General features: G+C 65.4%; 48 protein-coding genes and 1 riboswitch (2 of these 49 cut by a window edge). Of the genes, 29 read left to right on the forward strand and 19 right to left on the reverse strand.

Translation table 11 applies throughout. The features are described from left to right. The 3 genes from putA to AC6A67_RS04775 form a co-directional block, all read right to left on the reverse strand. Positions 1–1,785: the start of a bifunctional proline dehydrogenase/L-glutamate gamma-semialdehyde dehydrogenase PutA gene (gene putA / locus AC6A67_RS04765; RefSeq protein ID WP_498035464.1), read on the reverse strand. The gene continues 2,049 nt to the left of window position 1, outside the view; 1,785 of the gene's 3,834 nt are visible here — the first part of the coding sequence; the start codon lies at positions 1,783–1,785; its stop codon lies beyond the left edge, outside the window. 485 nt (positions 1,786–2,270) lie between these two features. Further along, positions 2,271–3,476 (reverse strand): ABC transporter substrate-binding protein, encoded by a 1,206-nt coding sequence (locus tag AC6A67_RS04770; protein WP_498035411.1) that lies wholly within the window; start codon positions 3,474–3,476, stop codon positions 2,271–2,273. 424 nt (positions 3,477–3,900) lie between these two features. Further along, the gene (locus AC6A67_RS04775) at positions 3,901–4,404 is read right to left on the reverse strand and encodes a hypothetical protein (RefSeq protein WP_498035412.1); all 504 of its coding nucleotides are present in this window, start codon (positions 4,402–4,404) and stop codon (positions 3,901–3,903) included. A 173-nt stretch (positions 4,405–4,577) separates the two neighbouring features. Here AC6A67_RS04775 and AC6A67_RS04780 point away from each other — a divergent pair, with 173 nt between their 5' ends. Both AC6A67_RS04780 and AC6A67_RS04785 read left to right on the forward strand, forming a co-directional pair. Continuing rightward, a complete protein-coding gene (locus tag AC6A67_RS04780; protein ID WP_498035413.1) occupies positions 4,578–5,459 on the forward strand; it encodes a glycosyltransferase in 882 nt (293 codons plus the stop codon). After that, positions 5,456–6,490, forward strand: a complete 1,035-nt coding sequence (locus AC6A67_RS04785) for a hypothetical protein (protein ID WP_498035414.1) — start codon at positions 5,456–5,458, stop codon at positions 6,488–6,490. Before AC6A67_RS04780 ends, AC6A67_RS04785 begins: the two co-directional genes overlap by 4 nt. Before the next feature lie 111 nt (positions 6,491–6,601). Here AC6A67_RS04785 and AC6A67_RS04790 read toward each other — a convergent pair whose 3' ends face one another. Next, on the reverse strand, positions 6,602–7,753 hold the full coding sequence (locus tag AC6A67_RS04790) for an acyltransferase family protein (protein WP_498035415.1): 1,152 nt from the start codon (positions 7,751–7,753) through the stop codon (positions 6,602–6,604). A 434-nt stretch (positions 7,754–8,187) separates the two neighbouring features. On the opposite strand from AC6A67_RS04790, the gene AC6A67_RS04795 reads away from it, so the two are divergent. Continuing rightward, a complete protein-coding gene (locus tag AC6A67_RS04795) occupies positions 8,188–9,039 on the forward strand; it encodes a class I SAM-dependent methyltransferase (protein ID WP_498035416.1) in 852 nt (283 codons plus the stop codon). Here AC6A67_RS04795 and AC6A67_RS04800 read toward each other — a convergent pair. Beyond that, positions 9,021–10,346, reverse strand: a complete 1,326-nt coding sequence (locus AC6A67_RS04800) for a dicarboxylate/amino acid:cation symporter (RefSeq protein WP_498035417.1) — start codon at positions 10,344–10,346, stop codon at positions 9,021–9,023. The two genes, AC6A67_RS04795 and AC6A67_RS04800, sit on opposite strands and share 19 nt — an antisense overlap. Before the next feature lie 347 nt (positions 10,347–10,693). Between AC6A67_RS04800 and AC6A67_RS04805 the strand changes: the two genes are divergently transcribed. Further along, on the forward strand, positions 10,694–12,142 hold the full coding sequence (locus AC6A67_RS04805) for a L,D-transpeptidase family protein (protein ID WP_498035418.1): 1,449 nt from the start codon (positions 10,694–10,696) through the stop codon (positions 12,140–12,142). A 57-nt stretch (positions 12,143–12,199) separates the two neighbouring features. Here the strand turns inward: AC6A67_RS04805 and AC6A67_RS04810 are convergent, their stop codons facing one another. Then, positions 12,200–12,961: a TrmB family transcriptional regulator gene (locus tag AC6A67_RS04810; protein WP_498035465.1), complete on the reverse strand. Its 762-nt coding sequence runs from the start codon at positions 12,959–12,961 to the stop codon at positions 12,200–12,202. Between the two features lie 282 nt (positions 12,962–13,243). Between AC6A67_RS04810 and AC6A67_RS04815 the strand changes: the two genes are divergently transcribed. The 5 genes from AC6A67_RS04815 (at position 13,244) to AC6A67_RS04835 (ending at position 18,141) form a co-directional block, all read left to right on the forward strand. Continuing rightward, a complete protein-coding gene (locus tag AC6A67_RS04815; protein WP_498035419.1) occupies positions 13,244–14,077 on the forward strand; it encodes an ABC transporter permease in 834 nt (277 codons plus the stop codon). Between the two features lie 11 nt (positions 14,078–14,088). Further along, on the forward strand, positions 14,089–14,913 hold the full coding sequence (locus AC6A67_RS04820; RefSeq protein WP_498035420.1) for an ABC transporter ATP-binding protein: 825 nt from the start codon (positions 14,089–14,091) through the stop codon (positions 14,911–14,913). 2 nt (positions 14,914–14,915) lie between these two features. Then, a complete protein-coding gene (locus AC6A67_RS04825) occupies positions 14,916–15,971 on the forward strand; it encodes an ABC transporter substrate-binding protein (RefSeq protein WP_498035421.1) in 1,056 nt (351 codons plus the stop codon). Between the two features lie 374 nt (positions 15,972–16,345). Continuing rightward, positions 16,346–17,059, forward strand: coding sequence for a flavin reductase family protein (locus tag AC6A67_RS04830; RefSeq protein WP_498035422.1), 714 nt, complete (start codon positions 16,346–16,348; stop codon positions 17,057–17,059). A gap of 116 nt (positions 17,060–17,175) precedes the next feature. Further along, a complete protein-coding gene (locus tag AC6A67_RS04835; protein WP_498035423.1) occupies positions 17,176–18,141 on the forward strand; it encodes a carbon-nitrogen hydrolase family protein in 966 nt (321 codons plus the stop codon). A 683-nt stretch (positions 18,142–18,824) separates the two neighbouring features. On the opposite strand, the gene AC6A67_RS04840 is transcribed toward AC6A67_RS04835, so the two are convergent. Next, a complete protein-coding gene (locus AC6A67_RS04840) occupies positions 18,825–20,276 on the reverse strand; it encodes a sensor histidine kinase (protein ID WP_498035424.1) in 1,452 nt (483 codons plus the stop codon). Positions 20,277–20,868: 592 nt separating this feature from the next. Here AC6A67_RS04840 and AC6A67_RS04845 point away from each other — a divergent pair. The 6 genes from AC6A67_RS04845 (at position 20,869) to AC6A67_RS04870 (ending at position 26,155) form a co-directional block, all read left to right on the forward strand. Next, positions 20,869–22,068 (forward strand): amino acid ABC transporter substrate-binding protein, encoded by a 1,200-nt coding sequence (locus AC6A67_RS04845; protein ID WP_498035425.1) that lies wholly within the window; start codon positions 20,869–20,871, stop codon positions 22,066–22,068. 136 nt (positions 22,069–22,204) lie between these two features. Beyond that, positions 22,205–23,071, forward strand: coding sequence for a branched-chain amino acid ABC transporter permease (locus AC6A67_RS04850; RefSeq protein ID WP_498035426.1), 867 nt, complete (start codon positions 22,205–22,207; stop codon positions 23,069–23,071). After that, a complete protein-coding gene (locus AC6A67_RS04855) occupies positions 23,071–24,039 on the forward strand; it encodes a branched-chain amino acid ABC transporter permease (protein ID WP_498035427.1) in 969 nt (322 codons plus the stop codon). Before AC6A67_RS04850 ends, AC6A67_RS04855 begins: the two co-directional genes overlap by 1 nt. Next, on the forward strand, positions 24,036–24,788 hold the full coding sequence (locus tag AC6A67_RS04860; protein ID WP_498035428.1) for an ABC transporter ATP-binding protein: 753 nt from the start codon (positions 24,036–24,038) through the stop codon (positions 24,786–24,788). The genes AC6A67_RS04855 and AC6A67_RS04860 overlap by 4 nt, the downstream gene beginning before the upstream one ends. Continuing rightward, the gene (locus AC6A67_RS04865) at positions 24,785–25,504 is read left to right on the forward strand and encodes an ABC transporter ATP-binding protein (protein WP_498035429.1); all 720 of its coding nucleotides are present in this window, start codon (positions 24,785–24,787) and stop codon (positions 25,502–25,504) included. Before AC6A67_RS04860 ends, AC6A67_RS04865 begins: the two co-directional genes overlap by 4 nt. Positions 25,505–25,507: 3 nt before the next feature. Then, entirely contained in the window at positions 25,508–26,155 is a 648-nt protein-coding gene (locus tag AC6A67_RS04870; RefSeq protein ID WP_498035430.1) for a 2-hydroxychromene-2-carboxylate isomerase, read from the forward strand. Positions 26,156–26,297: 142 nt separating this feature from the next. Here the strand turns inward: AC6A67_RS04870 and AC6A67_RS04875 are convergent, their stop codons facing one another. From AC6A67_RS04875 to pdxR, 4 genes are all read right to left on the reverse strand, one after another. After that, positions 26,298–27,410, reverse strand: a complete 1,113-nt coding sequence (locus AC6A67_RS04875; RefSeq protein ID WP_498035431.1) for an osmoprotectant NAGGN system M42 family peptidase — start codon at positions 27,408–27,410, stop codon at positions 26,298–26,300. Then, positions 27,410–29,200 carry an N-acetylglutaminylglutamine synthetase gene (ngg, locus tag AC6A67_RS04880; protein WP_498035432.1) on the reverse strand — a complete coding sequence of 597 codons (1,791 nt, stop codon included), beginning with the start codon at positions 29,198–29,200 and terminating at the stop codon, positions 27,410–27,412. Before ngg ends, AC6A67_RS04875 begins: the two co-directional genes overlap by 1 nt. A 196-nt stretch (positions 29,201–29,396) precedes the next feature. Further along, a complete protein-coding gene (locus tag AC6A67_RS04885) occupies positions 29,397–31,169 on the reverse strand; it encodes an N-acetylglutaminylglutamine amidotransferase (RefSeq protein ID WP_498035433.1) in 1,773 nt (590 codons plus the stop codon). Between the two features lie 444 nt (positions 31,170–31,613). Continuing rightward, on the reverse strand, positions 31,614–33,083 hold the full coding sequence (pdxR, locus tag AC6A67_RS04890; protein WP_498035434.1) for a MocR-like pyridoxine biosynthesis transcription factor PdxR: 1,470 nt from the start codon (positions 33,081–33,083) through the stop codon (positions 31,614–31,616). 495 nt (positions 33,084–33,578) lie between these two features. On the opposite strand from pdxR, the gene AC6A67_RS04895 reads away from it, so the two are divergent. From AC6A67_RS04895 to AC6A67_RS04950, 12 genes are all read left to right on the forward strand, one after another. After that, complete coding sequence (locus tag AC6A67_RS04895; RefSeq protein ID WP_498035435.1) at positions 33,579–34,109, forward strand: CinA family protein; 531 nt, start codon at positions 33,579–33,581, stop codon at positions 34,107–34,109. Between the two features lie 5 nt (positions 34,110–34,114). After that, the gene (locus tag AC6A67_RS04900) at positions 34,115–35,119 is read left to right on the forward strand and encodes a CobW family GTP-binding protein (RefSeq protein ID WP_498035436.1); all 1,005 of its coding nucleotides are present in this window, start codon (positions 34,115–34,117) and stop codon (positions 35,117–35,119) included. A 210-nt stretch (positions 35,120–35,329) separates the two neighbouring features. Further along, on the forward strand, positions 35,330–36,055 hold the full coding sequence (locus AC6A67_RS04905) for an orotidine 5'-phosphate decarboxylase / HUMPS family protein (protein ID WP_498035437.1): 726 nt from the start codon (positions 35,330–35,332) through the stop codon (positions 36,053–36,055). Positions 36,056–36,305: 250 nt separating this feature from the next. Further along, entirely contained in the window at positions 36,306–37,766 is a 1,461-nt protein-coding gene (locus AC6A67_RS04910; protein ID WP_498035438.1) for an aldehyde dehydrogenase family protein, read from the forward strand. Between the two features lie 38 nt (positions 37,767–37,804). Beyond that, positions 37,805–39,055, forward strand: coding sequence for an amidohydrolase family protein (locus tag AC6A67_RS04915; RefSeq protein ID WP_498035439.1), 1,251 nt, complete (start codon positions 37,805–37,807; stop codon positions 39,053–39,055). Between the two features lie 26 nt (positions 39,056–39,081). Continuing rightward, positions 39,082–39,969, forward strand: a complete 888-nt coding sequence (gene nadC / locus AC6A67_RS04920) for a carboxylating nicotinate-nucleotide diphosphorylase (protein ID WP_498035440.1) — start codon at positions 39,082–39,084, stop codon at positions 39,967–39,969. 29 nt (positions 39,970–39,998) lie between these two features. Continuing rightward, positions 39,999–40,682, forward strand: a complete 684-nt coding sequence (locus AC6A67_RS04925; RefSeq protein WP_498035441.1) for a pyrimidine 5'-nucleotidase — start codon at positions 39,999–40,001, stop codon at positions 40,680–40,682. A 162-nt stretch (positions 40,683–40,844) separates the two neighbouring features. Beyond that, complete coding sequence (locus AC6A67_RS04930) at positions 40,845–42,038, forward strand: ABC transporter substrate-binding protein (RefSeq protein WP_498035442.1); 1,194 nt, start codon at positions 40,845–40,847, stop codon at positions 42,036–42,038. Between the two features lie 85 nt (positions 42,039–42,123). After that, positions 42,124–43,008 (forward strand): branched-chain amino acid ABC transporter permease, encoded by an 885-nt coding sequence (locus tag AC6A67_RS04935; RefSeq protein ID WP_498035443.1) that lies wholly within the window; start codon positions 42,124–42,126, stop codon positions 43,006–43,008. Beyond that, a complete protein-coding gene (locus tag AC6A67_RS04940) occupies positions 43,005–43,889 on the forward strand; it encodes a branched-chain amino acid ABC transporter permease (RefSeq protein ID WP_498035444.1) in 885 nt (294 codons plus the stop codon). The genes AC6A67_RS04935 and AC6A67_RS04940 overlap by 4 nt, the downstream gene beginning before the upstream one ends. Next, positions 43,886–44,671 (forward strand): ABC transporter ATP-binding protein, encoded by a 786-nt coding sequence (locus tag AC6A67_RS04945; protein WP_498035445.1) that lies wholly within the window; start codon positions 43,886–43,888, stop codon positions 44,669–44,671. Before AC6A67_RS04940 ends, AC6A67_RS04945 begins: the two co-directional genes overlap by 4 nt. Continuing rightward, the gene (locus tag AC6A67_RS04950; RefSeq protein ID WP_498035446.1) at positions 44,664–45,371 is read left to right on the forward strand and encodes an ABC transporter ATP-binding protein; all 708 of its coding nucleotides are present in this window, start codon (positions 44,664–44,666) and stop codon (positions 45,369–45,371) included. Before AC6A67_RS04945 ends, AC6A67_RS04950 begins: the two co-directional genes overlap by 8 nt. Positions 45,372–45,770: 399 nt before the next feature. Here AC6A67_RS04950 and AC6A67_RS04955 read toward each other — a convergent pair whose 3' ends face one another. Together AC6A67_RS04955 and AC6A67_RS04960 are read right to left on the reverse strand one after the other, a co-directional pair. Further along, the gene (locus tag AC6A67_RS04955) at positions 45,771–46,739 is read right to left on the reverse strand and encodes an acyltransferase family protein (RefSeq protein ID WP_498035447.1); all 969 of its coding nucleotides are present in this window, start codon (positions 46,737–46,739) and stop codon (positions 45,771–45,773) included. After that, entirely contained in the window at positions 46,645–47,337 is a 693-nt protein-coding gene (locus AC6A67_RS04960; protein WP_498035448.1) for an acyltransferase family protein, read from the reverse strand. The genes AC6A67_RS04955 and AC6A67_RS04960 overlap by 95 nt, the downstream gene beginning before the upstream one ends. Positions 47,338–47,730: 393 nt before the next feature. On the opposite strand from AC6A67_RS04960, the gene AC6A67_RS04965 reads away from it, so the two are divergent. Further along, positions 47,731–49,812 carry a hypothetical protein gene (locus AC6A67_RS04965; protein ID WP_498035449.1) on the forward strand — a complete coding sequence of 694 codons (2,082 nt, stop codon included), beginning with the start codon at positions 47,731–47,733 and terminating at the stop codon, positions 49,810–49,812. Between the two features lie 315 nt (positions 49,813–50,127). Further along, a complete protein-coding gene (locus AC6A67_RS04970; protein WP_498035450.1) occupies positions 50,128–50,865 on the forward strand; it encodes a spermidine synthase in 738 nt (245 codons plus the stop codon). Between the two features lie 76 nt (positions 50,866–50,941). On the opposite strand, the gene AC6A67_RS04975 is transcribed toward AC6A67_RS04970, so the two are convergent. The 6 genes from AC6A67_RS04975 to AC6A67_RS05000 form a co-directional block, all read right to left on the reverse strand. Then, a complete protein-coding gene (locus tag AC6A67_RS04975; RefSeq protein ID WP_498035451.1) occupies positions 50,942–51,673 on the reverse strand; it encodes a (2Fe-2S) ferredoxin domain-containing protein in 732 nt (243 codons plus the stop codon). Positions 51,674–51,688: 15 nt separating this feature from the next. Continuing rightward, positions 51,689–52,699 (reverse strand): FecCD family ABC transporter permease, encoded by a 1,011-nt coding sequence (locus AC6A67_RS04980; protein WP_498035452.1) that lies wholly within the window; start codon positions 52,697–52,699, stop codon positions 51,689–51,691. After that, positions 52,696–53,703, reverse strand: coding sequence for an ABC transporter substrate-binding protein (locus AC6A67_RS04985; protein ID WP_498035453.1), 1,008 nt, complete (start codon positions 53,701–53,703; stop codon positions 52,696–52,698). The genes AC6A67_RS04980 and AC6A67_RS04985 overlap by 4 nt, the downstream gene beginning before the upstream one ends. Then, positions 53,700–54,554 carry an ABC transporter ATP-binding protein gene (locus AC6A67_RS04990; protein WP_498035454.1) on the reverse strand — a complete coding sequence of 285 codons (855 nt, stop codon included), beginning with the start codon at positions 54,552–54,554 and terminating at the stop codon, positions 53,700–53,702. Before AC6A67_RS04990 ends, AC6A67_RS04985 begins: the two co-directional genes overlap by 4 nt. A gap of 1 nt (position 54,555) precedes the next feature. Beyond that, positions 54,556–56,874 (reverse strand): TonB-dependent receptor, encoded by a 2,319-nt coding sequence (locus AC6A67_RS04995; protein ID WP_498035455.1) that lies wholly within the window; start codon positions 56,872–56,874, stop codon positions 54,556–54,558. A 122-nt stretch (positions 56,875–56,996) separates the two neighbouring features. Next, a riboswitch (cobalamin riboswitch) is annotated at positions 56,997–57,219 on the reverse strand. A 153-nt stretch (positions 57,220–57,372) separates the two neighbouring features. Beyond that, positions 57,373–57,671: the 3' portion of a LysR family transcriptional regulator gene (locus tag AC6A67_RS05000; protein ID WP_498035456.1), read on the reverse strand. 628 nt of this gene lie beyond the right edge of the window; only the last 299 of its 927 coding nucleotides appear in the window; its start codon lies off the right edge, out of view; the stop codon is at positions 57,373–57,375.

Below are 57,671 nucleotides of genomic sequence, written 5' to 3' on the forward strand. Positions count from 1 at the left end.
GATACGCCGCGCCGCCGTGGCCTCACAGGAGCAGGCGACGATGGGGCCGCTGCGCCAGTCGAGACTGGCGGACAGCAGAAGGCCTTGCGTCAGCGCGGCGAGGTCCGCCTCGCAGCTCAGGTCCCGCCCGGCGGAATTGCCGCGCCGCCGGCCCTGGGCGGCGGCGCCGCGGAACAGATCCGACGGCGCGCAAATGGCTGGATGCGGCGCCCCCGGATCAGCCATGGCCATCACCTCGGCCACCGGATCCGCTATGAGCGCCGCCAGCGGCGTGGCGGCTTCGGCGGCGAGGCGCACAAAGGAGCTGTTGGCGCCATTCTCCAGCAACCGTCGCACCAGATACGCGAGCAAGGTGTCGTGCGGCCCGACTGGGGCGTAGATCCGGCACGGCGCGCCTTCGACGACCAGCTGGTCATACAACGGCTCACCCATACCGTGCAGGCACTGGAACTCCCAGCTATCCGGCGCCCGGTCGCGGGTCATCGCCAGAATGCTGGCGACGCTGCGCGCGTTGTGAGTGGCGAATTGCGGAAACAGCGCCGGGCCGGCGTCGAGCAATTTGCGGGCGCAGGCGAGCCACGACACATCCGTGTAGACCTTGCGCGTGAACACCGGGAAATCGCGCAGCCCGTTGATCTGGGCGCGTTTGATCTCGGTGTCCCAATAGGCGCCCTTGACCAGGCGGACATTGATGCGGGCGCCAGAGCGGCGCGCCAGATCGGCCAGCCAGTCGATGACATGGGGGCAGCGCTTGCCATAGGCCTGGACCACGATGCCGAGACCGGACCAGCCGGCCAGCTCCGGATCAAGCCGCAGCGCCTCGAACAGATCGAGCGACAGCTCCAGCCGGTCGGCTTCTTCAGCGTCAATGGTCAGGCCAATGTCATGGCGCATGGCCAGCAACGCGAGGCGGCGCAGGCGTGGCCCCAGCTCTGCCAGCACCCGGCCAGCCTGGGCGCGGCCATAGCGCGGGTGCAGCGCCGACAGTTTCACCGAGACGCCAGGCGCCGCGAGCACGCCACGGCCCGCCGCCGCCGCGCCCACCGCTTGCAGGGCCGCCTGATAGCGCTGGTCATAATGGGCGGCGTCCGCCGCCGTCAGGGCGGCCTCGCCGAGCATGTCATAAGAGTGGCGATAGCCGCGCTGCTCGCGTTCGGCGCCCAGCTTCAGGGCGCTGTCGATATCGACGCCAGCGACGAACTGCTCGCCCAGCAGCCGCATGGCCACATCGAGCCCGGCGCGGATCACCGGCTCGCCGCAGCGGGCGACCAGCCGGCCCAGCGCCGAGCCCAGACCATCGGCGTCGACGGCGGCGGCGATACGCCCCGTGATCATCAGCCCCCAGGTGGCGGCGTTGACGAACAGCGGCCGGTCCCAGCCGAGATGCGCCAGCCAGTCGCCGCCAGCCAGCTTGTCGCGGATCAGCGCGTCGCGCGTCGCGGTGTCCGGGATACGCAGCAGCGCCTCGGCGAGGCACATCAGCGCCACGCCCTCATCGCTGGCCAGGGCATATTCATTGAGCAGCCCCTCGACGCCGCTCTTGCCGGCGCGCGCCCGCAGACGCTCGGTCAGCCGGATCGCCCATTGGTGCGTGAAGGCCTCGTCGCCGCTCTGCGCCGCCGTGAGCAGCGGCGGCAGACAGGCCCGCTCCGGCCGCAAGGTGGCGGCGGTGATGGCCTCGCGCAGAACGCTGCGTGGCGCGGGCACAGGAGCAAAGGCACCGAACACCGGGCCAGACCCGTCGGCGCCGGCGGATTCGTCTGATGCGGCGGAGGCCTGCTCCATGGTGCGCCTTTCGTGGCCAAGCGATGCAGATGCGGCGAAGGCGCTGCCCGCCAGCGCTCGCTGTTGCATTCATTCCGCCGCCGCCCGGGGCGCGCTATCTCCAGAAAGGGGCAGCCGTGACATAGAGCGCTGCCGGGCGAAGGCGCCGCCCATCATGCCGCAGCATTGTGGCGAGCTGGCGCTGGCCGGCGGACGCCCGACGCCGACCTCCGACGTCCCACGTCCGACGCCAAAGTGCGGCCAAACCAACTCATCGTGACGTCACATCAATGCACAGATGCTAACGCGGCCAACCCCGGATACCCGAGCCCTGAGAGGATGCCTCTGCGGGTCTGGTCAAGCCCGAGCGGCGCCTGAGGCTGGCAGGTCGCGGATGCTCAGCAGCCTCGCGACCTGGTATGATCGTCCATATGGCGCCAAGGCTTGACCCATGCGCCATGGGGGCGCGCCGCCCTTTGTGGTCAGGCCGGCGCGCCAGGCGTTGCTCAGTCCAGCGGGATCGGGTCGCCAAACACCACCCAGCGATCGCCGTCGAACTTCTGCAGATTGAGGGCGTTCACCGTGGTGTAATTGTCGGGCGTAATGTTCATGGAGATGCCTGGCAGATAGAGCGGCAGCTTGAAGTCCCTGATATTGGTCGCCTGCTTCAGGATGTTCTCACGGCTCAAATCATCGCCGGCGTTTTTCAGGATGTGCGCCACAATCTGCGCCACCGAGAAGCCGAACAGATTGCCGGTATTATTGGGATCACCTTCCTTGAACCACTCCGCCATAAACTTCTGATATTCGAGCACGCCCGGATCATTCTTCCAGGTGGGGTCAGTCGGGTCCTTCATTGAAGTGGCGGTGATAATGCCCTTGGCGTTCTCCAGCCCGGCGGGCTGCAGGGTTTGCACCCGCGACGAGGCCACCGACGAGATATAGATGGTCGGCTTCCAGCCCAATTCGGCGATCTTGCGGATGGCCTGGGCGCCGAATTTTGGCGTCGCCATCAGAAACAGCGTGTCGGCGCCAGAGTTCTTCAGCAGCAGGACCTGGGAATCGACGGTGGGATCGGTCATCTCATAGGAGGCTTCGCGCGTGACATTGCTGATCTTGTCGCCAAGCCCGGCCTTGAAGCCCTTGACGTAATCGCGCCCGGCGTCGTCGTTCTGGAACAGGATCGCCACCTTCGCCGCTGGCGTATTGTTGACGATGGCGCGGCCATAGGCCTTGCCCTCGGCGCTGTAAGAGACGAAGCCTGGCGTGGTCCATGGGAAATTCTTCGGGTCATTCCAGCGATCCGCGCCCGACGACACCAGTAGTTGCGGCACCTTCTTGCCGTTGAGATATTTCTGCACCGCCGCCTGGGTGGCGGTGCCGATGGAATTGATCAGCGCCAGAACCTGGTCGGATTCCACCAGCTTGCGGGTCTGCTCCACCGTCTTGGGCGGGCTGTAACCGTCATCCAGCGAAATCAGCTCCACCTTGCGGCCGTTAATGCCGCCGCTGGCGTTCAGCATGTTGAAATAGGCGATCTGGGCGCGCCCCTGGGTGCCATAGGCGGAGGCAGGCCCGCTATAGGGCATGGTTTGGCCCAGTTTGATCACTGTGTCAGACGCGCCGGGACCATATTTCTTTTCGGCAAAAGCAGCTGAAGACAAAACCAGTGCAACGCTGGCGACAGCGCCGGCGATGAGCTTCAAACGCATGGCGTAACCTTCCCAAATTCTGTCCGGCCGCTCTATTTTGACAGCCTGTTGACATATTTTGTCCGATGGACATTGGGAGTGTGGGCGTCAGGCATGCGCCATGACAAGACTATTCTACACGGCTGCCTGCGCAGCAGGCGCATGGCTGCGGCCGACGTGACGCCAGCTGCGAGCGCCGCCAAAGGGATAGAGGTTCGCCTGGGCGCCAGGCGTAGCGCCGTCGCCAGGATCATATTGCCGCGATCTCTGGCGCAGGCTGATACCAGGCCGCGACGATGCTGACGCATCCGCGACCGAAAGCGCCCAATCGCCGCACGGGCTTGACCGGAACCCGATGAAGCATGCGCATCGGGTTCTGGTATGAGCGCCCCGGCGCTGACGGGCGTGGCGCTTGCGGCGCGTCTGGCCTTGTGCCGCCCGGGATTCAGCTTCTGCGCCGGCGCCCAGGGCCTGCCGCCTCAGGGATGATCCCGGAAGCCGCCCCGGCGTGGAACGGGTTGGGCAGCCTTGCGCGCAGCGCGGCGTCGGCGCGGTAACGCTGGCGGTGCGCCGCGAGGATGGGCGCGCCATCGGCATAGACGCCATAGGCCCAATAGCGCTCGGGCAGGCCCTGCGGCTGGTTGTGCGCCAGCAAGTTCCTGTACCAGGCCAGCAGCTCAAACGTCGCCATCCGGTCGCCGGCATAGTGCTCGATGGCGACCTCGCCGACGTGATCGACCTTGGTGAAGTGAAAGAACTTCAGCGGGCTTCCGGCGGCGCTGAGCACGCCATCTGCGTCAATGGCGATCGGCCGCTGGCTGAGGTTCCAGCTGGCGACATTGTAGCCGGGATCACGCAGAATATGGGTCCCGGCGAAGAAGGCGGGGACCAGGTCGCACCATCGCTGATCGGTGAACAGGCCATTGGCGACATCCTCATAGCAATGCAACGCCAGACGCCGCGCCCACCAGTCGGCGAAGCGCCGCCCTTCAGGCCGGTTGGCGACGGCGATGAAGCCCCGGCTACACCTTGCGCCGCAACGATGCGGTCTTTTGCGGCGCGCCTCCGCCTACATCCAACAGCTGCCTGCTGTGCCTCTACGGCGCCGAACGGCTGAGCCATGTGCAGCGGTTTGGCGCGTTTTTTGACCGGGTAGCGGTCGATGTGCTGGCGCCATCTGAAGCGGCGCTAACGCTGTGGCAGGCGCGCGCGGGGCTGGCCGCCGCCTCGACCCAGCTGGCGCCGCATATTTCGCTGACCTTCGCGTCTGGAGCGGCTGGCGAACCGGTTGCAGCGCCGGGGCCTGTATTGGCTGAGCCCTCCGCCGCCGTCGGGAGCGACTTGCGCAACGACATGCGATGCGTAGGGGACATCGTCGCGCAGCGCATGCCGTCCGTAGCAGCACCAGCCCGCATCGCCTTCCTCGGCCAGCCAGCCGACCACAAGGGCTGGCCGGTGTTTCTGCGTCTTGCGGCGTTGGCCGATCAGGCCGGGGCGCCCGCGTCTTTTCATGTGCTGGGCCAGAATGGCGCTGCCGCCCACGCGTGGCTTGGCCCGGCCGGCGGCGCGCTGGCGCATGCGCCGGTCAGCGTCACGCCACAGCGACCACAGGCCATGGTTGAGGCCCTCGCTGCGCAGGCCATCGATCTGGCGGTGCTGTGGCCGGCCACGCTGGAGACGTTCTCGCTCACCGCCCATGAGGCGCTGGCCGCAGGCGCCTTCATTGTCACGCACCGGCAATCCGGCAATGTGGCGGCGACGGTGCTGGCCACCGTGCGCGGCGTGGTGCTCGACGATGAAGCGGCGCTGCAGCGCTGGTTCGCCACCGGTGGCGCCACAGTTCTGGCGCAGCGGGCGCGGGCCGCCCGCGCTGACGCTCCCGTCACCCAGCAGATGAGCGCCATGACGCTGGGCTTTTCCGGCCTGGCCGTGGCCTCCGCAGCACAAGCGACCGCCGGGCGTCCTGCCGCGCCACAGCTGCAACTGGCGGCGGGGGCAGCATGACGATACATGCCTTCACCAGCTTCAGTTTCGCCTATCTCGACCGGGCGCGGGTGCTGGCCCGTTCGATCCGCCTTTTGCATCCGGAATGGACCCTGTGGGCGATTGTGGTCGACAGGCCGCCGCCCGGCCTCGCCGCCGACTGGCGCGGCGATGATTTCGACACGGTACTGACGGCGGACGCGCTGCTCGGCGACGATGCGGCGCGCTGGCTGTTTCGCCACGACGTTGTGGAAGCCTGCACCGCCATTAAGGGCCGGGCGCTGGATTATCTGTTGCGTCAGCCAGGCGTAACGCAGGCGCTGTATTTCGATCCCGATATCGCGCTGTTCAACCGCATGGACGCCGCGATCGAACGCCTTGCCGCCAGCAGCATCATCCTGACGCCACATCTCACGGCGCCGGAGGCACGGGCCGATCACCAGGCCATTCTTGACAATGAGGCCGGGGCGCTGGCCCATGGCGTGTTCAATCTGGGATTTATCGGCGTCGCCAATAACCCCGAAGGGCAAAGCTTCGCCGCCTGGTGGCGCGACCGTCTCGATGAGTGGTGTTATGACCGGCGCGATCTCGGCCTGTTTGTCGACCAGAAGTGGTGCAATCTGATCCCGTGTTTCTTCGACGGCTGCACGGTGCTGCGTGATCCCGGCTATAATGTCGCCAGCTGGAACCTGAGCCGACGCAACGTCGCCATTGATGGTGACGGGCGGCTGATGGTCAATGGCGTCTCACCGCTGGCATTTTACCATTTCACCAAATTCGGCCCGACCGGGGCTGCGATGACCGGGCGCTATGCCGCCGGGAACAGCGCCATCCGCGATCTGTGGTGGTGGTATGGCCGGGCCCTGGCGGCGGCTGCGCCGGAACCTGCGTGCGCCGGCTATTGGGCCTATGGCCAGTTCGCCTGCGGAACGCCGATCACCGCCGCGCAGCGGCTGAGCTATCGCGCCGCGCCTGCCCTGCAGGAAGCGCTGCCAGATCCCTTCGCCGCCAGCGCCGCAACATTCATGGCGGCCAGTCGACGCCATGCCTGACGCCAGGATGCGAAGCTACTGACGCATCCGCATCCTGACCTGCTCAGGCGCCGCACGGGCTTGACCAGCCCCCGATGAGCCACGCTTGTCGGGGCCTGATATAAGGCGCCCTCACCGACCTGCCGCCACGCCGCCTGCGGTCGTGGCGGCGGCCGTACCGCGCAACTCCAGTCGCCGCCCCAGGGCCTGCATCGGCTGTTCGATCAGACGCCAGCTCAGGACGGCCAGCGCCGTGGTGAGGCCCAGCGTCAGCACCGCCACCAGCCACGGCGGCGCCCCGCTGTTCTTGAGCAGCATCAGCACCGGCAGGTGCCAGAGGTAGAGGCCATAGCTGATGGTTCCGGCATAGCGCGGCGCCCAGGTCAGACGCAGGAAGCGGTCGCCATCCCACAGGCAGGCGGCGATCACCACGGCGCCGAAGACCATGGCGTTCACCGTGCCGACAAGCACGAACGCCGCTTCTGCCGAGCGCCAGAATGCAGGCAGCGGATACACAAGCCAGTTGAACGCCAGCGCCGCCGCCGCCAGCGCCAGCCATTTGCTTTGGGGGTGGGCGTTGACGCGGGCGAAGGCGCCGGTGCGCACAAGGGCGGCGATCAACATGCCGACGCCGAACTGGTCGAGCCGCCCCGGCAATTGCGTGGCGAGAACAAACAGATGGTAATTGGCGGTTACGGTCGTGGCGTCCGGAAAAGTGCGAAAGGCGAGCAAGCGCCACGCCCAGGCGATGACGATGAACCCCAGCACCGGCCCGATCACGCCAGTGCGCGCCAGCAGCGGCGTCAGCAACGCCAGCACAATGTAAAAATGCACCTCAATGCCAATCGACCAGGTGACGCCATTAATGGAGCTGAACCAGTCGGGGTGGAACGGGTGCACAAAGGCCAGATGGCTGAGCAGATGCTCCCAGAACACCGCCGGATGCCACAGGTAAGGATGAATCAGCGCCAGCGCCGCGAACAGGGTGATCACATACAGCGGGTAAAGCCGGAAGGCGCGCCGGATGGCGAACCGGCGCAGGAAACTGCCGAACTCTCCAGGCTGGTAAAGCGTGCAGGCGCTAGCGTAGATCACGAAGCCGCTGATGACGAAGAACAGATCCATGGCGAGCGAACCGGCGCGTATGATCGCCAACGGCCCCGACACCGGAAAACTGGTCCAGCCAGTATGGGCCACCACGTGCAACAGGATGACCCAACAGGCCGCGAGGCCACGCAGGATATCCAGCGCCGGGAGACGCTGCGCCGTCGCCTGCAAGCTCACATTCGCCCCCAATTTGCCTTGCGTTTGGGCGGTAACAGAGCCGGGGCGTTGAGACGATGGCGGCGCGCATCACTGCGCTGCTTATCCAGCATAGATTGGCGACATTGGCCGGCTCACCCGGCGCCAGAGCCCCTTTTGCCACGTCGTTCACGAGCGCCGTCTCCGCAGTGGCGTCAGTCGCCAGTTGTGGTTGGAGAGTTGGCGCTTCCGGGGATCACGGACGCGTGATATGCCGCAACGCGGATTTGGTGAAACGACGGCCAACGCCGCCTGACCGCGCTGCGTGGTTCGCCCGCCCGACGTGTCGACGCTCAGGGCCAGGGCGCCGCAGGCTGTGGACGCGAGCCCTCGTCACCAGTGAATGGCGCGTTATCCAGGCATCGACGAAGCAGGCGACGCTACGCTCGCAAACAACGTCCGGGGGGACCACGCTGATGAGCTATCGCCGCATTGCCGAGCTGTTTCCCGACCGTTATGTCGACGACATGCCAGCGGACGCCAACGCTTTCGCCCTGCAGCGTGGCGGCTGGAAGTTCGACTACGACGCCAGGGATGACGCCGGCATCCGGGCGAGCATCAACGCAGATGGCCGCCCGCTGTATTGCGCGATGTTTTTTCCGCATTTTCTTGATGAGGGCTACAGCATCTGGGAGCTGGGGCCGAGCGACGGCTACAATACGGCGGGCCTCGAATTTCATGGCGCCCGCAACGTCACCGCCATCGAAGGCAACGCCGCCGCCTTCATGCGCTGCCTGATCATGAAAAATCACTTCGGTCTGCGCGGCCGCTTCCTGCTCGGCGATTTCGAGAAAAACCTCGCAGCCGCGACCTCAGGCCCCGACCTGATCTATGCCTCCGGCGTGCTCTATCACCTCACCGACCCGATCGGCTTCTTGCGCCGCTGCAGCGCGCTCAGTCCCGACCTGTTCCTGTGGAGCTTCGTTTACGACGCGGACGCCGTGCGCGCCCACCACTATGAGCGTGAGCGCTTCAATTGCGACAGCCCGCGCCTCGTCAGCGTCGGCGACCGGCAGGTCGCCTGTTACGAGCGCCGCTATGAAGCAGCGACGGTCGCCGACCCCAAATATGCCGGTGGCTTCGCCGCCGTCGCCAACTGGCTGTCACGGCCAGACCTGGAATATGTGCTCACCCACCTCGGCTATCGCATCATCACCACCATTGATGACAGTTTCGAGGGCATCCCGGCCGTGAACATCTTTGCCAGCCGGCGCCAGGCCGCCGCCGCCTGGCAGGGACTGGACGACGCTCAGCCAGGCGCGCCATAGCCGTCACGCGCGGCAGCCGCAGCATTGGCCGCGAGGGCGGCGTCGAGTTGGGTCCTGTCGAGCGCGCCTTCCCAGCGGCTGACGACGATGGTGGCCACGGCGTTGCCGATGAAATTGGTGACGGAGCGGCATTCGGACACGAAGCGGTCGACGCCGAGAATGAGGGCGATGCCGGCGACCGGGATATCGGGCACGACAGACAGTGTCGCCGCCAGCGTGATGAAGCCCGCGCCGGTGACCCCGGCGGCGCCCTTGGATGACAGCATCGCCACCAGCAACAAGGTGAGCTGCTGGGCAAGACTGAGCTCGACATTGGTGGCCTGGGCGATGAACAGGGCCGCCAGCGCCATGTAAATATTGGTGCCGTCGAGATTGAACGAATAGCCGGTGGGGATGACGATGCCCACGACGCTCCGTCCGCAGCCCGCCTGCTCCATCTTCTGCATCAGCCGGGGCAACGCCGATTCCGACGATGATGTGGCCAGCACCAGCAGGATCTCCTCCCGGATGTAGCGTAGCAGATGCAGGATGGAGAACCCGCAGCAGCGGGCGACCGCGCCGAGAACGCCGAGTACAAACAGCGCCGACGTAAGGTAAACCGTGACGACCAGTTCAGCCAGATTGGCGATCGACCCGACGCCATATTTGCCGACGGTGAAGGCGAAGGCGCCAAACGCGCCGATGGGCGCGGCCTTCATGAGGATCGCCACGATGCGGAACACCACATCGCCCACGGATTCCAGCAGACTGACCACCGGGCGGGCGCGCTCCCCTACCAGAATGCAGGCGACGCCGGTCAGCACCGCCACCAGCAGGATTTGCAGGATGTTGCCGTCGGTGAAGGCTGACACAAAGGTCGTGGGAATGATGTCGAGAACGAAGCCGGACAGCGTCGTGTCATGCGCCTTCGCCGTGTATCCCGCGACGGATTTGGCGTCGAGCGAGGCGGCGTCGATGTTAAGGCCCGCCCCCGGCCGCGTCAGATTGGCGACAACCATGCCAATTATCAGCGCCAGCGTGGAGAAGAACAGAAAATAGGCGAAAGCCTTGCCAGCGATGGCGCCGACGCTGCGCAGATTGCTCATGCCCGCAAGGCCGGTGACGATGCTGATGAAGATCACCGGGCCGATGATCATCTTGACCAGGCTGATGAAGCCATCGCCGAGCGGCTTGAGGCTTTCGCCCAGGCCCGGCCAGACATAGCCAATGGCGGCGCCGGCGACGATGGCGGCGAGCACCTGGACATAGAGCATGCGATGCAGGGCGCGCCGCGGCGGCCTGTCACTGCTGACCTCTGTAGTGTTCATCGCAATTTCGCCCTGTCGTGCATCACGCATGACCTGCGCGCGCCCACACCCATGGAGATATATGGCGATATTTACATGCATTGGCGATGGCTGACGCGCTTATAATAAATAATCATGCGCATTTTTAAATCGATGTGACGTGACGGCTGGCGGCCCGTGGCCGCCCGTGGCGGCGCGGCACGGCGACGCGCGAAGCTGGCGCATCCAGGTGACGCAATACAGAGGCCAACTGACCAGCGCGTCAGCCAGGCGACGCCCATTTGCGCCTGCGCGGGGCCATTAAACAAACATTGACCATATAGGCTGATACTGCGGCGAGGATTGCAGCAATCCGGCTGGAGTTATGCATGTTTGCGCGTTTTTGCCTCGCTTTGGCGGCGATGGGTGCGGTGATGACGGCGGCGCTGGGCGTGGCCCGCGCTGGCGAGCCGGCGTATGGCCCCAATACGCTCGAACGCACGCTGCAGTCGCTTGCAGCCCATGAGGCCATGGCCAGCGCGGGCGGCTGGCCTGCGGTTCCGGCCGCTGTCAGCGCCTTGCGCCCTGGCGCGGAAGGACCGGGCGTTGCGGCGCTCAAGCAGCGCCTGCACGCCAGCGGCGATCTGGCCCAGGCCGATCTTGAGGGCGACGTCTACAGCCCTGCTGTGGTGGAGGCGGTGAAGCGCTTCCAGCGCCGCCATGGCCTGTCGGATCTCGGCACGGTCGGGCGGCTGACGCTCAAGGCGATGAACACGCCGGTCGAAACCCGCATCAGCCAGCTGAAGGCGACGGCGGAGCGGCTTAAGGGCAATGGCTTCAGCTTCGCCCGGCGCTATGTGGTGGTGAATATCCCGGGGGCCAGCGTCGAGGCGGTGGAGGATGGCCAGGTGCGCAACCGCCATCTGGCCATTGTCGGGCGCCCCGACCGGCCTTCGCCGGTGCTGCAGGCCAATATTACCTCGGTCAATCTCAATCCGTTCTGGACGGTGCCGACTTCCATCGTCAAGGCCGACATCATCCCCAACATGCGCAAGGACCCGGCCTATCTGGCCAAATCCAACATGCGCCTGATCGGCGCCGGCAATGCCGAGATCGACCCGGCGAGCGTCGACTGGGCGAAGCTGGTCAATCCCTATTTCTACGTGCGCCAGGATCCTGGCCCCGCCAATGCGCTTGGCCAGCTGAAGATCGACATGCCCAACACCGAAGCGGTCTACATGCATGACACGCCGGGCAAGAGCCGCTTCCGCAGCGACATCCGCTTCAATTCCTCCGGCTGCGCCCGCGTCGAGGGCGTGCGCGATCTCGCCGCCTGGCTGCTCGAAAACACCGACTGGAACCGCCAGCGAATCGAGGATGAGATTGCCCGCGGCGATCGCAAGAACATCATTCTGCACCGCTCTGTGCCCGTGGCCTGGGTCTATATGACCGGCTGGCAGGACGCCGCCGGCGTCACCCAGTTCCGCGAGGACATCTACGGCCTCGACACGCCAGGCGGCATCGCCCAGTCGACGGTTCAGGCGCGCAAGACCCGCGTCGCCGCGCCGCGCAAACCGGCGGCGGGCAGCGCGACGGCGGCGGCAAAAGCTGACACTGACAAGACAAGCGCCGCCAGGGCCAGCGCTGCGCAAGGCGCAGGCGCGAGAGCCCCGGCGGAGAAAACCGCGAAGGCGAGCACGGCGCCCGAACCCGCGCCTCAGCCCGCGCCTGCGCAGCCGGCGGCGCCGACGCTGCCTCCAGCGCAATTCCCGGCCTCGGTGGCGCCGATCGCGGCGGCGGGCGGCTTCCAGCCACAAACGCTCACCGCCAGCAATTAAGCGGTCGGCCACGGCTCGCCGGACTGATTACGCGGGCGGCGGCGGCGCCCGCCAGCCTCAGCTGGTTTCTGCCCCCGCCTCGGGCGCGCCGACTGGCGTGCTGATGCCCCACAGAGCGTCAAACAGCGCCGCCTGATAGGTGGCGAATTCGGCGCTGTCGATGATCAGCCCGTAAGCCTCACGCGCCGATGAGATAATGCAGACCTTGTTGCCATAGATGTAAGAGGTCATGGCCAGATTATGTGCTGGCGGCGCATAGCGTAGTTCGCGCTTTTCCGCGGCGCTGCTTGGCCAGATCGGCGCAATATCGCGCTCTTCTGAGCGGATGACCCGCAGCCAGATATTGCGGCGGGCCCGTTCCATCAGATAGCGCTCCATCTCCTCCAGCCCAGGCTCGGCCATCAGTTCGCGCATCGACAGGGTGGCGCGCAATATGCAGTCGCCCTGCGAAAGCGTGTCCCACAGCGCCGTGCGAATCCCCTCGGCGCCCGGGTGAAAGCGCACACTCGGCTTGCCGCTCTGATGGTGGTAGAGCGAGCGCAGCGCCGGCATCACGTCGTCGAGCATCTGGCGGCGGGCTTCCAGCCGTTCCAGCAGCACCCCCGGATCCTGCGCCACGACAAAGCGGCGCTTGCCGTGATCGACAAAGCGGATCAGCCCATCCGCCTCAAGCTTGACGAGCCCGTCATGGGCCGTGGTGCGCGCCATGCCGGCGCGGGCAGCCACATCGGTGATCGAGGCGCCTCCAGGCGCCGCCGCAGCGAGATAAAGCCGGTACAACGTCCCGGACAGGCCGATGCGCCCCAGCCGTGCTTCCATATCCACCTTGCATCTCCCCGCACCGGCGCTGGCTGCGCCGCACGTCGCCAGTCCACAATTCATCGGAACTATCCGACATTTTTTATGCGCGCGGGCGTCATTTCATCTCGAAACCCGCCGACGATAGAGGCGACTTGCCCGCTTTGCAGGCACGTTGCCCGCGTAATAATCGTCACGCCTGACCAAACGAATTGACGGGTGGCGCCGATAAATTTCACGATGACCCTACGTTAATAGCGCGACAGGCTGTCCCGTTCCGGGGGCTGGATGGAGGGTATCTCGATGAACGCGCCAGCAGTTTCTGCAGAAATGCCGATGGCCGTGCCCGTCAAGCGTCCCGGTACGCTACGTAAGGTGATGGCGAACACATCGGTTCGCGCCGTCATTGGCCTTGCGGCGTTCTTCGGCGTCTGGCAGGCGCTGACGGGCCTGGGCATCATCGACGGCTTCCTGCTGCCGTCGCCCGTCGCCGTCGCGGCGGCGCTGTATGAGATGGCGCTTGAAGGCTCGCTGTGGACCCATCTCAGCGCCTCTCTGGTGCGCGTGTTCATCGGCTTCATTCTCGCCTGCGTCGCCGGCATCCTGCTTGGTCTGGTGTGCGGCTGGTGGCGCAGCGTCTCGGATTATGTGCGGCCGGTCGTCGAAGCCCTGCGGCCGATCCCGCCGCTGGCCTGGATTCCGATCACCATTCTCTGGTTCGGCCTCGGCGACAGCGCCTCCTACTTCCTGGTGTTCCTTGGCGCGTTCTTCCCGGCTTTCGTCGCCACTTACACGGCGGTGCGCGGCCTCGACCGCAACCAGATGAACGCCGCCCTGTGCCTTGGCGCCACCCCCTGGCAGCTGTTTTTCGACGTGCTGATCCCCGCCTCCCTGCCCATCGTCCTGCCTGGGTTGCGCATCGCTTTGGGCGTCGGCTGGATGTGCGTGGTCACCGCCGAACTGATCGCCGCCCAGACCGGGCTTGGCTACCTGATCCAGCAATCCCGCATGCTGTTCCAGATCAACAACGTCGTCGCCGGCATGGTGACCATCGGTTTGGTCGGCTTCCTGATGTCCGCTGCGCTGGAACGGCTTGAGCGCCGCGTCAACGCCTGGGCGCCGTCCGAGCGCAATTGAGGAGTGGCACGATGAACGCCCACACGCCCATCATCCCCGCCAGCCAGTCTGCGACCGCCGATATCCAGATCGACATCCGCGACGTCAGCAAGGTCTATGGCGGCGGCGTCGCCGATGAGCCGGTCATCGCTCTCAATGGCGTCAACCTGCAAATCCGCAAGGGAGAGTTCATCTCTTTGCTCGGGCCCTCGGGCTGCGGCAAGTCCACCTTGCTGGCGATTATCGCCGGCTTCCAGGGCGCGACCACTGGCCAGATCCTGCAGAACGGCAAGCCGATCGTGAAGCCGGACCCGTCGCGCACCGTGGTGTTTCAGGACTACGCGCTGTTCGGCTGGATGACGGTGCAGCAGAACGTCGAATTTGGCCTCAAGGCCAAGGGCATGCCGAAGAAAGAGCGGGCCGTCATCGCCCGTGAGCTGATCAATATGGTCCGGCTCAATGGCTTTGAAGACAAATATCCGCACCAGATGTCCGGCGGCATGAAGCAGCGCGCCGCCATCGCCAGGGCGCTGGCCCCTGACCCTGACATCCTGCTGATGGACGAGCCCTTTGGCGCCCTCGACGCCCAGACGCGCGTGCTGCTGCAGGAAGAGATCGCCCGCATTTCCACCGAGGCCGGCAAGACGGTGATCTTCGTCACCCACGGCATTGATGAAGCAGTGTTCCTGGCTGACCGCGTGGTGGTGATGAGCCCGCGTCCCGGCCGGGTGCGTGAAGAACTGATCGTCCCGCTGCCCAGGCCGCGCACGGCCGAGATGCGGTCCGATCCATGGTTTGTCTCTGCAGTGAACGAGCTGTGGGAGACGCTGAAGCCGGAATGGCAAAAAGGGAAATGAGCATGACGTCCACCATTTCGCGTCGCGGATTCGGCAAGCTGGTCGCGGGGCTTGCGCTGGCGGCCCCGGTCGCCGCCCCGTCGATCGTCCGTGCGGCGGGCGCCGACAAGGTGAAGATGTGCTGGTTCAACACCACCACCGTCTCCGCCCAGATCGCCCATGTGCTGATGCGCACCGATATCGGCGCCCAGAACGGCCTCGACATTGAACTGATCCAGCTTGCCGCATCGCCAGCCGTCACCGAGGCGCTGGTCTCTGGCGCAGGCGACATCGGCGCCCTGTCTGACTTCGCCGCCGTCACCACCATGGCCATTGGCGCGCCAGTCACCACCGTGGCGTCCCAGGCCCGGTTCCGCTCGGCGGTGCTCGCCACCAAAAAGTCGGGCATCACCGATCTGGCCGGCCTGAAGGGCAAGCAGGTTTACGGCACCTTCGGCATCACCGCCTTCCAGAACGCCCAGGACGCGGTCATCAAGGCCGGCCTCACCCCAGGCAAGGACGTGACCTTCGTCAATGTCGGCCCGGCCGAGCTGGCTGACGCCGTCGGGGCCCAGCGCATCGACGCCTTCTTCACCTATGACCCGTTCGTTTCGTTCTTCGAGAATTCGGGCCACGCCCAGGTGATCTCCCAGGACCTGTCGCCGATCATCGCCCTGACGGCCAACAACAAGTTCTTCAAGGATCGCCCGGATGTGCTGAAGCGCTTCCTCAAGGCCAATTCCGAAGCGCTGTACTTCGCCAGCCAGAACAATGAACTGGCCAACACCTGGTTCCGCTCGCTCGAGCCGGCCAAAAACATCCCGGTCGAAGTGCTGCAGAAGGCCTCGGCCTACGATCCGGCATGGACGGCGAAGAGCTATGCCGACATCAAGGTGGCCCTGTCGCCGGAGCAGATCGCCAAGATGGACGTGCTGGCCAAATGGGGCGTCGCCAACAAGCTGCTGCCGCGCCAGCCCGACGTGTCGAAGTTCATCGACACCAAAATCGCTGGCGACGTTGACGCCGGCGCAGCCGCCAATGGCTATGATCTGGCGAAGGTGAAGATCCTTCGCCCCTGATCGACGCCTCATACCAGAACCCGATGAGTATGTGTCATCGGGTTCTGGCCAAGCCCGTGCGGCGCCTGAGCATTTCAGGACGCTGATGCGTCAGCATCTTCGCATCCTGGTATTTGGCGGTGGGCACCGGGCGCGAAAGCATGGCGCCGCGTGGCGAGGGGTGAGGCCAGAGTGTGCTGCGCCCAGCGCATTGCGCCCTGGTCTGGCCCGCGCGGCGCCTCGGGCAAGCTGCGTCGCCGATTGGTCAGCATGGTTTGATCCCGGCGTGAAGCGGCGCCAATACGCCGTGTGACGGCCTGGGCCGCGATCCCTGGCGACGGCCCGCGACCCTTTTCAGCGCGACAGATGGCCGGGACAGGCCGGTGGGAGACCCGATGAGCAAGCATCTTCCCAGCCCCGTGGCTGATCAGGACCATCCTGCTGCTCCGGGCGCCACGCGACACTTCGATTTCACCGCCATGGACGGCGCCGCGCGCTACCGTCTGCTCGCCTCGACCATCATGCCACGGCCCATCGCATGGGTGACCAGCCAATCGGCGGACGGCGTCGCCAATGCTGCGCCATACTCGTTCTTCAATTTCTTCGGGTCCGACCGGCCGGTGCTGGCCATCGGCGTGCTCGCCCGCCCTGGCGCCGAGAAGGACACGGCGGCCAATATCCGCGCCACCGGTGAGTTCGTCGTCAATCTGGTGTCCTATGAGCTGGCGCCGGCGATGAACATCACCTGCATCGACGCCCCGGCGGCCGTGAATGAGCTGGAGCTGGCGCAGCTCGCCACCGCGCCGTCGCTGGCCGTGGCCCCGCCAAGGATCGCCGCCAGCCCCGTCGCCTTCGAGTGTCGGGTCATGCAGTTGCTGGAGACCGGGCCGGGCCAGTTGCTGGTGGTGGGCGAGATCCTGCACGCCCATTACGCCGCGCACGTGCTGACTGGCCCCGCCGATCATCCGCGCATCGACGCTGCGGCGCTGGATCTCGTTGGTCGCATGCATGGCGCGTCGGCCTATGTGCGCACCCGGGAGCTGTTTCACCTCGAACGTCCGGCCTGGCCACCCGCAGACGGCCCGACGCCAGAACTGGGCCCGGCCTGACGTTCATTCCATTTCGACGCCACCCCGCCAGGGCGCCCGGAGGATCACCTGGCGCGGGCGCCACGACCCCAGAGCACCCTGCAGGCTCTGGCGCATCCGAGAAAGGTACAAGCACCATGGCGAAGGTCACAGTCGCAGCGGTTCAGGCCGCAACCGTCCCATTTGACAGCGCCGCCGCAACGGCCCGCGTGGTTGCACTGATCGGCGAGGCCGCGGCCAAGGGCGCGGAAATCGCCGTGTTCCCGGAGGCGTTTATCGGCGGCTATCCCAAGGGCCTCGATTTTGGCTGCTGCGTGGGCCGGCGCACGTCGGAGGGTCGCGCCGATTTTGCCCGTTACGTCAAGGGCGCGATCAGCGTGCCGGGACCGGAGACCGACGAACTGGCGGCAGCCTGCGCCCGCCATAATGTCTTTGCCGTGGTCGGCGTCATGGAACGCGATGGCGGCACGCTGTATTGCACGGCGCTGTATGTCGGTCCGCAGGGGCTGATGGGCAAGCACCGCAAGACCATGCCCACCGGGGCCGAGCGCCTGGTGTGGGGCTTTGGCGATGGCTCGACGCTGACGGTGGTCGACACCCCGCACGGCAAGCTCGGCGGCCCGATCTGCTGGGAGCATTACATGCCGCTGATGCGCGCCGCTTATTACGCCAAGGGCGTGCAGATCTGGGCCGCGCCCACCGCCGACGACCGCCCGACATGGATTCCGACCATGCAGCATATCGCCATGGAAGGCCGCTGCTTCGTCATCGGCGCCTGCCAGGTGATGCGGCGCTCGGATTTCCCCGAGGATTACGCCAGCCGCATCGAGGCCGCTCCCGATGAATGGATGATGCATGGCCGCTCGGTCATCGTCAGCCCGCTCGGCGAAATCCTCGCCGGCCCGCTGGTGGATGAAGAAGGCATTCTGACCGCCGAGATCGAGCTGGACGACATTATTGGCGCCAAGCTCGACTTTGACCCAGTCGGCCATTACGCCCGGCCCGATCTGTTCAGCCTGCAGGTCAATGAAGCGCCGCAGCGCCCGGTGGTGGCGAGCGGCGCGACGCCTGATGAGCCCGAACGCAGCGGCGCCCTCAGCTGAGGCTGGCCTCCGGCTGCCGGCGCGCCCCGCTCCGGGACGTGAGAGGCGTGGACGGCGGCGATGAAAAAGCCCCACCCTGAAGCCAGGGCGGGGCGAGTTCACATTCAGAACAACCGAAGGTTGCCTGCTAAAGGTAAGTCCACACCCGCATAAGGCCAAGCCCGACCTTGCCGGTTTTACCCACATTATGTTCACGAAGCCGGCGCCCGACCGCCTTTTCCAGCGGCTCTGGGGCGACGATACAGTTAATTTCACTTTTTCGGCACGTATATTACAGCTGTCCCCTAGCACGTCGCGCTGGCTTTACATCGTCATGACGGTAGTTGATTCAGCGCCTGCCGCAGCAGATCTCAGTGTGCGAAGGCATTACCCAGAGAAACGATGGCGACGCCAACCCCAACCTCAGGGGAACGTTAAAGGCCGTGCAGCAGCGCGCCATCGCCTGCCGTCGTCGTCGCCGGGAGAGGCCAACCCGCATCTGTCGCAACGCAACCCTTGGTTGGTATAACGTTGTAGAGCGCCTGCCGAAGCGCCGCTGGCTACTCGCTGGCTACCCTTGCCGCACGTCTGCGCGGCGCGCTGTCATGGAGGACGGCGACAAGATATCAGGCAATGCGCGGCGTCTCACGGGCCCAAGGCGCGGGGGCAGACGCGGCCGGGGCCAACCCTGCCTGACGCGCGCCTCAGCTGGCGGTCAGCGCCGCTACGTCGCCGCTAATGGCGAAACGCACGCCCTCTGGCCGGAAATCGAGCGTGACCCGCAATGAGGGTGCGCCCGACAGGCCGGACATGATCAACCGGGAGCCCGCGCCGCGCGTTGCGGGCTCGGCCACAGGCGGGCCGCCGCTCTCCTGCCACACCAGTTCAAACAGCGCGCCATTTGCCTCCGACACCGACCAGTTCACCGCCACCTCGCCTTCTGGCTGCGAGAGCGCGCCATATTTCAGCGCATTGGTCAGCAGTTCATGCATGATCAACGCCAGCGACAGCGCCGGGCGGGCCGCGATCGGTGTGTGCGGCCCGCTGATGCGCAGGCGCGCGCGGTCATGCCAGCCGATGGCATTGCTGATGACATTTTCAATATGGGCGCCGGACTGGTCGCTGGCCATCGCCGCCTCATGGGCGCGGGCGAGCGTGTTGATGCGCGCGCTCAGGATTTGCCGGGCGCTGTCGATATCCCTGGCCCCACGCAATGACTGGTTAACAATCGCCTGCACCACAGTCAGCTGATTTTTCAGCCGGTGCGCCAGCTCCTTGCTCAGCAGATGACTGTCGGTGACGTCGAGGATCTGCACGAACAGCCCCTCCACCGCGCCGCCAGGGGTGGCGATCGGGTGGCAGAGAATATCGATGACCCGCTCATCCGGCGCATCGTCCGCGGTGCGTTGCAACCGCGCCGGCATGGCCCGGTTCACCATGGCCGCCCGCGTGGCGTAGACGTGATCGAGCAGCTCGAAAAAGCCCTGACCATGGATGTCGGGAAAGGCGTCGACGGCGCGCTTGCCGGCGGCCTGGCGGTAGCCGGAAATCGCCTCGAAATCAGCGTTGGTGTAAGTGATCAGATGCTGCGGGCCCGAGGTCACCGCCACCGCGCCCAACGCCGTTTCAAAGATGCTGCGCAGCCGCCCCTGCTCGCGCTCGCGCTGACGCTGCAGCGCCACACGGCCGGTGGTTTCGTTAAAGGCGCAGAACATGCCGGCGACCACGCCATTGGCCATGCGCACCGGCGTGTAGGAGAATGAGACATTGACTGTCTCCGGATAGCCGTGGCGCGTCACCATGAACTCGACATCAGAGGCGGCTGCGCTGACGCCCTCATAGGCGCGGTTGACATAAGGCGCGACCTGGCTCCACAGCTCGCGCAAGGTTTCGGCGAAGGGTTTTGCGAGCGCGCGCGGGTGGAACGGGCCATACATCTCGCCGCACAGATCATTGTAGATGATGTGCCGCTCCGGACCCCACAGCAGGAACATCGGCTGCCGGGCGCCCAGCACGATCTGCGCCACGGTGCGCAATTCCAGCGGCCAGCGCTCCGGCTCTCCAAGCGGATGCTGGCTCCAGTCGATGGCGCGCAACAGCGCCCCGCAGCCGCCGCCGCCTGCAAACACATCCCGGTGCGCGATCTGTGTGTCCAACCCCGTTCTCCTTACCGAGCGCTGTATAGTTGCGCGTAGAGCAACACAAATGCAAATGGCTTGCGCTGCGCTTACGTAAATTGTCGGCGTCTCGTGCTCCCTGCGTCAGTCAGCGCAGCGATATCGCCACCTATATGTGGCGCCATGGCGCAAAACAGTTCTCCGATCGCACAATATTTTCTGACGCACAGTGGGCATTTTCGGTATCGGGCGCAGAAACGGGACCGGCGCGCGCGGTTATGGGCGCCGCTGGTCGGGTCAGCGATATGGTTTAGCTAACGTTTGTCTGCGCTTTCTGAGTCCATCCCGGCCGAACATGATCACCCAACAGCTGCGGCGTCCGGCGACAACCGCAACGTCATTGCACGGTCACCACTGATTGACGGGGCGCCGATATCCGCTGGGTGCGCGCCCATCGCTTCGGAATGACCCGCCGCCGTGTAAAACTGTTGGCAAGGACACCGCTCCGCGTGGACACGGCGCTATTCACGGATTAGTGTGTGATTAACTCATTTTGTCACGTTTTGTGATGTGAAATGCGCAAGCCGCTGACCAGCCTTCTGGCGCCGGTGATTCCAGGCAGGAACAGACCATGAAGAATTTTCTGCGGTCGGCTATCGCCGGCCTTGCCCTCGTGGCGGCTGCCGTCGCTAGCGCCGGGGCCAAAGACGCCGTGGTGATCGGCGCGCCGCTGCCGGTGACCGGCGCCCTGTCGCCGGAGGGCGCCAAGCTGCGCCAGGGCTATGAGCTGTGGCAGGAGCAGGTCAACGCAAAGGGTGGGGTCAAGGTCGGCGACAAAAACCTCAAGGTTGAGCTGCGCTATTACGACTACCAGTCGCAGACCCCCAAGGCGATCCAGCTGGCTGAAAAGCTGATCACCGACGACAAGGTCGACTTCCTGTTCTCGCCCTTCGGCTCCGGCGCCACGAAGGCGGCGTCCGCCGTGGCGGAAAAGGCAGGCGTGCCGATGATCGCCTCCTCCGCGTCATCGGTGGAAGTGTTCGACCAGGGCTACAAGAACCTGTTCGGCGTCTACACCGACAACAGCACCTTCTCAGAGCCGCTGGCCGATCTGGTGCGGGCGAAGCTGCCAGAGGCGAAGCGCGTCGCCATTCTGGCCCGCAACGATCTGTATCCGCTGTCGCTGGCCAATGAATTCGCCAAAAGCGCCAAAAAGCGCGGTCTCGATGTGGTGTTCTTCGAGAAATACGCCATCGGCACGCTCGATCACGCCTCGGCCCTCACCCAGCTGCGTGCTGCGAAGCCGGACTGGGTCATCGTCACCGGCTACATCAATGACCTGATCACCATCCGCAAGCAGGCGTCAGATCTCAAGGTCGGCGGCGAGGTGTTCACGCTGATCAACGGTCCGGCTTACCAGGAATGGATCAGCGCTGTCGGCCCGCTGGCTGACAATGTCACCACGGCCAGCTGGTTCCACCCGGTGGTGAAATACGCCAGCGACGACGTATTTGGCTCCTCGGGCAAGTTCGTTGAGCTGTTCAAGTCGAAATACGGCTCCGAGCCGGACTTCACCCAGGCCTCGGGCGCAGCTGTCGGCGTGGTGCTGCAGCAGGCGATTGAGCGCGCTGGCTCGCTCGACCGCGACAAGGTGCGGGCTGAGCTGCAGAAGGGCGGCTTCAAGACCTTCTTTGGCCCGATCTCCTTCTCGTCCATCGGCATCGCCGACAGCTACGTGCCGCCGGTGCTGCAGATCCAGGACGGCAAGGTGCAGGTCGTCGCCCCGGCCAACATCGCCACCAGCGACTTCCGCACTGGCCTGAAGAAATAAATCGCTGCTCCGGCGGCGCGCGGACTGCGATCCGGGCGCCGCGGGGCCTTGCGGCAGGGCGACGTCGGCGCGGGGGGCGCTGCGGCGCCCTGCCGGTCGGTCGCGCCCGAGGGCCGACCGGGTCAGGATCAAATTCATGTTGTGGCTGCAGGTTCTTGTAAACGGCCTGGCTGTTGGCGGTCTTTACGCCTGCATCGCCGTGGGCTTTTCGCTGGTCTGGGGGGTGTTGAACATCATCAACATCCTGCACGGCTCGCTGATCGTGCTGGGCGGCTATCTCGCCTTTTTCGCCCACCATTATTGGGGCATCAACCCGTTCCTGTTCGCGCCGGTGGCCGGGGCGATCATGTTCCTTGGCGGCGTCGCCCTGCAGGCCAGCGTCATCAATCATGTGATGACCCGGCCGTTTCTGATCACCCTGCTGCTGACCTTCGGGCTCAATCTGTTCCTCGACAACACCATGCTGGCGCTGTTCAGCGCCGATTATCGCAAGGTGCTGCTCGACCCGCCGCTCGGCGTCTTCGATCTCGGCTCAATCGTCGTGCCGGTGGATCGGATTTACGCCACGCTGGTGGGTCTTGCGCTGGTCGCCGTGCTCGGTGCGCTGCTGCGCTTCACCCAGTTTGGCCGCGCCATCATCGCGGTGCGTATGGATCGCGACGCCGCGGCCCTGCTCGGCATCAACGTCAAATGGACCTACGCCATCGCTTTTGGCCTCGGCGTGTTCATGGCGGGCAGCGCCGGCGCGCTGCTCAGCGCCATCTTCCCGATCTCGCCCGTGGCCTCGGCCGGCTATCTCAGTAAGGCCTTCGTCATTTGCGTCATCGGTGGCCTTGGCAGCATTCCAGGCGCCGTGCTCGGCGGCTTCGCCCTTGGCGTGATTGAAAGCTTCGGCGCGCTGATCTTCGGGCCCGAGCATGCGCTGACGCTGGCCTTCGTGCTGCTGATCGTGTTGCTCGCCGTGCGGCCCCAGGGCCTCCTGGGCAAGCAGGGGTTCGCCTGATGTCGCGCCTGTCCTCGACACGGGTCGCCCTGGCGATCCTCGCCCCCTTCGTCGTCGCCATCGTGCTGTTTGCGCTGCTCAGCCTGACCGACGCCTATATCATCCGCCTCGCCACCATCCTCGGCATGTATGTGACGCTGGCGCTGGCGTGGAACATCATCGGCGGCTTCGCCGGCTATCCCTCTTTCGCGACGGCGGCGTTCTTCGGCCTCGGCGCCTATGGCGCCGCCGTGGCCCAGACCATGGGCGCGCCCCTGCTGGCGGCGGTCGCCTTCTCTGGCTTGCTGGCGGCGGCCTTCGCCGGGTTGATGGGGTCGGCCATCCTGCATCTACGCGGCAAATATTTCGCCATCGCCAGCCTGGTGATCGCCGAAGTGCTGCGCGAGGGGACCAATTCCTGGACCGACGTCACGGGCGGCGGCATGGGCATCAATCTGCCGCTGGTCAAGCCGGCGCTGGTCAGCCTGCCGCAATTCTATCTGGCCGCCATGCTGCTGCTCGCCGCCATCGCCATGAGCGCCTGCATCTGGCTCAACCGCGCGCGGCTCGGCGTGGCGCTGCGTTGCATCGCGCAGAATGAGGACGCCGCCCAGATCATCGGCGTCGACACCCGCCGCGCCAAGACCCTGGCCTTCGTGCTGTCCAGCCTGTTCATCGGCCTCGTCGGCGGCGTTTACGCCTCCTGGGTGACCTATATCGATCCCACCGACGTCTATGACGGCGCCATGTCGGTGAAGCCGATCCTGATGGCCCTGCTCGGCGGCGTCGGCACGGTCTATGGTCCGGTGCTTGGCGCCGTGACCTATCTGGCGCTGGAAGAATTGCTGTGGCGCAACATTCTCAGCTTCCACGCCGGTATTCTCGGGCTGATGGTGGTGGTGCTGGTGCTGTTCCTGCCTGGCGGGCTGTCGCAGGCGCGGGGGCTGGGCCTCGCCCATATCGCCAAACTGTGGAGGCGCGCGCCATGACCGCCCTGCTCGAACTGAAGGGCGTCAGCAAACGCTTTCGCGGCTTGCAGGCGCTGTCCGACATCAATCTGTCGCTACGCGCGGGCGAAATCGTCGGGCTGATCGGCCCTAACGGCGCCGGCAAAACCACTTTGGTCAATGTCATCACCGGCGTGCATCGCGCCGATAGCGGCGGCATCGCCTTTAACGGCGCGTCGATCACCGGCATGCGGCCCGACCGTATCGCCCGGCTCGGCGTCGCCCGCACCTTTCAGGTGGTGCAGCCGTTTCCGGCGATGACCGTGCTGGAGAATGTGGCGGCGGCGGCCCTGTTCGGCGGCGGCGCAGCCAGCATCGCTGAAGCGCAGGACGCCGCCGCCCATCACCTCGATTTCTGCAATCTCAACGATCAGGCCGGCAAGCTGGCCAGCGCCCTGACCCTCGCTGGCCGCAAGCGGCTGGAGTTGGCCAAGAGTCTCGCGCTGCGGCCCAAATTGTTGATGCTGGACGAGGTCAACGCCGGCCTTAACCCCGCGGAGGTCGACGCAGCGCTGGAACTGATCGCCAAAATCGCCGCCCAGGGCACGACCATCTTCCTGATCGAGCATCTGATGAAGGTGGTGACCCGCACCGCCCAGCGGCTGGTGGTGTTGCACCATGGCAAGCTCATCGCCGATGGCCCGGTCGCCCAGGTGATGGCTGACGAGACCGTGGTGGAGGCCTATCTCGGCCGCCGCTACGCCGAACGCATGGCGGGAGCCGGCATATGAGCGACGCATTGCTCACCGTCACGCATCTTGAGGTCGCCTATGGCGACGTGCAGGTGGTGTGGGACGCCGATCTTGATGTCAAGAATGGCGCCATCACCGCGCTGATCGGCTCCAATGGCGCCGGCAAGACCACGCTGCTGCGCGCCCTCTCGGGCCTGTTGCCGACACGCGGCGGCCGCATCATGATGGCTGGGCGCGAGCTGACCGGCGCGACGCCGCAACAGTTCGTCGAGCATGGCGTGGCCCATGTGCCGGAGGGGCGTCGCCTGTTCACGGGCCTGTCGGTGCATGACAATCTGATGCTCGGCGCCTTCCGGCGCAAGGATGGCAAGGCGGCGATCCGCGCGGATCTGGAGCGCATGTACACGCTGTTTCCACGCCTCGCCGAGCGGCGCCGCCAGGACGCCACCACCATGTCAGGCGGCGAGCAGCAGATGTGCGCCATCGCCCGAGGTCTGATGGCGGCGCCGAAACTGCTGTTGATCGACGAGTTGTCGCTCGGCCTCGCCCCGGCGATCGTCGACCAGCTGGCCGATACGCTGCGCACGGTGCGCGCCGACGGCGCCAGCATCCTGCTGGTCGAGCAGGATGTCGGCATCGCGCTGGAGCTGGCCGACCATGTGCATGTGATGGACCAGGGCCGCACCACACGCAGCGGCCCCTCCGCCGAGATCGCCGCCGACCCGGCCATCATGTCCGCCTATTTGGGAGCCTGAGCCATGGCGCGCCAACGCCCGCAAATTGAATATTATTTCAGCTTCATCTCGCTGTGGTCCTATATCGGCAGCCTGACCTTCCAGGACCTCGTCAAACGCCACGACGCGGAGGTCATCTACAAGCCGGTCGATCTTCTGGCCGTGTTCGCCGCTGGCGGCGGCAAGCCGGTGAAGCAGCGCCCGACCCAGCGCCAGGCCTATCGCTTTGTTGAGATGAAGCGCTGGAAGGAAATTCGCGGCGTGCCGCTGGTGCTGGAGCCGAAATTCTACCCGGCGGATCCGTCGCTCGGCCATCGCATGCTGCTCAACGCCATCGAAGACGGCGCCGACGTCGGCGGCTTTGTCCACGCCGCGCTCAAGACGGTGTGGGCGGATGAGCGCGACATCGCCGACCCCGCCACCCTCGTGCAACTGGCCGATGCACATGGCCTCGACGGCCAGAGCCTGCTCGCCCGCGCCGATGACGCGGCCATTCATGACCGGGAGCATGCGCTTACCGAAGAGGCGATCAACCGCCAGATGTTCGGCGCGCCCTTCTATTTCTACCAGGGTGAGCCGTTCTGGGGTCAGGACCGGCTGGAGATGCTCGACGGCGTCCTCGCCAATCCGCGTCCGCCAATTCTGATACCAGAACCCGATGAGCGTGATTAATCGGGTTCTGGCCAAGCCCGTGCGGCGCCTGAGCATTTCAGGATGCGGATGCGTCAGCATCTTCGCATCCTGATATGATGACCGACTGACGCCGGCTGGTGCGCCGCCCGCTCCATCGGGCGGCGCGCACAGCCTGATGGCGTCAGCCCTGGCCATCGGGCATGGAGGTGAACCCCTTCAGCGACCCGAGGTCGACTGCATCACGGGCGATCTCCACCTCGCTGCCGACATAGAGCGTGATCAGCTCGCCGACGCTGCGCAGCGCGTCGAGGTGGATGCGCTCATAGCCATGGCTGGCGTCGACGCCGAAGGTGATCAGCGCCGTGCGGACATCGTGACCGGCGACAATCGCCGAGGCGCTGTCGGAGCGGTAATAGCGGAAGATATCCTGCTGATGCGCGATGTCGTGCTCGCCGCACAGCCGGATCAGCTTGCGCGTCAGATGATAGTCAAACGGCCCGCTCATGTCGGCCATGGCGATGGTGACGCCGAATTCGCGGCTGTTCTGGCCTGGCGCGGTGACGCCATTGTCGACGGTGACCATCGAGGCGATGTCGCCGGTGAGCACGGCGGCGGCGCCAACGCCGACCTCTTCCGATATTGAGAAAATAAACCAGCAATCGACCGGCGGGCGTTGTGGCGCGGCGACCAGCGCCTTGAGCGCCGCCAGCATCGCGGCCACGCCCGCCTTGTCGTCGAGGTGGCGCGAGACGATGAAGCCATTGTCGAGAAACTCCGGCTGCGGATCGATGCCGACGATGTCGCCGACCGACAGGCCGAGCGCCGCAAGGTCGGCCGCATCATGCACCATTTCGTCAATGCGCAGCTCGACATGGTCCCAGCCAGTGGGCTGGGTGTCGACCTCCTCATTGAAGGCGTGGCCAGAGGCCTTCAACGGCAAGATCGTGCCGCGAAACGCCCGCTCCGGCGTGAACACCGTGCAGCGCGCCCCTTCGGCGAAACGCGCCGACCAGGTGCCGATGGAGGTGAGCCCGAGCCGGCCATTGGCCTTGAGCGCGCGCACCTGCGCCCCGAGCGTGTCGAGGTGGCCGATGACTGCGCGGGCCCCCTTGCGCTCCTCGCCATACAGGCAGGCGCGAATGGCCCCGCGCCGGGTGATCTCATAATCGACGCCGAGCGCCGCCAATTCCTCGCAGCAGGCGCGCACCACATTATCCGTGAAACTTGCCGGGGAAGGGATGTCGAGCAGGCGCCGCAGCACATGCGACAGATACACCGTGTCGATGGTCAGCATCAGGCGCCTCCGCCGCGGCGGGCGCTGTCTTGCGCCGTGCCAGGGAACAGCAGATCAATAAAACGCTGCGCCGTCGGCTGTGGTTCGTGATTGGCGAGGCCTGGCCGTTCATTGGCCTCGATGAACACATAGTCTGGCCCGGCCGGGTCTGGCGTCATCAGATCGATGCCGGTGACCGGAATATTGATGGCGCGCGCAGCCAGTATCGCCGCCTGTTTCAGCGCCGGATGGACGCTGTCGGTGACGTCATGGATGGCCCCGCCGGTATGCAGATTGGCGGTGCGCCGCACCTGCAACTCCACCCCATCGGGTAATATGTCGCGCATGGCGTAGCCGGCCGCCGCCACGCAGCGCCGGGTTTCGCCATCAATGGGGATCCGCGACTCGCCCCCCGTCGCCGCCGCCCGGCGCCGGCTCTGGCGCTCAATCAGATCCATGATGGTGCGCTGGCCATCGCCGATGACGCTGGCCGGGGTGCGGATCGCCGCCGCCACCACTTCGAAATTGATCACCACCAGCCGCAGATCCTGGCCTTCGACGAATTCCTCCACCAGCACCCGCTCGCACAGGGCGCTGGCCGCTGCGATGGCGGTGGCCACCTCCTCCGCCGTTTCAAGGCCAACCGCCACGCCCTTGCCCTGCTCGCCCCGCGCCGGCTTGACCACCACGCGGCGGTGGCGCGCCAGAAACGCCTCGAGCGCGTCGCTGTCGCTGGCCTCGATCTGCTCCGGCACGCGGACGCCGGCGCTGGCGACGAAGCGCCGCGACACCTGCTTGTCGTCACAGATCGACATGGCGACAGATGACGTCAGCTCGCTGAGGCTCTCGCGACAATGCACCGTTCGTCCGCCATTGGTGAGGCGGAAGAAGCCGCCCTCGGCGTCCGTGACCTCGGCGACGATGCCGCGCCGCCGCGCTTCGTCGACAATGATGCGGCCATAAGGGTTGAGCTGGTCGCCGATGGCGTCCGGGCCAGTGAACAGGCGCTCATTGAAACTGTTGCGCCGTTTGACGGTGAAAAACGGCGCCCGGGCGAAGCCGAGCTTCTCATACAGCGCAATCGCCGGCGCATTGTCATGAAGCACCGAGAGGTCCATCCACGGCGCGCCACGGGCCTGGAACAGGCTGGCGAGCCGCCGCACCAGCTCCTCGCCGACGCCAGGTCGCGGGGCCTGCGGATCGACGGCGAGACACCACAGCGATGAGCCAACCTCGGCCGCGCCGTCGATGGCGGCGTGGTCGACGCCAGTGACCGCGCCCAGCACCCGACGGGTCTCCTGGTCGATGGCCACCAGCTGCACCAGCGCCCGGTTTTTCTTGCCGCGCGACAGGAAAAAATCCGGGCGCACCGGCGCCATCTTGCGGCGCAGATAGATGTCGTTAACGGCGTCGGCGTCCTTCGCCGTCGCCAGCCGGCGGATGGTGAAGCCGGGATGGGCCCGGTGTTCGGGCCGCCAGGTGATCAGATCAAGCCGATAGGTATGCGAGGGATCAAGAAACAGCTCCTGCGGCGCCACCGACAGCGCCACATGGGGATCGCGGACATAGACGGCGATGTCGCGCTGGCCGGTCTCCTCGTCGCGCAGCGCCTCGGCCAGCGCCTCCGGCGTCGCGAAGGTGTGGCCGAACAGCAGCCGGCCCCAGCCGCATTCCAGAATGACTGGCTCGGCGCCAGCATCGCGTTCCGGATTTGCGCCGGGCCCTGGCTCGCGTAGCCGACGCATGCGGTGGGCCAGCATGGCGCGGGAACGGGCGCGATGGTCACGCCCAACGGTCTGTTGCGAGGTCATGGCTCTCGCCTCCCTGAAACTGTTCGCCCGCAAGGCGGCGGGCGATGCGCACAACGCGGCGCGGACGTGACGGCGAACCTCTGACCAGGCCGCAAAATGCTGACGCATCCGCGACCAGACATGCCCGGTCGCCGCACGGGCTTGACCAGACCCCGATGCATCTTGCGCATCGGGGTCTTGCGTCAGAGGTCGCCCGTCAGATGCGGTGGGTCTGCAGCCACAACTCGAGCACGGCGGCCTGCCACAGCTCCGAGCCGCGCAAGGGCGTGATGTGCGCGGCGGGATCGGCGAACAGCTGCTCCAGCCATTCGGGGCGAAACAGCCCGCGCTGGCGCGCCGCCCGCGAGGTCAGCGCCTCGCGACACAGCTCGAGATAGGGGCCATCGATGTATTTCAGCGCCGGCACCGGGAAATAGCCCTTGGGCCGGTCGATCACCTCCGTCGGGATCACCGTGCGCGCCACATCCTTGAGAATGCCCTTGCCGCCCTGGGCCAGCTTGTGTCGCGAGGGAATGCGCGCCGCCAGCTCCACCAGATCATGGTCGAGGAAAGGCACGCGCGCTTCAAGACCCGCCGCCATGGTCATATTGTCGACCCGCTTCACCGGATCGTCCGCCAGCATGATGGTGGTGTCGAGCCGCAGCGCCTTGTCGACAGGATCACTGGCGCCTGGGGCGTCGAAATGGGCGCGGACGAAAGCCATGGCCACGTCCTCGCCATCGAAATCGCCGCCGATCTGCGTCGCCAGCCGGTCGCGATCACGGTCGAAGAACGCCTTTGCATAGGCTGCGGCAGGATCATCCGCCCCCGCCAGCGGCGGATACCAGTGATAGCCGGCGAACACCTCATCGGCGCCCTGGCCGCTCTGCACCACTCGGACGTGTTTCGCCACTTCCTGGGAGAGCAGATAGAAGGCGACATTGTCGTAGGAGGCCATCGGCTCCGACATGGCGGCGATGGCGCCCGGCAGCGCCGACAGCAGCGCCGAGGATGGCACGAACTGCTTGACGTGATTGGTCTGGTAATGGCGGGCGATCAGATCGGAATAGACGAATTCGTCGCCGCTTTCCTGATTGGCCGCCTCAAAGCCGATGGAGAAAGTGCGCAGATCGTGCTGACCCAGTTCGCTGAGCAGGCCGACGATCAGGCTGGAATCGACGCCGCCGGACAGCAGCACGCCGACTGGCACGTCGGCGACCATGCGCCGCTTCACCGCCTCGACCAGCGAGGCCTTCAGCATGTCGCGCCATTCCCCGGCGGGCCGCGCTTCGTCTTCAGCGCTGCGGGCGTAGGACACCGACCAATAGACATGGTCCTGCTCGGCGCCATGGGCGTCGATGACCCGCACTGTCGCCGGCGGTAATTTCCGCACGCCCCGGAGCATGGTGTAGGGCGGCGGCACCACGGCGTGCCAGCTCATGAAAAAGCGCAACGCCACCGGATCGATGCTGGTGTCAACGCCGCCGCCAGCCAGCAGCGCCGGCAAGGTCGAGGCAAAGCGCAGGCCGCCTGAGACCGGCGCGACATAGAGTGGCTTGATCCCCAGGCGGTCGCGGGCCAGCACCAGTCGGCCGCTGTCGCGTTCAATGATGGCGACGGCGAACATGCCGGTGAGATGGCTGGCGAAATCGACGCCCCATTGGGCGTAAGCGCGCAACACCACTTCGGTGTCGCCGCTGGAAAAGAACCGGTGCCCAAGCGCCTCGAGTTCGGCGCGTAGCTCACGGTAATTGTAGATACAGCCGTTGAACACGCCGGTGAGCCCGAGGTCGGGCGCGGTCATCGGCTGTTCAGATCGGGCGGAGAGATCGATAATCTGCAGACGCCGGTGGCCGAGGGCCCAGCGATCGCGCGCGATCACCCCTTCAGCGTCAGGTCCCCGTGGCGCGAGCGCCTGGTTCATTCTGGCTATGACGGCGGGGGAAGCCCGTTGGGCGCCAAACATCACCTCACCGCAAATTCCACACATGCCGTCGTGCACCTCACCGTATCAGCCATTGCAAGCCCCCCGGCGATCAACCGGGAGCTACACCAGGAACGATGGCGGGCGCGAAAAGTTCCCTGACGCTTCAGATCACATTGGCCGACAGGCGACGTGTCGGCAGCAACGGACCCACATAAATCGGGTCTGACGTTGCGTTTTCGCACTATATCACCCACGGCGTCCGGGGCATGTATTGGCGAATGTGCAGCAGATCCAGGACATGCGCCCTGGCGTGTCAACAATGCTGTGCGCAAGGCGTGCGGTGTTGCCTTGAGGCGTCAGCGCAAGTGCTGGGGTTCTGTCGTGGCGGACATGCGGCGCCCGCCCGGTTGCGCGCGCGGCAGGTCAACGCCACGTGTCATGCCAGGCCGCAAAGACGCCACATCATCCGCCACAGGCCCGGATCATGCGCGGCCAGGGTTGTCGCCGTCAGGGTGTGGCGACCCGCCGCCCCTTGAGGATCTGCGCCAGGCGGGAGACGCCGACGCGCACCTGCACGGGCGTCAGGCTGGCGTAGCCCATCAGCACCCAGGCGGCTTCATAGCTGACGCCTGGATATTCATGGCCGCCGCCGCTTTGCACCGTATACAGGCCGATATTGCGGCTGCGAGCCTGGGCGCAAATGCTGTGGGCGCCGCCCAGATAGTCGGGGAGGCGCACGGCGATATGGGTTCCCGCTTCCGTGCCCATCATCGGCGGGGTGTCGAAATGCGCATTGAGCTGCGCCGTCAGCATGTCGCGACGGATCATATATTGCTGCCGCACCCGCCGCAGATGACGCATGAAGGCGCCGGACTGGATGAAGCGCGCCAGTACCTCCTGCTCCAGCCAGACATGGCCATTGTCGAGCAGCGCCTTGGCGGTGGCGGCGGCGCGGGCCAGATGTTCGGGGAACACCATATAGCCAATGCGCAGACCGGCGCCGAGCGTCTTTGAGAAGGTGGCAAGGTAAATCACATTGTCCGGGCTCATCGCCTTGAGCGCCGGAAGTAACGATCCGTCATAACGGAACTCGGAATCGTAATCATCTTCGATAATGTAAGCATTGTTGCGATCAGCCCAGCGTAGCAGCGCCTGGCGTCGCTCCAGCGTCATGGTCGGCCCCATGGGGAACTGGTGCGATGGCGACACATAGGCCAGGCGCGCCCGCTCCTGCTCCAGCAGATCGGTTTGCAGGCCCTTGCCGTCGACTGGGACCGGACGAAGCCGTAGATTGTGGCTCTCAAACAGGTAAGCTGCGCCCTGATTGCACGGGTTTTCGACGACGATGTCCTCGGTCTCCCGCAACAGCAGGCGCATGGTCAGATTGAGCGCCAGCTGCGCGCCGGCGACGATGACAATCTGCTCGGGTCGGGCCTGAATGCCGCGGGTGCGGGCGACATGGTCGGCGATGACGCAACGCAACTCCATCAGGCCACAGGGATCGCCATATTCGGTGAGGCCCGCGCCGGGATTGGCCAGCACCTGCTGCACCGTGCGGCGCCAGGCTTTCAGCGGAAACGATTCCGGATCGGTGCGCTGGGTCCAGAAGTCGATCGGGATGTTTTCATTGTTGAGGATGGTGTGGGCGCGGCCCGAAAACTGCGGCGCCGGCGGATCGCGACGGCTGGAGGGCGGGGGCTCCGCCTGTTGCGTCCGCGTGCGCACCGCCTCATCTGGCAACACCTGGGCGATGAAGGTGCCGACCATGGGTCTGGCGGTAAGATAACCCTCATTGATCAACCGCTCATAGGCAAAGATCACCGAGTTGCGCGACACCCTGAGCTCGGTCGCCAGCACCCGGGAGGATGGCGCCGGCGCGCCAGGAGCGAGCTTGCCCGCCAGGATCTGCTCCCTGATCTGGTCGAAGATCTGCTCCTGCAGGCTCTGCGCGCCCGAACGGTCCAGATTGATCAGCACGACAGCCCCTTCGCTCGCAGCCCTTGCCCCAGGCGCACGGCCACGCATTGATGCCTCAGACCCGTCGCTCGCCCAACCACACGTGGCGTCAGCCTGCGCCCCGGCGCCTCGCCAACCAGATCGCGCCGACCGCCAGGAGGGCGCATAGCTGCCGCATGACTGGCGCCAGCGCCGATGCCGCAAACTGGCCCCCACGCACAGCCTCGCCGAACGCGCTCAAGACTCGCCGGAACCCATACACAAAAGTCAAGCATAGCGCACAGTTTCAGCCAACCGCCAAAGATGGGTCACTGGCCCTAATGTGCCACTGACTGGCGCTTCCGTTGGGTCCAGTGGCGCGTCCTGGCGTGGGACCAGCCTGCAGTCGACGTTGACTTGTTTGAGGCTGCGGCGGCAACTCATCGCCGTGCAGCGCCGCCACGGCGCAGACCATCCGCGCCGCCCCCTGACGCAACATTGGCCAGGACCGGCGCGCCCCCAGCGCCAGGGTAGATCATGTCACAATCCGCAAGCCTGTCGGCCGCATCCGACACTGTGTTTTCCGCCGCTTTGCTCGACGACGCGGCCACAGCCCTGGCGGCGGCTCGCCGCCTCGATATTCGCATTGTCACCGCCGAGACCGTCACCGCCGGCCTTGTCAGCGCCTGCCTCACCTCAGTCTCGGGCGCCTCGCAAATCTTCGAGCGCGGCTTCGTGCTGTACCACGACAGCGCCAAGGCGACCGGGCTCGGCGTTGATGAGGACATCGCCCGCAGCCATGGCGCCGTCAGCGCCGAGGTCACCCGTGGCCTCGCCGAGGGGGCGCTGGCCCATTCGACGGCTGGGGTCTCGGTGGCGATCACCGGCTACGCCGGTCCCGGCGGCGGCAATGAGCGCAACCCGGTGGGCACGGTCTATCTCGCCTCGGCCCGCCACGGGCGGCCGACGATGGAGGAGCGGCGCCAGTTCGCCGGCTCGCGTGACGACGTGCGCCTTGGGGCGCTGGCGGCGGCGCTGAAGCTCCTCACCGCCCAGATGGCGGACTGACCTCCATGGCCGGCGCGGAGCATCGCATCCCGGTACTGGTGCTGACCGGCTTCCTTGGGGCCGGAAAGACCAGCGTGTTGCGACATGTGCTGGGCCACGCCGGCTTCGGCGATACCGCGGTGATCATCAATGAGGCCGGCGATGTCGGTCTCGACCACCTGTTCGTCGAGAACGGTGAGGACGAGGTGGTGATGCTCGACGGCAGCTGCCTGTGCTGTCGTATGAAGGGCGGGCTGGCCGACGCGCTCAACGCCTTGCTGCGCCGCCGCGATGCGAGCGGCGCGCTGCCGTTTAGCCGGGTCATTGTCGAGACCAGCGGCCTCGCCAATCCCGTGCCCATTCTCGCCTCGGTGATGACCAGCAAGCTGGCCGCCGCGCATTTCGTGCTCGCCGGGGTGACCACCGTCGTCAATGGCGTGGCCTTCGCCGAAAGCTGGGAACGCTTCGCCGAGGTGCGCGCCCAGGTGGCGCTGGCTGACCGCCTGTTGCTGACCCGCGGCGACATGCTGACGCCCGACGCGCTCGCGGCGCTGCACGCGCGCCTGCGCGCCCTCAATCCGGCCGCCACGCTGACTGGCGCCACCCATGGCGTGGTTGAGCCGCAGGCGCTGTGGCCAGCCCCCGAAGATGGCCTGGCTGTCCGCGGACGCCGTGGCGCCAGGATGCTGGCCGACGATGGCGGCGCCGGGGCGCAATTCGTGGTGGCGGCGCGCGCCTTCCGTGGCGAACTCGACCCGGACGATCTCGACGACTGGCTGTGGCGCTGGATCAATCTGCTCGGCCCTGATCTTTTGCGCGTCAAGGGCGTGCTCAGGGTGAGGGGCGCCGCTGAGCCGGTAATCCTGCATGTTGTTCAGGGCATTGTGCATGCGCCTCAGGCGGCAAGGACCGCGCCCGCAGACGATGGCGCCCGGATCGCCCTGATCGCGGCTGGCGTTGAACAGGCGTCACTCGACGACGCCATCGACGAACTGGCGGGCCTCGCGACGCCGCGCTCAGCCACAGCCTGATGTCTGCCGCCCCGCCAGCGTTCGCCGTTGACTGGCGCCGCCGCCGCGTGCTGGCGCCAAGGAACGCGCGACCGCCGGTTCTACCCCTCTGGCGCCAGGCGCCGCTAGTTTCATCGCCAGCGCCCCGGCCCAGCACATGGCCAGGGACTTTGGCCCAAATCCAGGATTCAGGGCGCGGCCCGTTCCAGCGCCGTCTTCATCGAGGTTCTTATGGTCAAGCGTTTCTCTGGCAATCTCGGCATCGTGCCGGCCCTGGACATCGATCAGCTCGACCGCATCGATGAGGTGGTGAAGGCCACCACTGGCGTTGAAGGCGTGGCTGGCTACAAGGTCGGGCTGTCCTCGGTGCTGCGGCTTGGCCTCGCGGAATCGATCCGCCGCCTGCGCGACATCACCGATCTGCCGCTGCTGTATGACCACCAGAAGGCCGGCCCGGACATGCCGGATATGGCCGCCAAATTCAGCCAGATGAGCAAGGACGCCGGCGTCGACGGCCTGATCCTGTTCCCGGTGGCTGGCCCCACCGCCGTGCGCGGCTTTGTCGGCGAGGCCATCAACAATGGCCTCATCCCGGTGGTCGGCGGCGAGATTCCCACGCCCGACTATTGCGCCTCGGGCGGCGGCTATCTGATTGATAACGCGCTCGACATGATCATCGCGCATTCAGTCGACGTCGGCGCCGACCATTTCGTGTTGCCGGCCCGCTCGCCGGAGCGCGTGGCGCGCTGGGCCAACTGGATTGGCGCCAATGTGCCGGATCCGGTGCTGTTCCTCACCGGCTTTGGCCCGCTCGGCGGCTCGATCGCCGACGCTTACGCCGCAGCCGCCGCGTGCCAGCGCAAATTCGCCATCGTCGGTCGGCTGATCACGGCGGCGGAAGCGCCAGGCGAAGCAGCGAGGCGCATGTATGAGGAGATGCAGAAGGCTGTCGGCTAACGCCGTTCAGGCTGGAGGGCCCTGCTTCTCCCAAGCTGCATGCGTCGGCGCCGCGGCAAGCGCTTGCCTGGCGAATTGCGGTTCGCAAAGACAAACGCTCTGGTGCTGATGGCCAGCAGGAGCGGCGCCTCCCCCCATCTGGCGCCGTTCCTCTGGCCTGCCGCAAGGCTCCCACTCTCTGGCCCCTTTCCTTGGGCCCCCTTTCCTTGGGCCCCCACTCCTTGGCCACCCGCGTCGCAGGACCTGACTGATGACCTTGCCGATCGCCCCTGAACTGCTTGCGCCTTATGTGAACGGCGCCTTCACAGACGCCGGGGCAGGCGCGCCGCTTGTGCTGGTCAATCCTGCCACTGGCGCGGAGCTGGCGCAGGTGGCCAGCGCCAGCGTGGCCACGGCGGAGGCGGCAATCGCCGCCGCCCGCGCCGCCTTCGATGCCGGGCCATGGCCACAGACGCCGCCGTTTGAACGCGGACGGGTGCTGCAGGCCATCAGCGACCGGATGATGGCGTCGCTGGACAGCTTTGCTGTGATCGAAGCGCTCAACGCCGGCAAACCGATCGCCGGCGTGCGCCGCGAGGTGGCCGGCGCAGCCCGCGTCTTCGCCTATTACGCTGGCGCCATGGACAAGTTCCCAGGCGATGCCTTGCCGGTCGACCGGCATTTGCTCAGCCTGACGCTGCGTGAGCCTCTCGGCGTCGTCGCCCAGATCACCCCGTGGAATTTCCCGCTGCTGGCGGCCGCCTGGAAGCTGGCGCCCGCTCTGGCCGCCGGCTGCGCCGTGGTGCTGAAGCCATCGCCCCTGACGCCGCTGTCGACGCTGCTGCTGGCGCAGATCGCCGGCGACTGCGGCGTTCCGGCGGGCGTCATCAATATCGTGCCCGGCGATGGCGACGTCGGCGCCTTGCTGACCAGCCACCCGCTGGTCGACGGCGTCTCGTTCACTGGCTCAACCGCCATCGGCGCCGCGGTGATGAAATCCGCCGCCGACAGCATCAAGAAGGTAGCGCTGGAGCTGGGCGGCAAGAACGCCAGCATCATTTTCGCTGACGCCGATATCGACCAGGCGGCGCGGAGCGCCGTGGGCGGGGCTTTTGGCAACGCCGGACAGTCGTGCTCGGCCCGCTCACGCATTCTGGTGCAGCGCAGCGCGCTGCCCGCGTTTGAGGCTGCCTTCGCTGCGGCATCCGCCGCCTTGCGGCCTGGCGACACCATGGATGAGGCCACCACATTGGGTCCGCTGATTTCAGCGGCGCACAAGGCCGCCGTGCAACGCCATATCGCCGCCGCCTGCGACAGCAACGCCCGGCTGGTGGCTGGCGGGGCCAGCGTTGCTGCGCTGCCTGGCTATTTTCTTGAGCCGACGATCTTCAGCGATGTCAGCGCTGACCATCCGCTGTTCCATGAGGAAGTCTTCGGCCCGGTGGCCAGCATCACGCCATTTGACGATGAGGCCGAAGCCATCAGCCTCGCCAATGCCTCCGACTACGGCCTCAACGGCTCGGTGTGGTCGCGCGATATCGGCCGGGCGCTGCGCACGGCGCGGGGCATGCGCACCGGCTCGGTGGCGGTGAACGGCCTGCCCAGCGCCAGCACCCACGCGCTGTTCACCCCCTTCGGCGGCTATCGCCGCTCCGGCATTGGCCGCGAGCTCGGCATGCACGCGCTCGATTTCTACACCGAACTCAAGACCATCGCGATTGATCTGGCGTGACGTTGACGTCGGCCGCAACAGCAAAAGGGTTTAGCTCCATGCAAACGGCGATTACAGGCGGCGTGCTGATTGACGGCCTCGGCGGCGATCCGGTGCGCAACGCGGTGGTGGTGATCGACAATGAACGCATCGTCGCCGCAGGCCCTGCGACCAGCGTCCAGGTTCCGGCCGGCGCCACGGTGCTTGACGCGGCTGGCCGCACCATCCTGCCGGGCTTCATCGACACCCATGTGCACGGCACCTATCGCGCCCGCGACATGCGCCAGCACCTGCTCAACACGCCGACCTATAATGTGTTGCGCTCCATCGATATTTTCCGCGAGACCCTGGCCTGCGGCGTCACCGCCGCGCGCGATATGGGCGGCGCCGACGCCGGCTTCCGCCAGGCCATCGCCGAAGGGCTGATTGACGGACCGCGCCTGATGATCGCCATCGGCATGGTGTCGCAGACCGGCGGCCACGGTGATTATTGGGTGCCCGCCGACATGCGCATCAAGAAGCGCGCCTGGCTGCCCGATACGGTCGCCGATGGCGAAGAGGGCATGCGCCGTCTGGTGCGTGAGCTGCTGATGCGCGGCGCCGATTTCATCAAGATCTGCGCCACCGGCGGCATTACCTCGGTGACCGACAGCTGGGATGAGCCGCAATACACCATTGGCGAGATCCACGTCGCCGTGACCGAGGCCGCCGCCAGGGGGAAGCATGTGGCGGTGCACGCCGAGGGCGTCGCCGGCATCAACAATGCGCTCAAGGCCGACATCCACACGCTGGAGCACGGCTGGTTCATTGATGAGGAGAGCATTGACCTGCTGCTGAAGACTGGCGCGTGGTGGGTGCCGACCCTCGCTCTGGTGCCGCTGTCGATCGAGCGGCGCAAACAGGACAAGAAGTGGGCGGCGGACCAGCTCGGTCAGGAAGACGAGAAGGACACCCAGATCTATTCGCTGATGCAGACGCAAATTCCGATCTGGAAAGAAGCGGTGCGTCGCGGCGTCAGGGTCGCCTTCGGCACCGACCAGTCGCACCGTCTGCTGGTGGGCGAAAACATGGTCGAGCTCGGCTTCATGGTCGACTGGCTCGGCATGTCGGAGATGGATGTCATCGTCTCCGCCACCAGCAAGGCGGCGGAATGCATCGGCATGAAAGACGTCGGCGCCATCGCCCCGGGCAAATTCGCCGACATCCTTGTGGTCGACGGCGATCCGCTCGCCAATATCCGCATCCTTGAAGAACGCGCCCGCCTGCATCTGGTGATGAAGGGCGGCAAGGCTTTCGCCAACACCCTCTGATCTGCGCCCAACCCTGGAGCAAAACCGTGCAACTCAATCGTTTTATGGTCCGACAGCTCGTTCAGGCGGCGCTGGATGAAGAAATTGGCGCCGGCGACACCACTGGCGGCTTCCTGATTGGCGACGATCCGGTGCAGACTGGCCAGATCTACGCCAAGGCCAGCGGCGTCATCTGCGGCCTGATGCTGGCTGATGAGACCATCCGTCAGATCGAGCCCGCCGCCACTGTCGAGCACATGGTGCGCGACGGCGATGTGGTCGAGCCCGGCCAGGTGCTGCTGAAGGTGACAGCCCGCGCCTCGACCTTCTTCATTGTGGAGCGCTCGTCGCTGGACTGGATCCAGCAGATGTCCGGCGTCGCCACCAAGACGCGCCGCTACGTCGACATGGTCAGCCACACCAATGTCCGCCTCACCGACACGCGCAAGGGCTGGCCAGGGCTGCGCCGCGTCATGAAATACGCAGTGCGCGTCGGCGGCGCCCACAACCACATCTTCAACCTGGGCAATTGCATCCTGGTGAAGGACAATCACATCAAGATCGCCGGCTCGATCACCGAGGCGATCCGGCTGTTGCGCGCCCAGGCCCAGCACACCTTCAAGATTGAGGTGGAGTGCGAGACCATGGACATGGTGCAGGAAGCGCTCGATTGCGGCGTCGAGATCATCATGTTCGACAACATGGATCTGGAGGAGATGCGCGAGGCGCTGAAGCTGGTGAATGGCCGCGCCATGACCGAAGCCTCGGGCGGCATCAATGAGAACACCATTGTGCCGATCGCCGAAACCGGCGTCGACATCATCTCGGTGGGCGACCTGACCCACACCATCAAGGCGCTGGACTGCTCGCTAGACGTCAAGGACATCAAGCCGAGCGCGCACCGCACCATCGGGCGTCTGCGCACCGACGCCTGACCGCGCCGTCCTGTTTCCGGAGCCGCCGCATGAGCCAGCCCACGACCATCACCGGTCTCAGCGCCCTGCCCGGCGGCGACCGTATCAGGCACTGGCTGCTTGATCTGGACGACACGCTCTATCCCCGCTCCGCCGGCCTCCATGAACAGATGCGCCGGCGGGTGGTGAGCTTTATCATGCAGCGCCTTGCGCTGGATGAGGCCGCGGCGACGGCCATGCATCTGGACTATTACAGCCGCTTCGGCGCCACGATCCAGGGGCTGATCCGGCTGCATGGGGTGGCGCCAGCGGACTTCCTCGCCCACGTTCACGACATCGATCTGGCGCCACTGGCGCCACATCCTGAACTGAAACAGGTACTGTCCAGCCTGCCAGGCCGCCGCATAGTCTTCACCAATAGTGCGCGCGCCCACGCCGACAGGGTGATCGCCGCGCTCGGGCTGGGCGAGGTCATCGATGACATCTACGCCATCGAGGATTGCGACTACCGGGCCAAGCCCGACGACGACGCCTATGACGGCTGCATCCGCCGCCATGGGGTCGCGCCAGAGGCGGCGCTGATGGCTGACGACCGGCCTGGCAACCTGCAACCATCGCAGGCGCGGGGCCTGCGAACACTGCTCATTGACGAAACGGGATTTACGCCGCAACCCGGCGCAACCTTCCGCGCTGACGCAATAGCAAAGTCGCTCATTTCTTTTCTAGTATCATAATGGACCTGCCGAGATGGCAGGTCTTTTTATTTTGTGCTGTATTTGCGAGCAAAAATTTTTCACAACACTGGGCAATGCGGAAATTTTATCCAACAAATGCTCAAACTATAAAAACACCTGCCGCAGACGCCCGTGATAATATTCAACAAAAGGGGAGCACTCATGACACGCATTCTGAGCGGGCGCCACGCCCCATCCGTCAGCCGCCGCACCGTCGCCCGCCGTCTTGGGCTGGCCCTGGCTGGAACCATGCTGGCCGGCGCCAGCATGCTGGGCGCCGCCGCCCAGGCTGAAACTCCCGTCAAGGTGGGCATTGTCCAGGCGACCTCCGGCGGCTCCGCCGCGCTCTATGGCACAATGCAGAAAAACGGCGCCCTGCTGGCCATCGACGAGATCAACGCCTCGGGCGCGCTCGGCGACTTCAAACTGGTCGGCCTGCATGAGGATGACGCCGGCGATCGCGGCCAGAGCGTCAACATCTTCCAGCGTATGATCAACAAGGACAAGGTTGCGGTCATTCTTGGCCCGACCCTGGCCAATTCGGCCTTCGCCGCTGACCCGCTGGCCCAGCGCGCCAAAATGCCGGTGATCGCCAGCTCGAACACTGCGCCTGGCATCACCGCCATCGGCACGTTCATTTTCCGCACCAGCCCGCCCGAGAACATGGTGTTTCCCGGCGTGCTGAAATACGCCCAGCAAAAGCACGGCATCAAGAGCGCGGCGCAGATCTACGGCATCGACGACATGCTGATGAAAACTGCCTATTCAGTGCAGAAGAAGGCGCTGGAAGACGCAGGCATCAAGATCCTCGCCACCGAAACCTTCCAGAAGGGCGACGTCGATTACTCGGCGCAGCTGACCAAGATCAAGGCGACCAACCCCGACGCCATCGTCATCGGCGGCCTCGCCGAGGAAACCGCCAACATCGTGCGCCAGGCCCGACAGCTCGGCATTCCGGAAACCACGGTGATCATGGGCGCCAACGCCGCCATCTCCAGCAAGCTCGCAGAGCTGGCCGGCAAGGCGGCGGATGGCTTCCTCGTCGGCTCCGGCTGGTTCATCGGCTATGACGACCCGGTCAACAAGAAGTTCGTCGACGCCTACAAGGCCCGCTACAACAGCCTGCCGGACAATTTCGCCGCCCAGGCCTACACCTCGGTCTATGCCTTCGCCGACGCCCTGAAGCGGGCCGGCGGCATTGGCGACGCTGACAAGCTGCGTGACGCCCTCGCCACGGTGGAAGACCTGCCGTCGCCTTCCGGTCCGTTCAGCTTCGACAAGGATCGTGAGCCGGTGATCGCCGCCAAGGTGCTGACCATGCGCGACGGCAAATTCGTTCTCGCCGGCACGGAGTAAGCCGGCCGGGGACCCTCATCTCAACTGACTGACGTTACTGGGTCCGGCGGGAGCGAACCCCGCCGGCCAGGCTGGCGGGGCGCTGATGTCTACATTCTTGCAGCAGGTGGTGAACGGGCTGTCGCTCGGCTCCACCTACGCCGTGTTCGCGATGGGCTGTACGCTGATCTTCGGCGTTCTGAACATCGTCAACATGGCCCAGGGCGCGTTCTTCATGGCGGGCGCCTATTTTGGCCTTGAAGCGTCGCGGCTCGGCCTGCCAATTCCCCTGGCGCTGCTGGTGGCGGCGGCAGGCGGCGGCCTGCTTGGCGTGTTGTCGGAGCTGGTGGTGTTTCGCACCATCCGCCTGCGCGGCGGCCACAAATGGATGGGGCTGGTGGCCTCGCTCGCTTTGGCCCGCATGCTGGTCGGCGTCGCCCAGGAAGTGTTCGGCACCGAGGTGCAAGGCTATCCCGCAGCGCTCAATCTATCCGCAGCCTGGGAAATCGGCGGCGTCCGCATCCAGCTGATCCAGATGACCATCATGGCCGCGTCGCTGGCGCTGATGATCGTGCTTTACGTCCTGCTGCAACGCAGCGCCACGGGTCGCGCCATTCGCACCGTAGCCTTTAGCGAAGATGTGGCGCGGATTGTCGGCGTGCCGGTGGGGCGCACCATTCTGGTCACCTTCCTCGTGGCGGGGGCGCTCGCCGGCGCGGCGGGCATGCTGCTCGGCATCCTGTTCAACGTGGTGTCGCCGTTCATGGGCGAGCACATGCTGGTCAAGGGCCTGACGGTGATGATCCTCGGCGGCCTTGGCAACGTGCCAGGCGCGGTGGCTGGCGGCCTGATGCTTGGCCTTATCGAGGTGTTCTCGGTCGCTTGGGTGTCGTCCTCTTTCCGTGACGCCATCGGCTTCGGCCTCGTGTTCCTCATCCTGCTGGTCAAGCCCACTGGCCTGTTCTCCGGCTTTGTGGAGCGCCGCGCATGACGTTCCTCACCGACATCTACAGCGCCTATGGCAACATCATCGATCTGTGCCTGCTCAACAGCATTCTGGCCTATGGCGTCTATCTGGCGCTCAGCGCCAACATGTTCACGCTCGGCACCGGCGGTTTCATGGCGGTGGGCGCCTATTGCGCCGTCTATCTGACCATGCAGCTTGAGGCGCCCTTCGCCGTGGCGCTGCTTGCCGGCGGGCTGTTGTCCGGGCTGGCGGCGGCGGCCATCGGCGCGCCGGTGCTGAAGCTGCGCGGCGACTATTTCATGCTCGCCACCTTCGCCTTCACCGAAGTTATCCGGGTCATCGCCCTGAACTGGGAGAGCGTCACTGGCGGCGCCACTGGCATTGTCGCCATCCCCAATTACACCAACACCTGGCTGCTGGGCGGCCTGCTCATTGTCTGCGCCGTGCTGGTGTACGCGCTGCGGCGCTCGCGCCATGGCAAGGCCATCGACGCCATCCGCCACGACGACACCATCGCCGAGGCGATGGGCATCAATGTGGTGAGCTACAAGATGGCGCTGTTCGTCGTCAGCGGTTTCATCGCCGGCGTCTGCGGCGGGCTCGCGGCCCATCTCAACTTCTTCGTCGGCCCGACCGATTTCGGCCTGCTGCGTTCCGTCGACGCCCTCGCCTATCCGATCCTCGGCGGCGTCAATACGCTGATTGGTCCGGTCGTCGGCGCCGTCATCACCACACTGTTGCCTGAAGCCCTGCGCTTCTCCAATCAGCTGCGCGAGATCCTGATGGGCGGGCTGATCCTGGCTGTGGTGCTGTTCCTGCCTGGCGGCGTGATGTCGCTGTTCCGCCGCAAGCCAAGGGGCGCTGCGCCGGCGGCCGGCGCCCAGACCGTGGGAGCGCAGCGATGAACCTCAATCCAGCCCCTGCCCGCCTGCAGGTCAGCCAGATCCACAAACGCTTCCAGGGCGTGATCGCGGTCGACAATGTGTCGTTTACCGCCGAGCCTGGCCGGGTCACCGGCCTGATTGGGCCCAATGGCTCCGGCAAAACGACCACCATGAACGTCATCACCGGCCTTTATGATGCGGACGCGGGTTCGGTGCGGCTCGACAATGTCGACCTCTTGCGGATGAAGCCGTTCGAGATCGCCCGCCAGGGCGTGGCCCGCACCTTCCAGAACATCCGCCTGCTGCCCGAGGCCACAGCGCTCGACAATGTGGTGATCGGCACGATCGCCGCCCAGAAAGCATCGATCGTCCCGGTGCTGGCGCGGCTTCCCGGCGCCCGCCGGGAGGAAGCGGCGGCGCGTGACGCCGCGCGCGCCTTGCTCACGCAGGCAGGCGTCGGCCATCTCGCCGACCATGAGGCCGGCGCCCTGTCTTATGGCGACCGGCGTCGGGTGGAGATTGCCCGCGCCCTTGCGACCAGGCCGCGGCTCTTGTTGCTGGATGAGCCTGCTGCGGGCATGACCCATGGCGAGCGTCGCGCTCTGGTCGAGCTGATCCACAGCATCCGCGACAGCGGCGTGACCATCCTGCTGATCGAACATGACATCGATCTGGTGGCTTCGGTCTGCGACCAGATCGTTGTGCTGAACTTTGGCCGCGAGATCGCCGAGGGCACGCCGCAGGAAATCCGCGACAATCCGGCGGTGATCGAGGCCTATCTGGGAAGCGACGACGATGCTTGAAATCCGCAATCTGCGCGCCGGCTATGGCCAGTTGCCGGTGCTGCACGACATTTCGCTCAGCGTGCCCAAAGGCGCCTGCGTCTGCCTGATTGGGGCCAATGGCGCCGGCAAGACCACCACCCTGTCGACGATCTGCGGCCTGGTACGCCCCTCGGCCGGCGAGATCAGCCTCGACGGCGCGCCCATCACCGGCCAGCGCACCGACGCCATTGTCCGCGCCGGCGTATCACTTGTGCCAGAAGGCCGCCGCATCGTCGCCAATATGAGTGTCGAGGACAATCTTCTGGTCGGCGCCTATACCCGCAAGGACCGCGATGAGGTGAAGCGCGACATCGACGGCATCTACACGCGCTTCACCCGGCTTGGCGAACGGCGCGCCCAGTTCGCCGGCTCGCTGTCGGGCGGCGAACAGCAGATGCTGGCCATGGGCCGCGCCCTGATGGCGCGCCCACGCATGCTGCTGCTCGACGAGCCCTCGATGGGCCTCGCGCCCCACATCGTCAACGCCATCTTCGACACCATCCGCGAGATCAACCAGCAGGGAACAACCGTGTTGCTGGTCGAGCAGAACGCCAAGAAAGCCCTATCCATCGCCTCGTGGGGCTACGTCCTCGAAGCGGGCGCCATCAGCTTGCAGGGCCCTGCGCAGGAACTGCGTCGCTCCAGACAGGTGATCGACGCCTACCTTGGCGGGCATTGAGGCGCGCCGCATCTATGCACTTGGGCCGGACTTGGGCGGGCGACCGGCGCTTACTGGCTGGGTCTCATCACATGTCTCCAGCAGTAGCGTCGGGGATTTCGGCCATGAATTCACTGACAAGCCCGGTCTTTGCTGACGGTTGTCGTGACGGACCGATGTAGGAGCTGAGCCCAGCGTTCGGTTGGACGCCCCCCGGGGGCCCACCTCCAGTGACGACCATGATGACAGCTCGCCAGCCACCTCGCCTCTGCGGCTCAACATTCCACGGTGGGGTTGTCGGGCGAGCAACGGATCAAAACCGGGGCCACCGCAATCGGCCCCAGAGGCAGGTTCCACGTCCCAGGCAGGATGACGTTGTCGCCCCCTCCATGGGCGGCTCAGGCGTCAGTGATCCTTGATTCAGGTGGTCACGGCAGACCTCTGATCCCGCAATGGCTTCTCGTGTTCCACGCCAGATGGAGCGACGCCCAATACATAACGACTGAATGCGTTCGATAGACGCGTCGAAGGCCTGTCAATGAATCGTTCGACCAGCGACGCCAACACAAGGCAAACCACCGTCGTCGCGACAAATGTCATCGCGAGTGATGTCAGATACGGAACGCTGCAGACAACCTTCAATGCATACATGAGACCAAAGGATAGCGAGCAAATAACCGGCCAGTGGAGCAGATAAAGGGCAAAGGAAATTTTGCCCAAATACACTGGAACGCGTGTTGACAGCAGGCTCCGCGCCGGTCGACAGCCAAGAATCCCAGCCACCAGGAGCACGGCGCCGACTGCGTTGAACACATAGCGCTCGGCGCCCGCCAAAGGAAACAATGGCGCCGGCGCAACCGGCAGCGGCAGCGCACGCGCCCAGTCGAACCACCATGAGTAATCGTAAGCCCCGCAGACAAGTCCCGCAATAATCAAGCCGAGACAAAGCAAGCTGGACTTCAGCAACACAGGTCGCGTCACATGCAATACGCTCCCGAAAAATATCGACAAACAGTGCATTTGGTTAGAATGCGACGAAAAAATGAGCGCGGCCAGCGCCCAGAATACGACAAGATTCAACCAAATGCGCCGTGTCCCAAACAATGCATAGACCGCAAATAGCAAAATCGAGCCAAGGAACTCTATCTGTATCGTCCATAGAGGTGGATTGAGCGACACCGATCCAAGAAGCGGCGCCCCAAAAAGCCCGTCAGCTAACGCGTGTGAAAGCGTAACCGGGCTGGAGTAAGAACTCATCGGCCAGCCTGCGGCGCCGATATCGGGAGCCAGCTGGTTAAACATCAGCCCGGACTGCAATAGGGCAAAACCGAAGAGAATGGACGCGAACGCTGGCAGTGCGAGGCGCGGATATCTTTTTGCCGCCCCCAATTGGAGTGAATTTATATTCTTTGTTGCAAAAAAATGTGTAAGTCAATACATAACCACTCAGCCCGAACAACAGTGAGACGCCAAAACTGCCGTTGTATAGCACGGTAAAAAACGGCTGCTGGAAGACGCTTTCGACCGAAAAATTCCGTGGTATCACAGCGCCCCTGGTGAGCTTTTCCGCCGTGTGTGGAAGAAACGCGAAAATACAATGACCAAGGAACACGCTGAGGCAGGCTAAACCACGCAGTCCTTCCAGAGAGGCATCTTTTTGCGCCAGCTGACGTGCGCTGACAGAGATCGGTTGTTTCGTCCGCCAGCCTGTGACTGTAGAATTCCGCAGGGTAGCGAGCTGGTTATTGTACAGGAAAACAGCCCATCCATTGAGTGACGCCGTAACGCCGCGTCGGGTCAATGTGTCGCCTTTCGCAAGTACATGCGCGGACCACATGGCCTCAATTCTCGCTGCTGCATTTGCGCGAGACTGAGGCAAGTACTCCAAAGAAGGCTCGCTGGCAGCGCCAGGCTGGAACAACGTTGAAATATTCGCGATCTGCGAAACACAACAGCTGCTCGCGGTAGCCATAACCCGATGTGTCATGCTCGGGTTCTGGTATTAACCGCTACCACATCTGAACGTTTGGCCGCTTAACCGTTCCGCAAGCCGGGTGTTTATGGAGCGGGGTGTTTGTGGAGCCCGGTTGTCTATGGTTCCAGAACCTCGTTCGGACGCGCAGGCCGGCTTCCGCGCCGTGAGGCTCGTGACGGGCAAATTCGTCGCGCCCCCCAGATCGCCAGTTGCACACGACGACAGACGCCCGGATACCCGCCCCCCTTGTAACCGCATGGCGACACACAGCCATCGCCATGGGCACGCCCCTCAAAATCCCAACAAAAACCGCAGACTATCGGCACATAACCGCATCTATGCCACAGTTAAATCGGAAAACTGCAACAAGAAACCACACCCACGCCGACATATACTATATGGAATGTGGACAACGTACCTTCTTTTATTCACCGCGTCAACAATCGTCGGACCCGCATCAGCCTCCCGCGTATCGGATTCCCCCGCATCAACGATTTTGGACCCATAATCACGGCCACCGAGCCTCCGGCCCAAGTATTTATCAGCGTAGACACTGACGACTGGCGTTGGACCGTCTATCGCGCCCTGCCCCATGGCGAGCGGCGCAATATTCTTCAACATTACCTTGCTGCGCCCGTCCGTCGCGAACAACACGTCGGCCTAAGCGACAGCGTTCAACTTTGGATAAAGAAACGTCAATACATGAATTTCGCAAATTTTATTATTCTCCTCGAGCGCACCATCCGCAATGCCGATGGAGCAGGTGTGGAGCTCAATCAACTTGCGTCGACCATTGCGCAACCGACCGAGGGTTTGCTGTCGAGTTATGCGTCCATCGCCGCCAAGGTTGCGCGTGAAGAGACCCTGCAGGGCGCACGAGAGCTATGGGAACTGGCGCAGAGCGACGCCGCATTCAGGAGCAGACTGAGCATGCTGCATTGCCGGCTCATGGCGCAATCTGGCAGCGTGCCCGTCCCCTGCCAGCAGGTCAGAAGTCGGCTGCATTATCTCCACACCAATATTTCTATGTCGCTGAAGACGGTGATCGATGAGGTTGAGCGTGCAGGCGACGCCGCCATCAATCCATTGTTCATCCGCTGGCTCGACGTGAGCATCACCGGCGCGCTGCTATATATCCCGGTTGTCGGTCCGGCGCTGTCTGATGTGCATAACAATCTTTTCGCCGGGCTGAAGAAGCTGGTGCTGGATATGGCGGCGAGCCGGGCGCCGCAAGACAGCGTTGCGTTCGCCAGCAGGGCGCCGGCCGAGGCGGTGGCGGGCGTATTTGCAGCGACAACGTCCCATATTACGAGTGGTCTGTCGCAAGCCTCATCGACCTTTTCCGCCGCAAGCCAGCGTCTGAGACCCGTGCAAGGCCTCGCCTCACTGGTCTATGGCGCGCTTTCCTACGCCGTCACACGACAGGGCGACGTTGTTCTCTCGCACAACTACCCCTGCGCTCCTGTCTACGCGGCGTCGCTCACCCAATCCCTGCGTCGCCATGAATCGCGCCATCAGACACTGGCGCATTTCAGGGATCACACGGACGTTGTTTTTCAGAGTATCGAGCAATACATTGACCGCACCGTTCAGCAGCAATTGGATCAGACGCTTGACGACATCGCCCGGCGCTGGCAGCCGGACGCGCCGCCGGGCATCAAGAAGACGCTGATCCTCATGGGCTATTTCTATGGCAAGCGCACCCGCAGCCTTCAGGGACAGGGGCGCGCCCAGCAAGGCGGCGCCAATTTGGCGAACGGTATGGGGCGCGCAACATTCACCCAGAGCAGCAATACTGACAATGCCCCACCCAGTGCGGCGCGACGGGCGCATCTGCAGGCGCTGTCGCACAACCCGCAGATGACAGCCATGCAGCAGGCCGCTGTCGCGGATGTCAAGCTCCTCGCCAGCAAACCCATGCTCCTGTCTTTCGCCAACACCGAAGATTTGATGGCCAGTGTTGAGGCGTACAGCGCCAGGCTGAAATATGCAGCCTATGCAGATATTGACCAGGCCCTGCAGCGCAGCTCATTCCCTCTGACACATGACGACAGGCTGGCGCTGTGGCGACTGTGTGTTGGCGCGCAACTCATCGTAAGCCATGCCCTGAACGACGCCCGCCTGAAGTCCCATGGCAAGCTGAACAGGCTTCTCGCGGCCATTTCGCCGACAACACAGGCGACGCCCATTCCTGCGCACTATGTCGACCTGATCCGCAAGGCGGGCTTTATCGTCGATTATATTGGCGTAATGGGCTACACATCTGAATGCCGCAAACGCAAATTTGCCGACGCCGGCAAGATCAGATGGTCCCTGTCTCCCAGCAATACGGAACGGGCGCTGCTGATCACATTCAGTATCCTGGTCGTATCCTCACTGGATATCGGCAAATTGCTGATGGGGATACACGACTGGCGCACGACCAGGGAGGCGCTCGCGCACGCCTGCACCACCATTTCCGAGAGCGCGCTGGCGCAGCGGCCATAGCATGCAATCCGGCCTGTCCCTCCCCTGCTCAGGCCTCGCTGGCGCCGCGTCTAATCGCGGTCGCACAGCGGCGGCAGCCTGGTGCAACGCGCGGCGCGGGCAGCTGGCAGCTGGCAGCTGGCAACTGACGGATACGTCACCCCTGGTCGTCACGGATCGGCCTGGCGCGTGTTGGCGACGCCGTTCGACGAACCACAGCAGCCTAGCGCAGTCGCCGGTTTCGTGATTCTTGCCGCCTGGTGTATGTGCGGGGCGGCGCCGAACCGCTCACCGCGTGGCCGCATTGATCTGTCGCTACACCTTTGAGGCATTCCCATGATCCCCTGGACCTTGCTCGCAACGGCGAAAGTCCCTGGCGGCGACGGCGAGTTGCGGCTCAAGCGGCGCGGCGAGGAATATTCCATCATGATCGGCGCGACCGAGCTGATGAACAGCCGCCTCAGTGGGTCTGAGAAAGCCCTGGCCAGCCTTGTATGCGAGCGGCTGGCGGCAAAACCGGGCCTCAACATGCTGATTGGCGGCCTCGGCATGGGTTTCACCCTGCGCGAAGCGCTGGCAGGCGTTGGCGCCGACGCCGCCGTAGTCGTGTCGGAGCTGTCGCCGGCGGTGATCGCCTGGGCCCGCGGGCCAATGGCGCCGATTTTTGGCGACAGTCTGAGCGATCCGCGCGTCGAAATTCGCGAAGGCGACGTCCTTCGGCACATCCGCGCCAGCACCGCTCTCTATGACGCAATTCTGCTCGATGTCGACAATGGGCCTGGCGGCCTGACGCGATCGGGCAATGACAGCCTGTATGACGCAAAGGGCATCGCCGCCTGCCACGCTGCGCTGCGGCCCGGCGGTATTCTCTCCGTGTGGTCCTCGGCGCCGGACGAAGATTTCACCGCCCGGCTGCGCCGCAGCGGCTTTGGCGTCGACGTCGTGCGCGTACGCGCCAATGGCAAGGGCGGCGGCGCCCGCCATGTCATCTGGATCGCGACCAGAGGCGCTGGGCCACAGGCGACGCCCAGGCCCGCACAGCCGCGCGCGCCCCGTCGCCGCCCAGGCGCCTGACTGCGCCTTGCCGACCTTTCGGATCAGGCCGATCCTGGCGACGCGACCGCGTCGCCGGGGCGCACACCGCGTGCTGCTACCGCAGTCTGATGTCAGCGACTGGCTCGCCTCCCAGCAGATGGTCGCTGATAATCCGGTCAAGGGCCGCCTCATCGAGCTGGCCATACCAGACGCCGTCCGGGTGGACGATGAGCAGCGGCCCCTGATTGCACGGATACAGACACCCACTGCGCACGCACATCACCCGCAGCGGACCAGCGTTGAGGGCGCGATGCTGCTTCATGCGCTGGCGCAAATATTGGTACAGCGGCTGGGCGCGGCGGTGGGCGCAGCGGGCGCCGAGGCAGAAAAACACCTGCCGCGCATGATCCGGCACGTCGCTCCAGCCCGGCTTGCCCATGGAGGGCGTGACATCGGCGACGTCGGTGACCGCATCAGACGGCGCGGCCAGCGCGGCGGCGATGGCGGCGACAAGGTCAACGAAAGCCTCCACCGGCGGGGCGATGCGGACGCGCATGGCGGGCTGACCGCCAGCGAGGCGGCTCTGACGCCAGGCGGCGAGCGCACCAGGCAGCCAGGCGCTCATGGTCGGATCGGCCGGCGTCGCCACCGAAACCAGCACGACATCGGTCACGCCGTCCTCGCCCAGGCGATCGAGCACTTGCGGGACCGAGGGGCCGGTGAGGTCTTCAAACGCCGCGTGATAGCTGCGGCAGGGGTCGCGCGCCGCCATGGCGCTGGCCAGCTGCGCGACGCCCTGCTTGCGGTCGAAAGCGGCGCGGCCGTAGAGGATCACAGCCTGTTTCATGCCCATTTCGCCCTATCAACGCCGCCGTAGCAGCACGAGAAAGAACACCCCGCCGACGAGACCGGTGACCACGCCGACCGGCATGTCGTTGGGGGCCAGCAGCGTGCGGGCGACGATGTCGGCGCTGACCAGAAACAGGGCGCCGCACAGGGCGCTGGCTGGAATGATGAGGCGATTGTCGCCGCCGAGCACCAGCCGCATCAGATGCGGCGTCATCAGCCCGACGAAGCCGATCATGCCGGTGAAGGCCACGATGGCGCCGGTCAGCAGCGCATTGATCACCAACAGGCCAAGTCGCGTCTGGCGCACCGGCACGCCCAGGCTTGCCGCCGTCTCATCGCCCATGGCCAAAGCATTGAGCCGCGCCGCGCTGGCGAGAAACGCCAGCCCGCAGACCAGCACGGCGGCGGCGGGCCACAGCAGATTGCTCCATTGCGCCATGCCGAAGCCGCCGAGCATCCAGAACACCATGCCAGGGATATTGCGCGGATCGGCGAACATGATCAGCACATTGGCGCCTGCCCCAATGACGAAGGCGATGGCGACGCCGCCCAGCACCAGGCTGGTCTGGTCGTGGGCCCGGGCGACATGCGCCGCCACCAGCACCAGCGCCGTGGCCCCCAGCGCCCCGGCGAAGGCAAACATCACCACGGTCATTGGGCCAAAGACATTGCCAGTCAGCAACAGCGCCAGATTGGCGCCGAAGGCGGCGCCGGCTGATACGCCGAGCAGATGCGGGTCGGCCAAAGCGTTGCGCGTCACGCCCTGCATCACCGCGCCGGCCATGCCGAGCCCTGCCCCGGCCAGCGCCGCCAGCACGGCCCGCGGCAGGCGGATATTCCAGACGATGCTGTCGCGCCCCGGGCTCCAGTCCTTCGTCACCAGCCCCGGCGCCAGATGATGCAGGATGATGGACCACACCACGTCAAACGGGATCGGGGCCGAGCCAAGGCTGACATAAAGCGTCATCGCCAGCAGCAGGCTTGCGCCTGCAAGGCCGAACACCACAGCGGGCCGGCGCCTCACCGCGCCGCCTCCGCCACGCCCGCCGCCTTGGCGTCGCCGTGGAGGAACGCGGCGAGTTGCTCGGCGGCGTCAATATTGCCCGGTCCCGGCGTCAACTGGTCATAGCCGAGCACGACAAAGCGGTTGTCGCGCACCGCCGGCGTCGCCGCCAACGCCGGATGGGCGCGGAGCATGGCGATCTTCTGGGCGGCGCTGATCTCGCCATAGTCAACGATGATGATCGCTTCAGGGGCGCGCTCGATCACTGTTTCCCACGCCATGCGGGTCCAGCTGGCGGTGATGTCGGCGGCGATATTGTCGCCGCCAGCCGCGGCGATGATCGCCTGGGGCATGGCGTAGCCGCCCGCTGTGAACGGCGTGCGGATGTCGGAATCGAATACGAACACCCGAGGCCGCGACCGCCCGGCGACTTTTTGCGCCAGCGCATCGAGCCGGCTGCGGCCGTCGGCGATCAGCGCCCCGGCCCGCGCCTCAACGCCGAAGATCGCGCCGAGGCTGGCGAGGTCATGAAACAGATAGCTGAAATCCGGGGCCCGCAACTGGCCGAGACGGACGCAGGATTCGGACAACTCATAGAGCGCAACCCCGTGCTCTGTCAGGCTTTGCGGGGCGATCTCGCCGCCAGTCCGCAGGCCATAACCCCAGCCAGCGAAGATGAAATCCAGCTCCTTGTCGAGCACGGTCTCGAGGCCGAGCCGCTCGCGCTGTAATTGCGGCAGGCCGGCGAGATCGACGCCAGCAGGCGCCCGCCCGGTATAGCCCACCATGCGGTCCCTGAGCCCCAGCGCCAGCATCATGGCGGTGAGGTTTGAGCCCGTCGCCAATGCGCGCCGGGGCGGCGCGGCGAAGCTCACGGCGCGGCCGCAAGACTGCACCGTCACCGGAAAGCCGCTGGCCTCACCCGAAGCCGCCTGCTGCGCCTGCAGCGGCGGCCCAAAACTACAACTCACGGCGCTGGCGACAAGGATGGCGCCCCCCCTCACCCAATGACGGTGGCTTTTCATGACCGCGCTCCATCACGGTGATGGCCGGCGGCGCGCCTGCCTGCGTCGGCCAGGGCGAAGGCGAAGCGCATGCGCCCGCCATCCGGCGCCGAGGCCGGCGCCAGCTCAATGGCGGCGGTGACGCCGAACACCTCGCGAATGACCTCCGGAGTCAGGGCCTGCTGCGGCGCGCCAACGGCCCTGAGCCGCCCATCGCGCATCACCACAATCTGGTCGGCCACCCGCGCCGCCAGCCCCAGATCGTGCACGGTGGCGATAATGGTCAGGCCCGATTGCCGCAGTATCTGCAGGAGCTCCAGCTGGCAGCGGATATCGAGATGGTTGGTTGGTTCGTCGAGGATGATCACGCCGGGCTCCTGCGCCATGGCCCGGGCGAGAAGCACGCGCTGCTTTTCGCCGCCCGACAGTCGGGAGAATGGCGCGTCAGCCAGTGTCGTCAGTTCGAAACGGTCGATCATCTCCGCGACGATCAGGCGGTCACGCGCCGCCCCCTGGCCGCGCCGCCCAATCCCGGACAGCAAGGCGCGCTGGTGCGGAATCCGCCCCATCTCAACCACCTCGGTCACGGTGAACGGGAACGCCGCCGGGCTCTCCTGCAACACGGCGGCGATGCGCCGCGCCGCCTTCGCCGCGTCCATGCGCCAGACATCCTCGCCGTCGAGCAGCACAGTGCCGGCAAGCGGGCGGTGATGCCGGTACAGCGTGCGCAACAGGCTGGATTTGCCGGCCCCATTGGGGCCGACAATCACCGTCACCGCGCCAGCAGGCGCCGTGAACGACAGCTGGGCGATGATGGGGGCGCCGCCGCGCGGGCCCCACGAGACATTGTTGACGCACAGCTCCGGCGCCATGTCAGAACAACGCCTTCAGCGTTACCGAGGCGGTGCGCGGCGGCCCCAGCAATTGCTGGTTCTGCGAACCGGAGGTGGCGTAGACCTTGTCGAACAGATTGGCGACATTGACGTCGAGCGACAGCTGTTCGGTTGGCCGCCAGCGCAGGCCGGCGTTGACCACCGTCCAGCCGGCGCGGCGCAGGGTATTGGCGTCATTGACCCAGGTAGGGCCGACGTAGTTCAGGCCGCCGAACGCCGTCCAGGCGTCATGAAAATTCCAGCTGACCCAGAGATTGCCGAGCCGCTGCGGCACATTTGGCGGGGTGTTGCCGGAAAAATCGCCGCCGGCCTGGACAAAATCATCGTAGCGCGCCTGCAGCAGCGCGCCATTGGCCTCCAGCCGCAGACCATAACCGAGATTGATGGCCAGCGACGCCTCGAGCCCCTGGGCCGATTGCTGGCCGATCTGCCGCACGATGGTCCGGTCGAGCTGGTCACGCGCCAGCAGGTCCTTCTTGACGATGTGATAGCCGGCGAAGGTCGCCTCGCCACGCCCGCCGAGGAAGCTGAGCTTGACGCCCGCCTCATATTGGTCGCCACGCGGCAGCCTCAGATCCTTCTGGCTGTCGGCCAGCGACAGGATGTTGCCGACCGGATCGGTTGCCTGAGAATACTGGGCGTAGAAGGCGAGGTCCGGCACGGGCGTAAACACCACCCCAGCGCGCCAGTTCACCGAATCGAGCGTGCGGGTAAAGCTGGCGCCGGTCGATGGATTGTCGCGCAAAAGTCGCGGCGCATCGTAACGCACGCCAGCCACCACGGCCCATTGCTCATTCAGTTTCAGCCGGTTGTCGATGAACACGGCGTATTGATTTGTGGCGCTGTCCAGCGTGGTTTTCAGCGCATAAGGCCCGAAAAATCCTGGGGCGAAGCCCAGCGGCGCGACGCTGGAAGCGCCGGCATAGGGCGAATTGTTGGTGTTGCGAAAGCGGATGTGATTGAGCTCAAACCCCAGCACGGTTTCATTGGCCATGCCAAAAATATCGCTGCGCAGGGTCAGGTCGTTGCGCGTCCCCACCTGCTCCAGATCATGGCGGATGGCGATGTAATCGCTGCGATTGATCCGGCCGGTGGCGGGGCGAAAGGCGTAGCTTTCCACATTGCGCCAGTCGCGGCCGCTGCTGATGTGGTAGATGCGACTGCTCAGCTCAACGCTGTCAGAGGCGACAAGGCGCGTATGCAGCTGGGTGAAGCTGTCGCGGAACCGGTTGAGGCTGTCGGCGACATTGTAGTTCTGCTTGCGCATGGCGCCAAGCACGCGGCCATCGACCAGCGGCGTGCCGAAATAGCCCGACGGCTCGCTGTAGCCGCTGTCATGCGACAGGGTTATGTGCAGCCGTTCATTGAACTTCCAGCCGAGCGCGCCAGACACGGCGAGGCTTTTGGCGTCGCCACGCTGCATCCAGCCCTGGCTGCCCCGCCCCGAGACATCCAGCGTATAGGCGAAACTGTCGCCAATCGGCCCGGCGCTGCCGGCGGCGAGGCCATACATGCCGTCTGAGCCAAAGCTGGCCTGGGCCTCATTGCGCCGACCTGTAAACAATGGCTTGCGCGGGATGACATTGATCGCGCCGCCAATGGCGCCCTCGCCATACATCACCGAGGCCGGGCCACGCAGCACCTCCACCCGCTCCACCGTCCAGGTGTCGAAGGGGAACGTCACCGTGCCTGAGCCTGGATAGAGGCGGACGCCGTCGTAAAGCCGCGTCACCGAGCCGAGGCCGGTGAAGCCGCGCATGGCCATGGAGGTTCCGCCATTGCCCGGCGCGCCGAGGAAGCTGACGCCTACCGCATCCTGGGCGATGGCGCGATTGAGATCGGTCTGGCCACGATCGCGCATGGTCTGGCCGGAGATGATGTCGACGCTGGCCGGCGTCTCCATCGGCGTCATGGTCAGGCGGCTGCCCGCCTGGGAGGGGACGCGGAGGTTGGGGCCGCCGCTGGGCGCGCCCTGCACCTGGATCGGGTCCAGGCTGACGGTCGGCGCTGCGCCGTCAGCCGCTACGCTTTCGGCGCGGGCCTCAACCACCAGCGCCATCGCGGCGCAAGCCGCGAGACCCGTTGCAAGCCCGGTCGCAAGTCCGGTCGCCAGCCCGGCTGACAATACGGGCGCCAGCGCCGGGCTGGCGACGGAGTCGCGCAAGCGCGCCTTCGACGCCACAGTGGAGACAAGGCCGGGACGTTTGTCGATGATAGGACGGGCGGCGAACGCACGGGCGAATACAGGCTGGCGGACAGCCAGGGAAATCCGGACAATTCCGGACGCAAGGGAGAACATGAGCACACTGCTCCAGCGGCGCGAGTTACCGTCACCGCGAGCAGTCGAAACACCTATCCCCGATCAGGTGGATGCGGCTGACGATCTGCCTTCCATCGGGACACCCCGCCCAATGTGCACGCGCGTGACTACGGCTGACGGCAGGTCTCCTGACTCTCGGGTCATCATCATTCACCGCCTTCCCGGGGCCGCAAGCCCAGTGGCGTATGGGTGAACAACTCGCCGATTACAGTTGCGGGGGCAGTCGCAGAATTGGCGCGTCATGCCCCGGCCACGCCAGCGCATTACGTCCTCACTGCGTTCCCTTTTGATCCTTGCAAAGGAACCGTCGGGCCTATGGGTAGTCCGCGCGCACCGGCCGGTCAATGGCCTTCACGCCCGGGCCATCCCGCGGCCGTGCGACAGCTATGCCTGCATTTCGCCTTCAATGCAATGTTGTAACATTGCATTTCGCACCGTTGACGCCAGCCGCTCTTGCCAACCGCTCTTGCCATCCCCTCAGCGGGCCAGCAGCCTGGCGCGCCAGGCGCCGGCGTCAACCATATCGGAGATGACCTGAGCGAGGACACTGGCTACGGCTTCACTGCCGCGAATATTCATGCTGCGCTGCGACACCACCACCGACAGACGCCAGGATGGCGTCGGGTCGGTGATGGCGATGGCTTGCATGGCGCCCGCGGCCAGTTCTTCGCTGAAGGCGAAGTGTGGCATCACGGCGATGGCGCCCTCCTCACGCACCATGCGACCGATGGCCGGCAGGCTGTCGCAATCCACGGCGTCCAGTTCGAGATCGCGCA

This window comes from Camelimonas sp. FR25, assembly GCF_059740505.1.

Coding starts and splice junctions, on each gene's coding strand:
- AC6A67_RS04770 (WP_498035411.1), bottom strand. CDS start 3,476: ATGCGTTTGAAGCTCATCGCCGGCGCTGTCGCCAGCGTTGCACTGGTT.
- AC6A67_RS04785 (WP_498035414.1), top strand. CDS start 5,456: ATGACGATACATGCCTTCACCAGCTTCAGTTTCGCCTATCTCGACCGG.
- AC6A67_RS04795 (WP_498035416.1), top strand. CDS start 8,188: ATGAGCTATCGCCGCATTGCCGAGCTGTTTCCCGACCGTTATGTCGAC.
- AC6A67_RS04800 (WP_498035417.1), bottom strand. CDS start 10,346: ATGAACACTACAGAGGTCAGCAGTGACAGGCCGCCGCGGCGCGCCCTG.
- AC6A67_RS04805 (WP_498035418.1), top strand. CDS start 10,694: ATGTTTGCGCGTTTTTGCCTCGCTTTGGCGGCGATGGGTGCGGTGATG.
- AC6A67_RS04810 (WP_498035465.1), bottom strand. CDS start 12,961: ATGGAAGCACGGCTGGGGCGCATCGGCCTGTCCGGGACGTTGTACCGG.
- AC6A67_RS04815 (WP_498035419.1), top strand. CDS start 13,244: ATGAACGCGCCAGCAGTTTCTGCAGAAATGCCGATGGCCGTGCCCGTC.
- AC6A67_RS04820 (WP_498035420.1), top strand. CDS start 14,089: ATGAACGCCCACACGCCCATCATCCCCGCCAGCCAGTCTGCGACCGCC.
- AC6A67_RS04825 (WP_498035421.1), top strand. CDS start 14,916: ATGACGTCCACCATTTCGCGTCGCGGATTCGGCAAGCTGGTCGCGGGG.
- AC6A67_RS04830 (WP_498035422.1), top strand. CDS start 16,346: ATGAGCAAGCATCTTCCCAGCCCCGTGGCTGATCAGGACCATCCTGCT.
- AC6A67_RS04835 (WP_498035423.1), top strand. CDS start 17,176: ATGGCGAAGGTCACAGTCGCAGCGGTTCAGGCCGCAACCGTCCCATTT.
- AC6A67_RS04845 (WP_498035425.1), top strand. CDS start 20,869: ATGAAGAATTTTCTGCGGTCGGCTATCGCCGGCCTTGCCCTCGTGGCG.
- AC6A67_RS04850 (WP_498035426.1), top strand. CDS start 22,205: ATGTTGTGGCTGCAGGTTCTTGTAAACGGCCTGGCTGTTGGCGGTCTT.
- AC6A67_RS04855 (WP_498035427.1), top strand. CDS start 23,071: ATGTCGCGCCTGTCCTCGACACGGGTCGCCCTGGCGATCCTCGCCCCC.
- AC6A67_RS04860 (WP_498035428.1), top strand. CDS start 24,036: ATGACCGCCCTGCTCGAACTGAAGGGCGTCAGCAAACGCTTTCGCGGC.
- AC6A67_RS04865 (WP_498035429.1), top strand. CDS start 24,785: ATGAGCGACGCATTGCTCACCGTCACGCATCTTGAGGTCGCCTATGGC.
- AC6A67_RS04870 (WP_498035430.1), top strand. CDS start 25,508: ATGGCGCGCCAACGCCCGCAAATTGAATATTATTTCAGCTTCATCTCG.
- AC6A67_RS04875 (WP_498035431.1), bottom strand. CDS start 27,410: ATGCTGACCATCGACACGGTGTATCTGTCGCATGTGCTGCGGCGCCTG.
- ngg (WP_498035432.1), bottom strand. CDS start 29,200: ATGACCTCGCAACAGACCGTTGGGCGTGACCATCGCGCCCGTTCCCGC.
- AC6A67_RS04885 (WP_498035433.1), bottom strand. CDS start 31,169: ATGTGTGGAATTTGCGGTGAGGTGATGTTTGGCGCCCAACGGGCTTCC.
- AC6A67_RS04895 (WP_498035435.1), top strand. CDS start 33,579: ATGTCACAATCCGCAAGCCTGTCGGCCGCATCCGACACTGTGTTTTCC.
- AC6A67_RS04900 (WP_498035436.1), top strand. CDS start 34,115: ATGGCCGGCGCGGAGCATCGCATCCCGGTACTGGTGCTGACCGGCTTC.
- AC6A67_RS04905 (WP_498035437.1), top strand. CDS start 35,330: ATGGTCAAGCGTTTCTCTGGCAATCTCGGCATCGTGCCGGCCCTGGAC.
- AC6A67_RS04910 (WP_498035438.1), top strand. CDS start 36,306: ATGACCTTGCCGATCGCCCCTGAACTGCTTGCGCCTTATGTGAACGGC.
- AC6A67_RS04915 (WP_498035439.1), top strand. CDS start 37,805: ATGCAAACGGCGATTACAGGCGGCGTGCTGATTGACGGCCTCGGCGGC.
- AC6A67_RS04925 (WP_498035441.1), top strand. CDS start 39,999: ATGAGCCAGCCCACGACCATCACCGGTCTCAGCGCCCTGCCCGGCGGC.
- AC6A67_RS04930 (WP_498035442.1), top strand. CDS start 40,845: ATGACACGCATTCTGAGCGGGCGCCACGCCCCATCCGTCAGCCGCCGC.
- AC6A67_RS04935 (WP_498035443.1), top strand. CDS start 42,124: ATGTCTACATTCTTGCAGCAGGTGGTGAACGGGCTGTCGCTCGGCTCC.
- AC6A67_RS04940 (WP_498035444.1), top strand. CDS start 43,005: ATGACGTTCCTCACCGACATCTACAGCGCCTATGGCAACATCATCGAT.
- AC6A67_RS04945 (WP_498035445.1), top strand. CDS start 43,886: ATGAACCTCAATCCAGCCCCTGCCCGCCTGCAGGTCAGCCAGATCCAC.
- AC6A67_RS04950 (WP_498035446.1), top strand. CDS start 44,664: ATGCTTGAAATCCGCAATCTGCGCGCCGGCTATGGCCAGTTGCCGGTG.
- AC6A67_RS04960 (WP_498035448.1), bottom strand. CDS start 47,337: ATGACACATCGGGTTATGGCTACCGCGAGCAGCTGTTGTGTTTCGCAG.
- AC6A67_RS04970 (WP_498035450.1), top strand. CDS start 50,128: ATGATCCCCTGGACCTTGCTCGCAACGGCGAAAGTCCCTGGCGGCGAC.
- AC6A67_RS04975 (WP_498035451.1), bottom strand. CDS start 51,673: ATGAAACAGGCTGTGATCCTCTACGGCCGCGCCGCTTTCGACCGCAAG.
- AC6A67_RS04985 (WP_498035453.1), bottom strand. CDS start 53,703: ATGAAAAGCCACCGTCATTGGGTGAGGGGGGGCGCCATCCTTGTCGCC.
- AC6A67_RS04990 (WP_498035454.1), bottom strand. CDS start 54,554: ATGGCGCCGGAGCTGTGCGTCAACAATGTCTCGTGGGGCCCGCGCGGC.
- AC6A67_RS04995 (WP_498035455.1), bottom strand. CDS start 56,874: ATGTTCTCCCTTGCGTCCGGAATTGTCCGGATTTCCCTGGCTGTCCGC.